The organism is Shewanella marisflavi, from assembly GCF_002215585.1.
Classification (GTDB): Bacteria; Pseudomonadota; Gammaproteobacteria; order Enterobacterales; family Shewanellaceae; genus Shewanella; species Shewanella marisflavi.
The window spans coordinates 1,440,615-1,498,285 of record NZ_CP022272.1; the positions used below are offsets into that span (position 1 = coordinate 1,440,615).

Genomic DNA, 57,671 nt, shown 5'->3' on the forward strand with positions numbered 1-57,671 from the left:
AGATACGGGTCTGATCTTCATGCATCGTCTTGCCTAAGTGATCCCAGTGGGCGTGCATCACCAGCCACTCGTCAGGACGGGTTTTGCCCGGCAGCAGACCGGCCACATTGTAGGAAGTAGCCAGCTCAATCTCATTTTTCAGAGTAAGGTCAGCCTTAAGCTTGAGCGATCGCGGTTTGAAGCCTGGTTTGGCGGCGGTGAGCTTAAGCTTGTCGTAATCTAAGCCCGCGGCGGTGAAGATCTTCTGCGCAACTTCATGTTGGATCCAACCCATCACCCCTATGTGAGAGCGATTCTTCTCCTTGTCCACCAAGGTGTACTTGGTGTTGGTGTTGCTGTTTTGCACTACATTCCAGCCGTAGGCGGCAGGGGCGGTTTCATGGACGATAAATACTGCCTTGGCGCCTTGTCTGGCCGCCTCTTCATATTTGTAGGTCCAGCGGCCATAGTAGGTCATGGCGTTGCCCTTGAAGACCTCTGGGTCCTGCGTAGCAAAGCCGGGGTCATTGACCATGAGGATCACGGTTTTGCCTTTGACATCTATGCCCTGGTAGTCGTTCCAGCCATATTCGGGTGCCTTGATACCGTAGCCAACGAAGACTACCTCGCTGTTATCCAGGCTGAGGCTTGGCTGGATCTGCTCGGTGCGGGCGGTAAAGTCGCTGCCATTGGTAAAGCGCAGATCGCCCACTTTGAGTTGCATATTCTGGTCGGCAGTGATCTTGGCCATCGGGACACTCTGACGGTAGCTATCGCCAAATCCTGGCGCTAAGCCCATCTGTTTAAAGGCATTCTCTAGGTATTCCACCGTGAGGGTTTCGCCCTTGGAGAGTGGGCCGCGGCCTTCAAATTGATCGCTGGCGAGTGTTTTGACATCTTGACGATAGCTTTGCTGGTCGAAGATGAAGGGCGCGGCACTGGCGGCCGGTAGCAGCAACAGGCCGAGTAAGCCCAAGAGGCGTGGGGTATTCACAGACGACTTCCTTTTGTGATGATTGCTTTTTATGTTGTAGTCGTTGCCTGGTTAGGGCAATCGATTGATCATCATATGTGTATCAGAAAGGTAGATGCAAGGGCGGCGGCGATGGCGGGGCAAAGATCTGTTAAGTTTGTTTGCTTGTTCAAAAAATCTGCCTTACCTTCTACCTAATGGCTAGTGTCGATTTGCCATCTTTGGGCGAGTCATGTTTAGTGGATATAAAGGGAATGACGATGAAAGCCTCTCGGGTTAAGGAAAAGAACATGAAAGTTACTATGACCTTGCTGATCGCCAGTCTCAGCTTAGGGCTGATGAGCGGTTGCGCCAGCAATAAATCCCTCGATCAGGCCTTTTACGATGGGGTCAAAAAGCGCGCCGAATCTCGGCCCAATAACCCAGATAATCAGGTCGAAGAGAAGGATTTAGCTGGTGGGGTTGTCAATGTGATTTTCCATGGTGCCGGTAAGCTGATCCATGGTAATTAGCTTGGCACTCTCGGTTTAGGTAATTAGCTTGGCGCTTTGGGTTTAGCTAATTAACTTGGCTATCTTGGTTTACTCATTAGCTAACTCGCCAGGCGTTTATTTCTTATCGCGCCTATCACCTATGATACGAGCGGGATTACCGGCGACAATAGCGAAGTCGGGAACATCTTTGGTGACGATACTCCCCATGCCGATCACGGCGCCGTCGCCTATGGTCACGCCATCGATTATGCCCGCCTGGGCGCCAATCCATACATCTTTGCCTATGACGATTCCCTTAGATTGACTGTTTTGTTGATATATCGGCGTGTCGGGGCGCATGCCATGGTTAAAGGCGTAGATGGTGACATTGTTGGCGATGCGGGTCTGATCGCCAATTACTATCTTGCCGCGACCGCCATCTAAGGAGCAGCCATGATTGATGGCCACCTCATTACCCATAACGATAGGCCCGTGCAGAAAGCTGTCGGCGGCGATCATGCAGCGATTACCTATCTGAATATCCCGGCCCGGTTCGGCAAACAGTTTGGCCTGGGGAGCAATAAAGCACTCCGCTCCTATGCTCACCGTCTCAACGGCCATCAATTGGGTTTGTATCTCCTCTTGCCAGGGCTTGGCCCAGGAGAGGTGTTTAGGCTTTAAGGAGAAGTAGAGCCAAGGCATGTAGGCCAGGCGCTGTTTATGTTGCTCGCGGTAATCGATGGGCGTTTCCATGATTAATCTGCCTGCTCCAATGCCTCAGGTTTTACCGGGCGAATGGCATCGACCAGAATGCCTGTCTCATCCACATGCCAGAGGATATCCAGATCATAGAGGGCTATCTGGTAATCTTTTGGGTCTTCCTTGGCCTTCTTATAGGCTGGGCGGGGATCCTGTGCCAGCACGCCTTCGATGATGGCCTTGAGGTTGGGATACTTATCTTTGGGTAACTTGTCCAGCTGGTGTTGCACGGCCTCAGTAAAGCGCACATGGATCAGCACGGGCGCCTCATGGGCGATACCACCTATGGCGCCTTCGATGGCGTCTGAGAAGGGGATATAGGGTTTGATATCCAGAATCGGTGTGCCGTCCAGTAGATCCATGGCGGAGATCTCAAGTTCCACCTTGCCTTTGCGCTGATGGATAGCGTGCAGTTTGACCACAGACTGGCCGATACCGTTGGGGCGGAAGGTGGAGCGGGTGGCAAACACCCCTAGCTTCTCGTTGCCGCCTAAGCGTGGTGGCCTAACTGTGGTTTTCCAGCCTTGGCTGAGGTTTTCATGAAAGGTAAACAGCAGCCAGATGTGAGAGTACTGCGACAGGCCGCGCACCGTATCTATGTGGTTATATGGTGGCTGCAGTTCAACGAAGCCGCGGGCGGCAGTAACCAGTCCTGGCTGTCTGGGAATGCCAAATTTCTGTTTGTAAGGGGTGCGGCAGATGGCCACCGCCTCAACTTCACGTTTGAGTGTCATGGTAAAGACTTCTGTTTACGCTAATGCGCAGGGCGATAAAAAACTACTTCTCTGTGGTGGGCAGCAAGATGGCCTGACCGACACACAGCGCCTGGGTGACACAGGTATTGCCCGGCTGTTCGACTAAGGTGCAGCCCTTGATGATAAGCCCGTTAGCCCCTTTATCTGCGGCGGCGCGGCGTGCTTGAGTTCGCGCGTCACTGATAGAGGCTGGCACATCTTGAGTACGCACCTGACATGACTCGCCTTCGACCATGCCTTTGAGTTCGTATGAGCCCTTAGGTAGCGTCTCTTGATACAACTTGACCTCGCCAACCTTAAAGTAGTCATTGATGGCCTTGCCATCTAAATTGCTGTTGAAGGTGTATTCGCCCGCACAGCCACTCAGTAGCAGGGCAGATAGGATCAGGGCGGTCTTTGTCATGGTATTGGCCTGTGTTATGAGGTGAGCTCAAATCTGGCCGAAATAACCAGCCAGATTTGAGTCGCTTAGAAGCAAAAGTCTAACGCTTTAGGTACTTTTGATAAAGTTGTTGTTGGCGATTATTGAGATCTATTTGGCGACCGTCGATAAACACAGCTTGGATTTTACTGCTGGCGGGGTCGAGAATATCCCCCTTCGACAGCACCAGGTTAGCGCGGTAACCCTCGGCGATGGCACCCATGTCGTCGATGCCTAAGATCTTGGCCGCATTGAGGGTGATGCTCTTGAGCGCCTCCTTTTTACTCAGCCCATAGGCTGCCGCCTGACCCGCCGCAAAGGGCAGGTTACGAGTGTTCCAGTCGCCGCTAAAGCCAAGCGCAAAGGGAATGCCAGCCTGATCCAGCAGTGCAGGGATCTTAAAACTCATCTCCACCGGCTCATCCTTGCGCAGTGGCAGGCTGAGGGTGCGGTTGTAGATCACCGAGGCGCCAATTTCGTTGAGTTGGTCCGCCAGGCGCCAGGCATCATAACCGCCGACAAAGACTAACTTAAAGCCGTAAGGACGCGTCATGGCGATGGCGCGCTCTATCTCCTGGCTGCGATTGGCGTGAATAAACAGACTGGCTTTGCCCTGATATAGGGGGAGCGCCGCCTGCCAGCGGTTATCTATCTTCGCGACAGTGCCGGCTTTTTCCGCCAGGAAATAGCGATAACCCGCTTCGAGTTGCTGACTCAGCTCAGTGATTTGTGCATCCCTTTCTTTAAGCTGTTTAGCGGCGACTTCTTCATCTTTGGAGAGATGACCAATGGTAGGCCAGTAGAGATGAAATTGTGGCGCGGAGGCCACCAGAGCATCTTCTATGGTCCAGCTATCTAGGGAGACCAGTGAGGATTGCCCCGCCAGCGCCTTCCCTTGGGGGACGACCTGGGCGTGGGTAATACCGTTAACTCTGATGGTAGGAATGAGCTCTGAGTCAGGATTAAAAGCACTGACGGCCAGCAGCTGCGGATTGCTATCGCCCACCTCGAAGCTGTCGTTACTGGCGCGCATCATCTCCACTTCGACCAGGCCTATGCTGCTGTCGAGCGCGATAAGGCCTGGGTAGAGTTCTTGCCCTGTGGCATCGATCACCTTGGCCCCTTCTTGAGGCAGTTGCTGGCCGATGGCGACTATCTTGCCTTGGTCAAACAGCACATCTGTGCCATCCAGAACACCGTCGATAGCAGTGTGTACTCTGGCGTTATGGATCAGGATTGGCTGGCTTTGGGCGCTCGCGGGGACCATATCGTGAGCCATCAGCGTGGAAGAAAAGAGGCCCAGGCTAAGGGCGAAGAGTGTTGGCTTCATTAGATGGCCTCCTTGTGTAACTTGCTGTGGGCGCTTGAGTACTGAGCACCCTGTTGGCCCAGGGCTGCTTGGCTGAAGGCTGCTTGCCCCCAAGCTTTGTAATGGGTGTCACAGTGCCATTGAGGCTCAGTGTTATCTGTAGGGGCTTCGCCCGGCACTTCTGGCTTATCACTGTTAAGTACCGCCTGGATCAGTGCGGCGCGTTCCTGTTCAACCTCATGTTGCAGCTGTTTGTCGAGTTTGCGATCGAAATAACGGCGCCCCGCCACCCAGGTGCTCTGCACTTTGGCGTAGACGGAGAGCGGCGAGGTATCCCACAGTACTAGGTCTGCCTGTTTGCCCTCTTCGAGCGAGCCGGTTAACTGATCAATACCTAGCTGTTTAGCCGGGTTGATGGTGACCATGTTCCAGGCGTCAAGCGGTGACATGTCGCAGTACATCATAGATTTGGCCGCTTCCTGGTTGAGACGTCTCTGCATCTCATAGTCGTCGGAGTTGATGCTGGTGAGTACCCCTTTGTTGTGCATCAGACAGGTGTTTTGCGGAATGGCATCATAGACCTCGAACTTATAGGCCCACCAATCAGAGAAGGTGGAGGCGTAGGCGCCATGTTTAGCCATCTCATCGGCAACCTTGTAGCCTTCGAGTATGTGGGTAAAGGTGCCGACCTTAAAGTTATAGGCTTCAGCAAGGCGCAGGAACATTAAGATCTCAGATTGTACGTAGGAATGAATATGCACCTGACGCTCACCGCGTAGCACCTCGGCCACCGCCGCGAGGCGATAGTTAGGCTTAGGGGCTATCTGTTTACGTTGCTGGCTACTGCGCAGGCGCTGGTAATCAGCCTTGGCCTTCTCATAGGCTAAGGCTTCGTTAAAGGCCTCCTCGAACAGCGACTTGACGCCCATTCGGCTTTGAGGGAAGCGACGGTTGAACTTGTCTCCCCAGTTGGCCTGTTTGACGTTTTCCCCTAAGGCAAACTTGATGCTGGCAGGCGCCTCTTTAAGCTTCATCGCCTCGGCGCTTTCGCCCCAACGCATCTGGATCACCTGAGCCTGGCCACCTATGGGGTTGGCGCTGCCGTGAAGGAGTTGCGCCGTGGTCACTCCGCCAGCCAGGGCGCGGTAAATGGCGATATCCTCTGGGTTGACCACATCGCCGATACGCACCTCGGCGGTGACCGCGTCGGTATCCTCATTGGTGCCGCCGTTGAGGGCGATGTGAGAGTGTTCGTCAATGATCCCGGCGGTCAGGTGTTTACCTGTCGCGTCCAAGGTTTGGTAACCCGAAGGGGTACTGAGGGATTGACCTATCTTTTCGATGCGACCATCGCGGATCAGCAGATCATAGCCTATCAGTTGTCCGCGTTCTGTTGAGGTCCACAGGGTTGCGTTTTTGATATGCAGTCGTTCAAGTGTCGGCTGTGTGCTAATGCCAAAGGCGACATTGGGCTTAGTGAGCTTGGAAACCAAAGGCTGGGCTGGACTCTCATCTGAGGTTGCTGCCTTGTCTGAGGATGAACTCCGCTCGGCGGCAATCTCTACACCTGCTATAGGGTGCTGACGATTGCTGCTATCGATCATTCTGCCGTGGATGCCCTCTGAGTCGAACCACAGGGTGAAGCGGCTGATGCCCGGATAACCCGCCTCACTGAGATCGGCGTGAAAGGTAAGCCGCGCTTTAGCATAGTCGAGTGCGCTCAGGGGGATCTCCTGCTCACCACTGGCCAGAATGCCGCTCAGCTTGTCGTCGTCCTCTAGGCTCAAATCCAGAGTGAGTTCACCTAAGGTCAGCTGGTATTCTTTCGCCAGCCACTGTCTGTCTCTGGGGATCTGTTGTGTCTCGCTACCTTGCAGCCAGACGCTGACTATCTTGCCCTGGGTAAATATATCGCCATCGGTCACCACCAGATCGGCCATATAACCGGGCTTTAGCTTGCCGCTAAAGGCCGAAATACCTGCAATTTCGGCAGCCTCAGTGGTCAACGCCGCCAGTGCCGCGTCATGGCTTAGTCCTTGTTTCACGGCCTGTCTTAGCCTTGGCCAGAAGGCATCGGCTTTAATGCCATGCTGGGTAAAGGCAAAGGGAATGCCGGCACTTTCCAGCGCATGAGGATTGCTTGGCGCCCGCTCCCAGTGACGCAGCTGAGCCAGGCTTATCTCTCTTTCTTTATCGCCATCTTTAATATCGGGAGCGGCGGGAAAATTGAGCGGTGCAATAATGCTATAGCCAGTGGCCTTGACCTCATCGATACGCGCATATTCGCGGCCATTGCCGACTAAGCTTGCCGACAGTTCAAATTCGTTTAATAAGTGTGCCGCCCTAAGCTGATTATTTAAGTTCTTGGTTTCGAATATCGTCAGGCTCTTGTCTATATCAGCCAAGTGTTCTAGCGCAATATTAAACTCTATATTCTTCTCTTGTGTGGCAGAGTCAGCTTTGTTGATATTGGCCCGATACCAGTTGGCATCGGCAAGGGTTTGTCGAATAAGTGCGATGCTACCCATTAATGAGTTGGGATAATCTTGAATCGAACTGCCTTTATCGAAGGCGAGCAGATGACTGGATTTCGCTCGGTAAATAATGTCATTAGCTTTTAGCGGCGCTAAAGAAACCGTTGCCGAACGGCCCCTGAATATCCCATCTAACATGCCCGTTTGTACGCTGGTAAAACCATTGTTTATCCATTGTTTGGCTGTCTCTTGGTCGGGGTATATATAGTTAAACCATTCTTTTTCTGCGTGAACAGCACCATTTTCGGCATTGCCACCTATGCGTTTAATTTCGTAAACCGGACTAGCGACCTTCTGCTGCTCATATTTAAAGTCGATACCGTAATTGGTATAGGGATCGATAAATCCGGGATAAATTATTTTGCCACTCATATCGATGACAAAGGCATCTGGCGGGATCTTGTCATTGGCGATAATGGCTTTAATTTTATTATCTTCTATTAACAAGGTGGCATCTTGCTTGGTTTCACCCGGCGCTATCATTAAAGTTGCATGGGACAGCGCCGTTAATTTTGGCGTGTTATCAGTTAATTGAGCGTTCGCTATTGCGGACTGACTCACCAACAAGCAGGTGACTAGGCTCGCACTGACAGAGAGAGAATAGATTTGCATAGGATTTATTATTGTTGGCTGGGATCAAAAAGTGGCTCAAGATTATCCTATTTTATGAACAATTTCCAAGGGCGTAACTGTATCGGTTTATGTCAATCTCGGGGCGGAGATTCTGGGGGAGCTGAAGAGGTAAAATGAGTAAAAATGATGGCTAATAAAAAAGCCAACCTACTGGTTGGCTTTCAAACCTGTCTCCCAAATGGACTGGGATATTATGCATTAGATAAGAAACTCTTCCAAAGAACGGCCTTTATCTAATTCATTTTTAAATACGGTTGGTGTGCGACCTTGACCCGTCCAAGTGATCGTTTCGCCATCCACTTCAATTTTATATTTAGGTGGGCGTGGTGCACGTTTTTTAGGGGCAGGCTTAGCAGCTACGGCACCTAAATCGTCAATTGATAAACCAACAGCTTCCATTTGTTGGCGAATCTCTTCTATCTTTGCATTGCGCTCGGCCATCATCGCGCTTTCTTCTTCAGCTTGCTTCTCTTTCTCGGTGATGATTTTTTCAAGCTTAGTCGCTACATCTTTTAAATCTTCTACCGACAATTCTTTAACAGCAGCCTTAAAGCGACGACCGTGCGTCAATATATCTAGAAATTCGCTCATATTAATTATGTCCTGCTTAAAAAATAAAATAGTAAATAGGATTACAGGGCTAATAATAGGAACTAAAAAAGATTTTATCAAACGAATTAAATGAATATTTAGTCTTTATTGTAAATTTCATTTCGAGATATCTCTTTATTAGCCATTTTGGTGCAGCGACTCAGGTAAAGATAAGGGGTTATTGATGTAGGACAAAGATGCCGACGACTTCCTGTTGACGTTAACGTCAACAGCACGTAAAGTGGCATCAGTTTGTGATAGTTTTGCTATGCACTATTTGTTGTTATCCAGAATAAAGACGTAAGAAGGAAGCCTTATGAAAGTATTGGTGCCAGTTAAACGCGTCGTCGATGCTAATGTGAAGGTCAGGGTCAATGCTGACAATACAAATGTCGATACCGCAAATCTGAAGATGGCCATTAACCCATTTTGTGAGATTGCTGTAGAAGAAGCGGTACGTTTGAAAGAAGCAGGTATTGCGACCGAGATTGTGGTAGCAACCATAGGGCCTAAGGCGTCGCAGGAACAACTCCGTACGGCAATGGCACTAGGGGCTGACCGCGGTATCCATGTGGAAACCGACGAAGAGCTTGCGCCACTGTCTATTGCAAAATTACTTAATGCAATTCAAGCCAAGGAGCAGGCTCAGCTGATCATGCTGGGCAAACAATCAATCGATGGCGACAACAACCAGACGGGTCAGATGCTGGCTGCACTGGCAGGTCTGCCACAGGCTACATTCGCCTCTGAGGTGAAAGTCGAGGGCGAACAGTTAGTCGTGACTCGTGAAATTGATGGGGGTCTGCAGACGCTCAAGATGCCACTGCCGGCGGTAGTTACTACTGACCTGCGTCTGAACGAACCTCGCTATGCCAAATTACCTAACATCATGAAGGCGAAACGTAAGCCGCTCGATACCGTGACGGTTGAAAGCCTGGGTGTGACCCTCAAGCAGCATCAGAAGGTGCTCAAGGTAACACCGCCTGCTGAGCGTCAAGCCGGTATTATGGTGGCTTCTGTCGAGGAGCTAGTGGACAAGCTAAAGAATGAAGCGAAGGTGATCTAAATGGCGATTCTAGTAATAGCAGAACATGATAATGCGACTCTAAAACTCGACACGGCTAAAGTCGTGGCCTGTGCCCAGGCTATCGGTAGTGAAGTCGATGTGATGGTAGCGGGTCACAACTGCGGCGCCGCTGTCGAGAGCGCCAAGCAGCTTACCGGTGTGCGTCAGGTCTTGGTGGCCGATGGTGCCGTTTATGCCAATGCCATCGCCGAAAACTTGTCTCAGCTGATTGTCTCTGTGGCCAGCGAGTATCAACATATTCTGGCTGCGGCATCGAGTATTGGTAAAGATGTGTTGCCCCGTGTGGCCGCACTCTTAGATGTTGCCCAGCTCTCAGAAGTGGTCGAGGTGGTGAGCGAAGATACCTTCGTGCGTCCTATCTATGCCGGTAGTGCCATGGCAACGGTACAGAGCCTAGATGCCATCAAGGTGATGACGGTTCGTGCCAGTGCCTTCGATGCAGTCGCTCAAGAGGGAAGTGCCTCGGTACAGACGCTGGAACATGAATACAGTGGCGATGTGGAGTTTGTATCGCAAACTCTGTCTGAGTCTGAGCGTCCCGATCTGGGCGCGGCTTCAGTCGTGGTCTCTGGCGGTCGTGCCATGGGCAGTGCTGAGAACTTTGCCATTTTGGAACAGTTGGCTGATAAGCTTGGTGGTGCACTGGGCGCGTCTCGCGCGGCAGTGGACGCCGGTTATGTGCCAAACGATCTGCAGGTGGGACAGACAGGCAAGATTGTCGCGCCAGATCTCTATATCGCCGTAGGTATTTCTGGTGCCATCCAGCACCTGGCGGGGATGAAAGACTCTAAGGTGATCGTGGCGATTAACAAAGATCCTGAAGCGCCTATCTTCCAGATAGCCGACTATGGTCTGGAAGCGGATCTGTTCGAGGCAGTGCCTAAGCTACTCGAACTTATTTAATAAAATGTAAATGCATGGTGAATACCTTGGTGTTCATCTAAAGTTTAATGTGATATAGATCACGTGGAGCGGCTTTGAGGTAGCATCCTTAAAGCCGCTTGTGTTTTTATGTGCCTCACGTTTGCCGATAGTGACATTGGCAGGCGTCCTGAGACGTAGAGGTGCATTAAATATCAGTAGTATTCGTTAGGGTGATGCCGTTAAGCGAATATGAAAGGATTTGGTGCCGAAGTGGTGGAGTTGATCAAGGCTCGCCGCTGGGGCTGTCATCGAATAGAGGCAGCACTGCCATAGTGCTTCTTATCCGGACTGATAAGAGGAAATTATACCGATAATGGGTATCACTATGGAGCGCTACTGATAGGACAGGTGTAATATCTATTGCTATATCCCACCAGTTCAGTTGCCCTCCATTCGTATTTTAACGAAGACAATATTTAACAATGACAACTTTGAGTTATGCCGATTCGGCACTTTCTTTGCTGCCACCCTTGGTAGCGATTCTGCTGGCGATCTTCACTCGCCGTGTATTGCTGTCCTTAGGCTTAGGGATCCTCTTAGGGGCACTCTTAATTGCCGATTTTTCGCTGCTGGATATGGGTCAGTATCTGGGCCAACAGGTGGTGGGCCTGGTGTGGGATGATGGTGCCCTGAATAACTGGAACGTCTACCTGCTGGGCTTTTTGATTCTCCTCGGGATGATCACCGCGCTGATCACTGTGAGCGGGGCGGCAAAGGCCTTTGCCGATTGGGCGCGTCAGCATATTCGTAACAAGCGTGATGCCAAGCTACTGACCATGTTCCTGGGTTGCGTGGTGTTTATCGATGACTATTTCAACAGCCTGGTGGTTGGTAGTGTCGCCCGTCCACTCACCGACAGATATTATATCTCTCGCAGTAAGCTGGCTTACCTGCTGGATTCGACCGCCGCGCCTATCTGCGTGATTTCGCCAGTGTCGAGCTGGGGCGCTTATATTATTGCGCTGATCGGCGGCATCTTAACTGCCCATGGTTTTACCGACAGCGGTCATCTGAGTGTGTTTGTGCAGATGATACCAATGAACTTCTACGCCATCTTCGCGCTACTGTTACTCCTGTGTGTTGCCTTTATGGGGCTGGATGTGGGCCCGATGCGCCAGCATGAACTGAACGCCCAAAAAGGCAATCTGTATGATGAGTCTAAGGGCTTACCTCCTGGGGCTAACAGCGACCTGCCTGAGGCGGATTCGGGCAAGATCTTAGGCTTATTTTTACCTATTACGGTACTGGTATTTGCCACCATCTACTTCATGATCAGCAGCGGCGCCGATGCCTTAGCGGCAGAGAGCCTGCCCTTTAGCGTAATTGGTGCCTTCGAGAAGACAGATGTGGCGTCATCACTCTTCTTTGGTGCCGTGATAGGTTTGGTGGCCACCTTAGTGCTAGTGATCAGTCAAGGTCTTGAGAAATCTCTTATTCTGAAAGGCATTATTGCCGGCGCGCGCTCTATGCTGCCTGCCATTTATATTCTACTGTTTGCCTGGACCATTGCCGGCGTGATAGGCCAAATGGAGACGGGTAAATATATGGCCAGTCTGGCATCGGGGAACATTCCTTTTGCCTTGCTACCTGCCGTGTTGTTTGTACTGGCTGGATTAACCGCTTTCTCTACCGGTACCAGCTGGGGCACCTTTGGTATCATGCTGCCTATTGCTGCCGATATGGCTATGGGCACCCACAGCAACATGATGTTGCCTATGCTTGCCTCTGTGCTGGCAGGCGCCGTGTTTGGCGATCACTGCTCGCCTATCTCTGATACCACTATTTTGTCTTCTACCGGGGCGAACTGTCACCATATCGACCATGTGCTGACTCAGCTGCCTTATGCGCTTATTGTGGCGGGGATCAGTTTGGTGGGTTATACGGTGTTGGGTTTTACCGAATCTGTAGGCGCCGGATTAGCGGCCTGTAGCGCGTTATTTGTGGTAAGCGTATTGGTGCTGCGTCACAAGGCTAATCGCCCGGCCTAAGCAAGCTTGAGCAGGCGTAATCACTCGCATTGATTAAAACCTGAGAGATAAAAATGCCGCTCATTGAGCGGCATTTTTTATGGGCGTTCCCTGGTTTAAGGAGGAGTCCTTAGTTCAGACCACGGCGTTTAAGCAAGGCATCAGTGGTTGGCTCCTGACCGCGGAAGGCCTTGTAGGCTTCCATCGGCGGGACGCTGTTACCCACTTCACGTATTGTCTTGCGATACTTCATACCGATCTCGCGGTTTAGACCACCCTGTGTTTGCACATAGGCAAAGGCGTCTGCCGCCAGGATCTCACTCCACATATAAGCGTAGTAACTGGCCGAATAGCCGCCTGGGAAGGCGTGGGCAAAGTAGGTCGACTTATAGCGTGGTGGTACGGCTGCGATATTAATGCCGTGCTTTTCCAGCGCCTTAGCTTCGAACTCAGCCACATCCTGTAGCGGTGTATCGGCGCTCAGTGAGTGCCACTCAAGGTCAACCAGCGCCGCGGCCATATATTCCAAGGTATCGAAGCCCTGGTTGAAGCTACGTGATTTGAGCAGCTTCTGCAGCAGTGCTTCAGGGATCACTTCACCGGTTTGATAATGCTTAGCATAGTTGGCTAGTACTTCAGGGTGCGCAGCCCAGTCCTCTTCGAAGGTCGACGGGAACTCAACAAAGTCACGAGATACAGCGGTACCTGCCAGGCTAGGGTAGGTCACCTTAGAGAACATGCCATGGGTACCGTGACCCATCTCATGGAACATGGTGGTGACTTCATCGTAGCTGACGAAGGTGGGCTCACCCTCAGGGGCCTTCTTGATGTTCATCACGTTGACGACCACTGGCTTTTGGTTCAGCAGTTTAGATTGAGTGACGAAAGAGCTCATCCAGGCGCCGCCACGCTTGCCTTCACGGGCAAAGTAGTCGGCGTAGAAGATCGCCATCGAGCTGCCGTCGGCGTCAAACATCTCGTAGGCCTTCACATCTTCATGGTAGACAGGCAGATCTGGACGTGGCTTGAGCGTGACGCCATAGAGACGCTCTAGGGTAAAGAAGACGCCATCTTTAAGTACGCGCTCAAATTCGAAGTAAGGCTTGATGGCGGCGGCGTCTAGGTCGAACTTCTCTTTACGCACTTTCTCGGCATAAAAAGCCCAGTCCCATGGCGCTAGGGTGAAGTCACCACCGGTTTTGTTGATCATCGCCTGAATATCATCGGCTTCTTTTTGGGTGTTAGCCACAACCGCTGGCACCATAGAACCAAACATCTGATAAACGGCTTCAGGCGTCTTTGCCATCTGCGGCGTTAGACGGTAGTCGGCCCAGCTGTCGTAGCCCAGTAGCTTAGCTCGTTCTGCGCGCAGTTGTGCCAGACGAGAAACCAATGAAGCCGTTTCGTTTTCACCACTCATGCCACGGGTGGCAGAAGCTTGCCATACCTTTTGACGCAGTTCGCGATTTTCCAGTTTGGCCAGTACAGGCTGACGTGTGGTGTTGGTGATGTTGAGCAGGTACTTGCCTTCATGGCCTGCAGCCTTGGCATCGGCCTTGGCGGCGCGAATATCACTGTCTGACAATCCTTTTAGCTCATCGACATTGTCGACTACAACGGCGATCTCTTTGGTGAGTCTCAACAGGCGCTGGCTAAACTCGTTGGTGAGTTTAGATTGCTCTTCGTTTAATACGCGGATCTGTGCTTTTTGCTCTTCGGTCAGCTTGGCGCCAGCCATGACGAAACGCTGGTGGTAGACCTCGATGAGGCGAACCTCTTCGTTAGTCAGTCCCAGGCTATCCCTCTGCTGGTATAGACTGTCGATTCGAGAGAACAGCTTGCCATTGAGGTGGATGTTGTCAGAGTGTGCCGCCATTTTTGGCGCCATTTCGCCTTGGATCTTGCGCAGGGCTGGGTTGCTATTAGAACTCGTTAGGTTGTAGAACACCTGAGAGGCGCGGGTGAGTAACTCGCCGCTGGTTTCCATTGCCACTATGGTGTTAGCAAACGTCGGATCATCCTGGTTATTGGCGATCGCGAGAACCTGTTGGTAGTGCTCTTTGATGCCTTGCTCTAGCGCGCTTTGGAAATGTTCATCCTTGATCTGGCTAAAGTTGGGTGCCTGATACTGTAGCGTGCTGGCCACCAAGAGTGGGTTTTCTGCCATTACGGCTGCTGCTTGGGCATCTTGTGTCTGAGTCGATTGGCAACCACTAAGTAAAAGGGTGGTCGATAAGGCGCCGGCAACGGCAAATGCGATAAGATTGAGTTTCATCTATTTGAACTTCCTTAGATTGCGCTTGTTATTTTTATGTGGAGAGAGTTTGGCTTTAATGTAGCCATTGTAAATTAACTCAGGCTGAAAATGAGAGGTAAGACAATAAAAAAGGAGCCTGGCGAAGGGCTCCTTTGGGTGTTACTTGGGATACTAAGTCATTACCTAGTTATTACCATAAATATTAGCGGGTAAAGTTATGGTACTTTTCGATACCAAAGCTACTACCTTCGGCGTGACAAGTCGCACATGACTCTGTGGTGCTGAGCTTGTACCACTCGGTAGCCGGTACATCTTCAGTGGTAGTACCGCCGTTTTGCATCATATGGTTCAGGGCGCTTTCATCGTTATGGCAAGCATAACAGTTGGCCGTGATTGGGCTGGCCATCTTGTTGCTTACGCCATAGGCACGTGCCTTGATGAACTGATTTGGTACAGCATTCAGATCAACCACACCGCTGTCATGACAAGCCACACAGCCTGTTTGCGGTGCGATCACGCTTGCAGAGTTAGACACTTCCTTACCGTCTTCATCCAAGCTCTTGCTGCCTACACCCCAGTGCATGCTGTGCACCATAGGGCCGAAGCCTGGAGAGGAGTAGCCGGCACGGCGATCTTGACCATTGTTATGACAAGCTACACAGCCCAGGCCACCTTCGGCAAAGTTACCATTCTTGTGGAAGTTGGCTTCGCTGTTGTGACAAGTCGTACAAGACTCACTGCCGACGTTATGACGACGCTCGTAGCTGCTCACCTCTGCTGTAACAGGATTAACAACATCTGTGTAGCCATGGATGGTGACCACGTCGGTTTCATCACCCTGATAGTCTTCAGTGGTGAAGCTGACTCGAAGTGATGCCATTAAGCCTGCATCAGGCACACCGCTTAAGTCCACACCTGTAAAGCACATGGTTTTACTGCCATCGGCTTCATAACTGTAGTCGTAAGAGCGGGTTAAGCGCGCTACGATTGAGTCATTGTATACGGCATGCGGGTAAGAGCCAGCGTAGATGATCGGCTTCTCTGGGTTGTAGGCCACATTTTGCTCTTCATACAGGGCATGCAGATCTACTAAGGTCTCAGTTTCACCTTCCACTTGGTAGAGCGACATAGTGGTACACCAGAGGCCAGCATCGTTAAGTGCTAGTGGTGTGCCTTTCACCTTGTATGATTCTTTAATGACCTGTTTCTTATCAAGTTTAGCCTTAGCTTCATGTAGCTTACGCAGATCTGAGCCGTTACCTGGAACGATATCTCCCGGAATGCCTCCAGTGTCGTGACAGTCGGTACAGCCTGGGCCCGCGATGTTGACATTAACTGTTGGCTCGGCGTGGCAAGAGCTACAGTTCATAGCACTAAAGCCGGTCTCAAACGCTTGGTGGTTGATATGACCTATCTTTGAGAGGGTATTGCTGGCGTAACCGCCGACGGAGAAGCCTTGCTCGTTAACCGCATTGCGGCTTACCGAGCCGTGACAGACCATGCAACCTTCGACGAAGGTGACTTCACCGTCCATGCCTTGGGCCACATAACTTGAGTGGCGATTAGGGCTGGTGGAGTAGTCGACGTGACAAGAGAAACAGGCCTCAGTCGTGGTCGAGAAGGCACCTTCTGGCTTGTTAACCACATATTCACCAGATCCAGCAATGCCTGATTCGCTATGGCCACCGACACGCAGCCAAACAATCCCTTCGGTTCCCGCATTAACGCCTTTCAAAGGTAGAACGAATTCATAGTGACCATCGCTTATTTGAGTAAGCGTTGCTCCTTCGGTGTCGGGTGTTCTGGAAGACTCCATGTTTACCCCACCGTAACCGCCGATATGAACATTGTCTTCGACTTCGTTGATTGGGCTTTCGGTGCGGTTATTGATAAAGCCTTTGTCGGTCAGAGCCGCAACTTTACCTTCGGCTTTTGTTAGGCCGTTAACAAGCTCACCATTTTCATTAGTGACCTCAAACTCGTAACTAATAGTACCTTCACCAAGTGTATAGTTAATTACCTTAACATTTGTTTCTAACGATGTTGTTGCTACCGGTGGAGTCCAAGATTCTCCTGGAGTACCAGGTTGACCATCAACTCCGTCTTTACCATCTTTCCCATCGTCACCACTGCATCCCGCTAACGAACCGGCCAGCACAGCGGCGACCAGATAAGCGAGTTTTTTAGATGTTATAAGTTTCATCATTTTTCTCCATTGATCCAAAGCGCCGAGTTAGCCGCGTTCCTGCTAAATTTTTGCAGGGGGTCATTAGCAGTCAACAGTTTGTATCAGCGTGATTGGACCCAGGTTATTTTTATTGTTTGAACCAACATGCAAACATATGGGTTCGAATATGAATATATTGTTAATCTCGTGTTATTTTCTTTGCCCGGGTCACAGGAATTTATATCTCTTTGGGGGTAGATCTCATTTTTGTTAAATTTATTTAAAATCAAACACTAATTAATATTTGTTAAGGTTGTTTTAAGGTTATTTTAAGGTTGGGTTTGTTTTAACCATCGATGAGATAAACGAAGTTGTTGATGCAGGCAAACCGCACTGGTTAGGGACTGTACCGATTACTCTGCAGGTGGGATTAGCACAATTTAATCTTGTGACAGCTGGGCCAGCTTTGCTTGGTAGCGCAGCTGTAACTCGACCTCATGGGTTTTATCTAAAGCCTGGGTAATAGCGTGGCGAGCCGCTAGCGGTTTACCCATAAGGTATAGGGCTTTAGCCTTGCCAGCATAGGCTTGTGGCATATAAGGGGCAAGCTCAATGGCCTTGGTGTAGTAGCGTAGTGCGCCTGGATAATCGGCGTTTTGGTAGTGCTCGTTAGCAAGCATGATCCAGCGAAACGGACTGGGATCATCGGCTTTGTCTATGCGCTGCTGTAATGCACGCGCTTCTAGGGTACGTCCCTGAGTTACCATTAACACTTTATAGTTAATCAATAAATTCAGATCGTCATTATCGATAGCTAAGCCATATAAGTAGAGAGATTCCGCTTGTTGAGGTGCGTTTAAATGGCGAAAGATCACCGCAAGCAGATTGATGAGTTCGACCCTTTTAGGTGCCAGTGTTAACCCTTCGATGGCGATCCAGGCGGCTCTGGTATACGTTTTTTGCTCTAGCGCATCGGCCGCTTGGTTTTGATAGTACATGGCCATAAACTCATTTTCGCTAATATTCCCCTTAGCTCGGCTGTTACGACTCGGGAAATAGTCGACCACTAAGCCTGGCTCGTAGAAATAGAGGCTACCGGCTTTGGGTTCGAAGTTGGGATCCATGAGCTTGGTTTTGACATGATTGGAGATCAGCTGCAGTTCGGTCGATTGGAAAAACACTGGCGAGGAGGTTTCCTCAATATACTTGAGTTCAATGCCCACCAAGTTAGCGTAGGCCTTGGTCAGTACAGCCAAAGACATACAGTTACCCGCATTTTGGATTAAGGTGTCATTGGCATTGTAGGTTTGGCCATAGTAGTTAAACGAGCCTAAACGTCCCTCGAGATAATCATAGATGCGGTAATGACCCGCTATATCCTGATGGGCGTCGTAATAGCGAAGAAAACGTGATTTTTCTTTTTCATTGATAAACAGTATCTTATCTATACTTTCTATCTCTGGTTTTTGGCCTAATAGACTCGTATCGAGTTGCTTGATGAGATCAAACTTGTCTATTTTTGCCTCTTGCTTTGGCTGAGAGACACAGGCGCTGAGCGAGAGTAGGGCCAGTAAGCTAATGAAGTGGAGCCTAAAGGGTGAAAAAATCATAACTTTCCTTGTATTTGTTGGGACGTGACGACCTTTTCTGATGATTCGCAAGTTGCCAATGCACTTCTACTGGATAATAAATAACCATCCTACAGGTGTCTATCGCCATTTTTTGGCCGAAATGAACGCATGCCTATGCTTCGCCCATTTGCCTAGTCAGGGGAGAAATGTGTGAGATTGTGCAACATCGCCCATTGCCAGCGTGTTTGGCGCTGCTAATTGATATTAGATGGTGATAGAATCGCTCTATAACAATAATCAGGGGAATATTCGATTTGGCACAGCTTTACTTTTACTACTCGGCGATGAATGCGGGTAAATCTACTTCTCTGTTGCAATCTTCCTATAACTATCGTGAGCGTGGCATGAATACCTTGGTCATGACGGCGTCTATCGATGATCGTTATGGTGTGGGTAAGGTCGCCTCGCGTATCGGTATCGAGACCGAAGCTCAGGTGTTTGCCAGCGACGATAATCTGGTGGAGATGGTGAAAGCGGCCGTCAGAGAGCAGACCTTGCACTGTATCTTAATCGATGAGTCGCAGTTTTTGAGTAAGGAGCAAGTACGGCAACTAACCTATGTGGTGGATGTGCTGGATATTCCTGTGCTTTGTTATGGCCTGAAGACTGATTTTCAGGGGGAGTTGTTCAGTGGCAGTCAGTACCTGCTGGCTTGGGCCGATAAGCTGGTGGAACTTAAGACCATCTGCCACTGTGGTCGCAAGGCCAATATGGTGGTGAGACTGGATGGCGAAGGCAAGCCGATGAGAGAGGGCGAGCAGGTCGCTATCGGCGGAAACGAGAGTTACGAGTCCGTGTGCCGTAAACATTTTCGCGAATTCCTTTGGGATTAAGTGTTAAAACAAAAAGCCACCTCAGGGTGGCTTTTTAGTGCAGGCTTGTTTACCAATGGCAAGAGCCGCTAGTGTTGCTTATGACCAAAGTTGACTTCTTGTTCGGGGAACCATTTTTCATAGAGACGCTGTATCTCGCCTTCAGCAATCAAGATCCCCAGTGCAGTGTCGATTTGCGTGAGTAGGGCTTGATTACCTCGCTTAACCGCGAAGGCCACTGGCGAACCGGGATCGGGATTGTCGAGTATCTTCACCTTGATTCCCATCTGCCGCGCCAGATAGAAGCCTACCGCCTTAGGCATAATAGCGGCCTGGATTCGACCTTCCTTTAGCATCTGCATCGACTTCTCCTTACTTTGAGTGCCGATAATGCGAAAATCGTACAGGGTGCCCAACTCCTTCCAGTGTGTCTCGATGTAGGAGTGGCGATCGCCGCTGACAAATTCGTTGTGAAGATCCTCAAGCTTAGTGATCTGTTGGTTGTCTTCGAGAATGAATATCACATCATATCTATGGTAGTAAGGCTGGGTGAACTCAAAGAACTTGGCTCTAAGGGCGTTGACCTCCATGCCTGCAATCACCTCGATATCACCAAACCTAAGCTCATTAAATACCAGATCCCAGGCTTGCTGCCTAAACTGAAATGGCAGGCTGAGACGCTTAAAAATCAATCTGGCCACATCGGCATCGAACCCTGTCGTTTCACCGTTTATGGAAAACTGATAAGGGGGGAATCCGGTGGCTACGCCACATCGTGTCGGTGGCGTTTGCTGCGCCTGAGTCGCAAGACTCAAACAGAGGATTAGGCTGCCAAGAAGCAGCTGTTTGTAGGTAGCAATGTGGGGCATTAGTTGAGGTGGCCTGCTAGTTTCATCTTTTCACTCATAGGGGTTTAGTTTAGTTGGTTTTGTCGTCTTGGAGCGAACGTGCTAAGGGCCACCCTGGCAGGCGCGTCTTCGCTAATGGCCATAATAATATTGTGGATAAGGCCTAAATAGCAAACAAAAGCTGTTACAATGTGTTTTATTGTCGTAAATTCAATTTGATAGGTAAAAATAATCTTTATTATCGCAGCCTTGTTTAGTGTGTCTTAAATTATATCCCCTATGAGACCTGGCTCAAAAAATCAACACTTGTAACCAGTGTTGATACAGAAATATTGCGTTAGATCAATTGTCAATTCGTCGTCAGGCGTCAAAATTCAGGCACTTCTTGGATAACTTATTAAAATGCAATGCGAAATAATCAACCCGTGATAGACAATGAAGTCCCGCTGACCGACGATGACATCTTGCTCTCCACGACAGATCTCAAAGGCAATATAGGTTATGCCAATGAGGATTTTTGTCGTATCTGTGGCTTCTCTGAGGAGGAGCTGCTGACTCAGCCCCATAATATAGTACGTCATCCCGATATGCCCAAGGACGCCTTCGCCATGTTGTGGCAAAGCCTGGCCAAGAAGCAAGCCTGGCTCGGTGTGGTGAAAAACCGCTGTAAAGATGGCTCTTTCTACTGGGTCAACGCCTATGTAGCACCTGTATTAGAAAATGGTCAGGTGAAGGAGTATCAATCGGTACGGCGCCGGGCAAGCCGCGAGCAGGTAGAGCGCGCCAGCGATATCTATCAGAGCCTCAATAAGGCAGAGAGTCGCACTGAAATTACTGATGCGCGCCTGAGTTTTGGCGGCAAGTTAACCCTGTTTGCCTTGAGTTGTCTCTTACTCGGGATTGTCCTCACCATGGTTTCTCCCTGGCTTGGGCTGCTCTGCTTGCCCTTGATATGGTTTGGGATGCACCGGCTGCTTGCGCCGCTAAGGAGACTCAATGACCATGCGCTCGCTATTGTGTCAGATCCTGTGGCTAGACATATCTATGCCGGGCGGCGGGATGAGATAGGTAATATTCACTTTGCTATGGAGTTCACGACGGCAGAGATAGCCGGTGTGGTGGGGCGCATGACTGACGCCTCGAGCGCCATCGCCAAAGACAGCGACGAGCTGCTTGGTTCTATTACCGAGGCGGCCGATCGCGCCGATGGCCAGAATCAACAAACCGCCCAGGCTGCAGCGGCCGTTGAGGAGTTAACGGCCAGCTTTAATGAACTGGGGCAGCAGATAAAACAGGTGTCGGTGGATGTCGAGGCGAGCCAGGCGGCGGTGCAGCAGGGCTATCAGCAGCTCGATGCCGTGGTGGCCAGCATAGATGAGCTACATCGCGAGGTGGGTAACTTTGCCAATGTGGTCAGCGAGATAGAGCATGACAGCGTAGCGATAAACCAGGTGCTTGAGGTGATCACTAAGATTGCCGAGCAGACCAATCTGCTGGCGCTGAATGCGGCCATCGAGGCGGCAAGGGCTGGTGAATCTGGCCGCGGTTTTGCCGTAGTGGCCGATGAGGTTCGCCAGCTATCGGCGCGCACCGCAGATTCTACCAGTCAGATCGATGCCATCATCGCCAAGTTTCAGCAGAGCACAGCCAATGCGGCTCATACCCTGAGCGCCGGTCAGCGTCAGGCGACTCAGGCGGTGCAGCTGGTTAAGCAAGCCGAGGAGGTGTTTGCCGAACTGGTCAATCGTATCGATAAGATCAATCAGATGGCTGAGCTGAGTGCAGATGCCATGCAGGAGCAGGGATTGGCAGCGGTAGATATCAGTGATTCGCTGCAGGCGATCAGCGAGCTGGCCAGCGAAGGCTTCGAACAATCCCAGGCCGATAGGCGCTTGGGTGAGCGCACCTCACTTAAGTCGGTCGAGTCTCGGCAACTGGCACGTCAGTTTTGGCGTCAGGCGGTGCATCGCGCCAATGCCTAGGCGTGTCGCAAGAATGCTTAGCAGTATTGGTTAGATAACAAAAAGCCCAGACAATTCTGGGCTTTTTTAGGTTTAGCGATTGTGATTAGAGCTGCATCTCTGGGACGTGCTCGGGCACAATCAGTTTGCCGGCCGTCTTGGCGACGATCTCCTCGACACTCACCCCTGGGGCTCGTTCCAGCAGGTGGAAGGCACCATCTTTGATCTCCAGGAAAGCAAGGTCAGTTAGCACGCGCTTGATGCAGCCGTAACCGGTCAGCGGCAGCTCACATTTTGGCAGCAGTTTAGAGTTGCCGTGCTTATCGGCGTGCATCATGGTGACGATAATATTATCGGCACCGGCTACCAGATCCATGGCACCGCCCATGCCTTTGATCAGCTTACCAGGGATCATCCAGGACGCGATAGAACCTTCCACATCCACTTCGAAGGCCCCCAGCACGGTGAGATCCACATGACCACCACGGATCATGGCAAAACTCTCGGCCGAGGAGAAGAAGGAGGCGCCAGGTACCGCAGTAACCGTCTGTTTGCCCGCGTTGATGAGATCGGCGTCTATGGTCTCTTCGGTAGGAAACTCGCCCATGCCGAGCAAACCGTTTTCCGACTGCAGCATCACCTGCATGCCTTCGGGAATATAGTTGGCGACCAGAGTTGGGATGCCTATGCCTAAGTTGACATAGTAGCCGTCTTGCAGCTCTTGGCTGACACGCTGTGCCAGTTGTTCTCTCGATAAAGCCATGGTGTCGCCTCCCTATTTACTCTTCACTGTACGCTGCTCGATACGCTTCTCAAACGTACCTTGGATCAGGCGATCCACATAGATGCCTGGGGTATGGATATGGTCGGGATCCAGCTCGCCCGGCTCGACGATATGCTCGGCTTCGACCACAGTGATTTTACCAGCGGTAGCCATCATAGGGTTGAAGTTAGCGGCTGTCTTGCGAAATACCAGGTTACCCATGGTGTCGGCCTTCCAAGCGCGTACCAGAGCGAAGTCGGCGGTCAGCGCAGGTTCGAGCACATAGTGACGACCATCGATCTCACGGGTCTCCTTACCTTCGGCCACTGGCGTGCCGTAACCGGTCGCGGTGAAGAAGGCGGGGATACCGGCACCACCGGCGCGGATCTTCTCGGCCAGGGTGCCCTGAGGGGTGAGGATCACGTTAAGTTCACCCGAGAGCATCTGCTGCTCGAAGGTGGCGTTCTCGCCAACGTATGAGGCGATCATGGTGCTGATCTGACGGCTCTTAAGCAGTAGCCCCAGGCCGAAATCATCGACCCCGGCGTTGTTTGAGATGGCGGTGAGGCCCTTGGCACCACTCTTAACCATCTGGGCAATTAAGCCTTCAGGAATGCCACAGAGGCCGAAACCTCCCACCATCACTGTCATGTTGTCTGTCAGACCTTCCAGTGCTTCTTCATAGCTGCCGACCAGCTTATTGAGTCCTGCCATTATTATTATCTCCTTTGAGAGTAAGCCGGGCCTGAGCCCAGCCCTGTTATTCTGTTAACGCGCGTGCGACCTTGGCACCGCTGACTCTGCCCAGTGCCTGGCTGATACTGTTACCTGCCTTGATCAGCGCATTAAGATCTATCCCTGTGTCTATTCCCATACCGTGGAGCATATAGACCAGATCTTCGGTGGCCAGGTTGCCCGATGCGCCTTTGGCATAAGGGCAGCCGCCAAGCCCTGCCACCGAGCTGTCGATGACACTGACGCCGGTCTCCAGGCAGGCGAGAATATTGGCGAGCGCCTGGCCATAGGTGTCATGAAAGTGTAGTGCCAGTTTCTCCACCGGCACCTTTTGCGCGACCGCTTCCACCATTCTACGGGCATTTAAGGGGGTGCCAACGCCTATGGTGTCACCCAGAGAGATCTCGTAGCAGCCCATTTTGTAAAGGATTTCTGCCACGCGAGCCACTTCCTCTACCTGTATCTCGCCCTCGTAGGGACAGCCCAGCACGCAGGAGACATAGCCGCGCACCGGGATCTGTTTTGCCTGAGCCGCCTCCATTACGGGGATGAAGCGCTCGATCGACGCCTCGATAGAGCAGTTGATGTTGCGCAGGCTGAAGCTCTGTGACGCTGCGCCGAAGATAGCGACCTCGTCAGCCCCGGCGTCAAGCGCAAGTTCCAGTCCCTTAAGGTTAGGAGTCAGGGCGCTGTAGACAACGCCTGGGCGTTTACTGAGCTGGCGGAAGATCTCGCCAGAGTCGGCCATCTGCGGCACCCACTTGGGGGAGACGAAACTGCCAGCTTCGATACGGGTTAGGCCCGCTTCGCCCAGTTGGTCAATTAGAGCTAGCTTGTCGGCTGTGGTCACCGCCTTCTCGTTTTGCAGGCCGTCGCGGGCGCCGACCTCGAAGATGCTGATCTTGCTTGGATAGCTGTACGTCGCGGACATGATTAAGCGTCCTCTTTCGCAGTGACTTCGAGCAGCAGGGCGCCGTCGCTCACCAACTCGCCTGGCTGGAAGAAGAAGGCAGCGACTTTGCCGTCAAACGGTGCCTCTATGGTGTATTCCATCTTCATTGCTTCCATCACCATCAGGCCTTGACCCGCCTCGACCTCATCGCCCACTTCGACCAGGTGAGTGACGATAGTGCCGTTCATCGGCGCCTTGAGCTTGTCTTCGCTGCTGGCTTGATCTTCAATCACCTCGGTTTGCAGGGCGCGGAAGTGGTAGCTGCCGCTCGGCAGGAAGAGGGTGAAATCGTCGCCTTCACGGCTGACGGGGATCTTGCTCTTGTGGCCGTTGATCTCGGCGTGCAGCAGATCTTGCTTGAGTTCGCCGCTCAGTGTCAGCTGCTGATCGTTAAGGTTCAGGTAGTAGCAATCGCCAACCTGACTCAGGGTCAGATGCTGGATCTCATGTTCATCGTCTAGCAGGGATAGCTGATGCATGCCGCTGCGGTTGAGCCTAAAGCCGCTGACCTGACCCCAAGGAGAGTAGGGATCCTGGCTGTTGGTCGCTGTGAGCTTGGCCTGCTCTTTCTGTGCGCACAGGTGATAGAGCGCGGCGAAGGCCAGGGCGCCATTCAGCTCATGGCTGTTGTCACCATCCAAGTTCGCGCCAATCAGGGTGTCGCCATAACGCTCGATGAAGTCTGTGCTGAAATCGCCCTGGCCAAAGGCCTGGTGTTCGGCGATGTTAGCCAAAAATTCTATGTTGTGCTTGAGGCCGCTGATCTGGTACGACTCCAGGGCATGCACCAAGCGCTGCAGGGCGCGGGGGCGCGACTCGTCCCAGACGATCAGCTTGGCGATCATAGGGTCGTAAAAGTTACTGATCACATCGTTTTCGCGGATACCGGAATCGATGCGCACATAGCGGTTCTGCTCGGGTTCACGTAGGAAATTGAGCTTACCGCTGGCGGGCAGGAACTCGTTTTGCGGATCTTCGGCGTAGATACGTACCTCGAAGGAGTGGCCGTGAATGCGCACATCCTCCTGGCTCAGTGGCAGCTCGCTGCCGCTGGCGACCATCAGCTGCCATTTGACCAAGTCCTGACCCGTGACCATCTCGGTCACAGGGTGCTCTACCTGCAGACGGGTGTTCATCTCCATGAAGTAGAAGCTGTTGGTCTCGTCACTGGCATGGGTGTCCAGCAAAAATTCTACCGTTCCCGCGCCCACATAGTCGATCGCCTTGGCAGCGGCCACAGCGGCCTCACCCATGGCGCGGCGCAGGCTGTCAGACAGGCCAGGGGCCGGAGCTTCTTCAACCACCTTTTGGTGACGACGCTGAATCGAGCAGTCGCGATCCGACAGATAGATACAGTTGCCCTGAGTATCGGCAAACACCTGCACCTCGACATGGCGAGGCTGTCTCAGGTAACGCTCGATCAGCAGCTTGTCGTTGCCAAAAGAAGAGGCGGCTTCGCGGCGGGCCGAGTTGATCGCCTCCAGGGCTTCAGATTCCGACTCGACGATACGCATTCCCTTACCACCACCGCCGTAGGCAGCTTTAATTAGCTGAGGGAAACCTATCTCTTTAGAGGCCTTGAGCAGCACCTCGTCGCTTTGGTCGTCGCCGTGATAACCGGGCACCAGAGGTACATTGGCCTTTTCCATGATGATCTTGGCGGCGCTTTTGCTGCCCATGGCATCGATGGCATCGGCACCCGGTCCGACGAAGGCGATACCGGCTTGTTCACACTGGCGGGCAAAGTCGGCGTTTTCCGACAGGAAACCGTAGCCAGGGTGGATAGCCTGGGCGCCGCTGCGCTTGGCGATTTCAAGGATTAATTCGCCCTTGAGGTAAGACTCGCTCGGGGCGCTGCCGCCTAAATAGAAGGACTCATCGGCCATGGCCACATGACGGGCGTCCTTGTCGGCGTCCGAATAGAGGGCCACGGTTTTGATACCCATGGCCTGTGCGGTCTTGATGATTCTGCAGGCGATTTCGCCACGGTTGGCGATCAATAATTTGGTAAACATGTTAGCGTGCTCCCCGAACTGGTAGGGCAATAGGGTCTAAGATGATCTCTGGCTTCATTAGGCGTTCCACCTTGGGCTTCTCTTCTCGAAGAAGGCGTTTAGCCCCTCCTGTCCCTCGTCTGAGACGCGAATGCGGGCGATACGCTCGCTGGTGTAGGCCAGGGTTTGCTGGTCGATAACACCATCTTCCAGGCGTGACAGCAGGGTCTTGACCCAAGCCATGCCTTGAGGGCTATTGCCCTTGAGCGCCGTGACGATGGGCGCACTGGCCGCATCGAGGTCATCGTTAATTTCATGGATCACATTGAGCTTAAGTGCCGTTTGGGCGTCGAAACGCTCGGCGGTCAGCATGTAGCGGCGCGAGGCGCGCTGGCCCATGGCACGTACCACATAGGGGCTGATCACCGCTGGGATAAGCCCGAGTTTTACCTCGCTCAGGCAGAAGCTGGCGCGGCTGTCGGCGATGGCGATATCGCTGGCGCAGATTAGCCCCAGAGCGCCACCAAACGCTGCCCCTTGTACCAAGGCCAGTGTCGGCTTGGGGAACTTGTCCAGCTTGTGCATCAGGGTCGCCAGCTCGTTGGCGTCACTCAAGTTTTGCTCGAAATCCATCTTGGCTTGCTTGCGCATCCAGTTGAGATCGGCGCCGGCGCTAAAGTTACGGCCATTGGCCTTAAGCACCAACAGCTGACAGTTGTCATCTTTGGCGAACAGGTCGAGGGCGGCGATCATCTCGGCAATCATCACCTCATCGAAGGCGTTATGTTTGTCGGCGCGGTCAAGCACCATCTCGCCGACCCCGTCGCTTAGGGCGCAGCTTAAGTATTTAAATTCTTGTGCGATTGTTTGGCTTGTCATGGGTATCCTCCCTTGCCTCTGCGTTATCGATTGCTGACTAAAGCGGCGCATTACATGCGGAATACGCCAAACTTAGTCTCCTCAATTGGCGCATTGAGCGCTGCAGAGAGGGCAAGGCCGACCACGTCACGGGTTTGGGCCGGGTCGATAATGCCATCGTCCCACAGTCGGGCGCTGGCATGATAAGGATGTCCCTCCTTGTCATATTGAGCCACGATAGGGGCGCGGAAGGCGGCCTCATCTTCGGCGGACCATTCCACCCCTTTGCGGGTCAGACCGTCACGGCGTACGGTTGCCAAAACGCCGGCCGCCTGCTCGCCGCCCATCACAGAGATGCGCGCGTTAGGCCACATCCACATCATGGTAGGCTCGAAAGCGCGGCCGCACATGCCGTAGTTACCGGCGCCGTATGAGCCGCCGATGATCACGGTGAACTTAGGCACGGTCGCGCAGGAAACGGCGGTCACCATCTTGGCGCCGTGTTTGGCGATCCCTTCGTGCTCATACTTCTTACCCACCATGAAGCCAGTGATGTTTTGCAAAAACAGTAGTGGGATCTTGCGCTGGCAGCATAGCTCGATGAAGTGGGCGCCTTTTTGCGCCGACTCGGAGAATAGGATGCCGTTGTTGGCGACTATGCCCACGGGATAGCCGTGAATGCGGGCAAAGCCGCACACCAGAGTGGCGCCATAGTTCGCCTTGAATTCGTCGAAATCTGAATCATCCACTATGCGGGCAATCACCTCTTTGACATCGAAAGGCTTCTTCAGATCCGTGCCGACTATGCCGTAAAGTTCATTGATATCGAACTTAGGCGGTTTAGCTGGACTTAGTTGACTGGCGATCTGCTTGTTGTGATTGAGTCGGGTCACTGCCTTGCGCGCCAGTTCGAGGGCGTGGTCATCGTTTTGCGCCATATGGTCGGCTACGCCTGAGATCTTAGTATGCACCTCGGCGCCGCCCAGCTCTTCGGCTGAGACCTCTTCGCCGGTCGCGGCCTTCACTAATGGTGGTCCCGCGAGGAAGATGGTGCCTTGCTCTTTGACGATGATCGATTCATCGGCCATGGCGGGTACATAGGCGCCCCCAGCGGTACACAGGCCCATCACCACGGCGATCTGTGGAATGCCTTTTGAGGACATCTTGGCCTGGTTATAGAAGATGCGGCCGAAATGGTCTCTGTCGGGAAATACCTCGTCTTGGCGGGGCAGGTTTGCTCCGCCTGAGTCCACCAGATAAATGCAGGGCAGGTGACAGCGCTCGGCGATCTCCTGGGCCCTAAGGTGCTTCTTCACCGTCAGTGGATAATAGGTACCGCCTTTTACCGTGGCGTCGTTGGCGATGATCATGCACTCGACGCCGCTGACACGACCGATACCGGCGATGATGCCCGCAGCCGGTACCACGTCTTCATAGACCTGGTAGGCGGCAAATTGGGAGATCTCCAGAAACGGCGAGCCGGGATCCAGTAACTTCTCGACACGTTGACGTGGTGACAGCTTGCCACGGGAGAGATGGCGCTCCATGGCCACGGCGCCACCGCCTTGTTCGATTTCAGACAGTTTTAATTTGAGATCGGCGACCACCTGGCTCATCTGTTGATGCTTGGCCTTAAACTCGTCGCTGCGGGGATTGATTTGACTGCTCAGTTGCGTCACGGCTTGGTTCCTTTTAAGACTGTGGTGAACGGGAAGCGGCGATTGCCCGCCCGAGGCCGGACAGGATCCGGCCTACTTTACGCATTCGATTATTTCGACTCGTTGAACAGCTCGCGGCCGATCAGCATGCGACGGATCTCTGAGGTGCCGGCGCCAATCTCATAGAGCTTGGCATCGCGCAGCAGGCGACCCGTGGCGTATTCGTTAACATAGCCGTTGCCGCCCAGCAGCTGGATAGCATCCAGTGCCATCTTGGTAGCGAGCTCCGCGCTGTAGAGGATGGCACCAGCAGCGTCTTTACGTGTGGTCTCACCGCGATCGCATGATTTGGCGACGTTATAGATGTAAGACTTGGCGGCGTTCATGCCTGTGTACATGTCGGCAAGCTTTCCCTGTACCAGCTGGAACTGACCGATAGACTTGCCGAACTGCTCACGCTCGTGAATGTAAGGCACCACGATATCCATACAGGCGGTCATGATCCCTAACGGGCCGCCTGAAAGCACTACGCGCTCATAGTCCAGACCGCTCATCAGCACCTTAACGCCGTTGTTGAGGCCGCCAAGGATGTTCTCTTCTGGCACTTCGCAATCTTCGAACACCAACTCACAGGTGTTAGAGCCGCGCATGCCCAGCTTGTCGAGTTTTTGCGCTTGACTGAAGCCCTTGAAACCACGCTCAACGATGAAGGCGGTGATGCCGTGTGGGCCCTTGTCCATATCTGTCTTAGCGTAGATCACATAGGTGTCGGCATCTGGGCCATTGGTGATCCACATCTTGTTGCCGTTAAGGATATAACGGTCACCCTCTTTACGGGCGCTCAGCTTCATAGAAACCACATCTGAACCCGCGTTAGGCTCGCTCATCGCCAATGCGCCGATATGCTCACCGCTCACTAGCTTGGGCAGGTACTTGGCCTTCTGCTCGCTATTACCGTTACGATTGATCTGGTTAACACACAGGTTTGAGTGCGCGCCGTAACTCAGGCCAATTGAGGCGGAGGCGCGGGAGATCTCTTCCATGGCCACCACGTGCGCCAGGTAACCCATGTCTGCTCCGCCGTACTCTTCAGGCACAGTGACCCCAAGCAGACCCATTTCGCCCAGTACAGGCCATAGCTCGTTAGGGAAGGCATTTTCCTGATCGACTTTCGCGGCGATAGGGGCGATTTCGTTGGCGGCGAAGCTTTGCACTGCGTCACGCAGCATGTCCACATCTTCACCTAGGCCAAAGTTGAGAGAGGAGTAGAGTTGAGTCATTGTTTTATCCTACAGGTCTAATTTTTATAATTTTTATCAGGCCGGTTTATCCAGCCTTGCTTGTGTTCAATTTGTTGCTGTGTTAACTCGATATGGATTTTTTGGCGCCTTAGGCTTGTTCTTGCTGCTCCAGTGCCGCACGGCACTGTTGCTCGGCAGAGTTGAGCTCCATCAAGACCACCTTGATGTCGTCCATCTGCTGTTGCAGGGCCGATTTTTTCTCTTCCACCAATTCCAGCATGGTATGTAGCTGAGTACTGCTGTTCTTGTCGGCGTCGTATAGTTCAAACAGACGGCGGGTTTCGGCGAGGGAGAATCCCAGACGTTTACCCCTTAAGATCAGCTTGAGACGTACACGATCTTTCAGACCATAGATGCGGGTTTGCCCGCGGCGTTTGGGTTTCAACAACCCCTGATCTTCATAGAAGCGGATACTACGGGTAGTAATGTCGAACTCCTTTGAAAGGTCGCTGATAGAGTAGGTGGTCTGTGGACTGTGTTTGTCGCTCATCGAAAAAATACCATATTGATTAACTTGTCTAGCACGATATATGAAGTTTACGTAAAGGTAAAGATTTTGGTGGTCGGATTGGCCCATTTGGCTGTAAAAATCTTAGTGATAACTGGTGGAATAACCACCAGTCCTGACTTTGGGGCTAGGTTAGGGAGGTTGCGAATAAGTCCTAGTGGCCTTCTCTTTTATAGAGAGTGGCTTACACAGCAATTGGCGTTCAAGGCGTCTGACTGAAGGCATGGCTGGGCCTGGCAAAGTCAGATAACGCAGAGAGCCGGTTACTGTGAAAGCGCCGAAGGGCGTAGTTTACTGGCCAGCCTGCTGTGTTGTGTTTCTTGCAAAGAATTTGGGCCATTTGCCGCGAACCATGCCTTGCATTCAGGCCTGTAAGCCGACGCAGAGCACACAGGGGACTTGGTCTCACCTTCCTTAGGCAAAGGTCTAATGGGAAAAGTGTCACTTGGCTCCATAATGTGATCAATGGCGCATTAGCCAAATCGTATGGAAGGGGAAGTCGATATGTCGGGCGTCAGCCGCGCTCGCATGTCATTCGGAGAAGATCACATGAAGGATTTGCATAATCAGTTACACCAGGAATCTATCGACAATCCCAACGCCTTTTGGGCCGAGGCCGCTGGCGCCTTAGTCTGGGACAAGGCGTTCGAGCGGGTACTCGATGATAGTCAGGCACCTATGTATCGCTGGTTTAGCGGCGGACAACTCAACACCTGTTATAACGCGGTCGACCGTCACGTTGAAGCTGGGCGCGGCGAGCAGGTGGCGATTCAATATGTAAGCCCGATTACGGACACCGAATATGGGATCACCTATAACGAGCTGCAAGCCCAGGTGAGCCGACTGGCCGGTTATATGGCCAGCCAGGGCGTGACCAAAGGCGACAGGGTGATCATCTATATGCCCATGGTGCCAGAGACCGCCTATGCCATGCTGGCCTGTGCGCGGTTAGGGGCGATTCACTCAGTGGTGTTCGGAGGTTTTGCCGCCAACGAGCTGGCGACCCGTATCGACGATGCCAAGCCTAAGATGATCCTTTCCGCTTCCTGCGGCGTGGAGCCATCGGGCGTGGTGGCCTATAAGCCGCTGCTGGATGATGCCCTCGAACAGGCAAGCCATCAGGTGGAGCAATGTGTGATCCTCAACCGCCCTCAGTTACAGGCCGAATTAGTCGATGGCCGCGACATAGATTGGCAGAGCGCAGTGGCCGATGCGCCCAATATCGAGTGCCAGACGGTGGATGCGACCGATCCGCTCTATATTCTGTATACCTCGGGGACCACAGGCCAGCCCAAAGGTGTGGTGCGCGATAATGGCGGTCATGCGGTAGCACTCGCCTGGTCGATGAAGCATATCTATGATATCGACCCGGGTGATGTTTTCTGGGCGGCTTCGGACGTGGGCTGGGTTGTTGGCCACTCCTATATTGTCTACGGCCCCTTATTAGTGGGCGCCACCACAGTATTGTTTGAGGGCAAACCCGTAGGCACGCCAGATCCTGGCATCTTCTGGCGCACCATTGCCAAATATGGGGTAAAGAGCTTCTTTACCGCGCCGACAGCGATCCGCGCCATTAAACGTGATGACCCAGAGGGCAGTTACCTTGAGGGTGTGGATCTTAGTTGTCTCGGTACTTTATTCCTCGCCGGTGAGCGCTGCGACCCGGATACCCTGCATTGGGCCGAGCAGCAGCTCAATAAGCCGGTGATCGATCATTGGTGGCAGACAGAAACCGGTTGGCCGGTCGCGGCTAACCTGATGGGGACCGCGCCTGTGCCGGTTAAGGCGGGTTCTCCGGCTAAGGCAGTGCCAGGTTATGACGTGCAGGTGCTCGATGAGATGGGCGATAGTGTCGCGCCGGATCAGTCGGGTAACGTAGTGATCAAGTTGCCATTGCCACCGGGTACGCTGGCGACCCTGTGGCAAAACGAGGCGCGCTACAAGGAGAGTTACCTCTCTATGTACCCAGGTTACTACCTCACAGGGGATGCCGGTTACATGGATGAAGAGGGTTATCTCTATATCATGAGCCGCATCGATGACATCATTAATGTGGCCGGTCACCGTTTGTCGACCGGGCGCTTCGAAGAGGTGCTGTGTCAGCATGAGGCGGTGGCCGAGGCGGCGGTGATCGGGGTGGACGACAAGCTTAAGGGACAGGTGCCACTGGGGTTAGTGGTGCTCAAGAAAGGCTGCGATCTCAGCGACGAACAGCTTTACAAGGAGCTGATCGCCCTGGTACGTGAGCAGATTGGCCCTGTGGCAGCCTTTAAACTGGTGAGCGCCGTGCCTAAACTGCCCAAGACTCGCTCGGGTAAGATCCTGCGCGGTACCATGCGTAAAATTGCCGACAACCAGGATTTCAAGATGCCGGCGACTATCGAAGACCCCTACACGCTGGAGTTGGTGCGCAACGCCCTGACCCGCATGGGTTATGCCGACGCTCACGTTTAAGGTGTTTGTTTTTCACGATTTAAAAGGGCCCTAGGGCCCTTTTTTAATGTCGGCTTCGTTTTACAACTTAAAGGTATCGATGCGCGTTATCAATTGCAGCCAAATGCTGCTTGTATAAGGCTCGTATACAGGAGTCGTAAAGAGATAGGGGCGCTCAAGTATAAGCCGCAGCAGCAGTAGCGTGAGTTTATCTTAGTAAGGAGAAGCTTTTCGCCTGCGGTTTAAATATCGCCATTGATAAATGGTTTTAAGCTGTCGTATGCTGAGATGGCACTTTAATCCAAAAGGTTGGGGAAAATGAAGAGTAAGTATCTAGGAATAGTGTTGTTGGTCATCGGCGTAGCGTTAGCCTGGTGGGGGTATAACATCTATGACTCAACCAGTTCGCAGATCACCCGAGCGGTCAACGGCGATACGCCCATTGAGGCTTGGGCTGGTATGGTTGGTGGCGCCATCTGTGTGTTGATTGGCCTATTAAAATTAAAATAATCTTTTAGCTCTGACTGGTTAAGCCTGCATTTTTGCGGGCTTTTTGTTTTTAAGGTGAAGGATAGAGTAATAAGCTGGGCTGCTAGATAGCAAAGCTAGGCCTTTGGATAACTTATATACGGGCTAATTGGTGCCGCTTTTCTGTATTTTGGGCTCTGATAGTACAATCCTGACAGTATAAGACAGGGCAATTATCGTAAAAAAAACCGGCATAGAGCCGGTTTATTTGAAGTATCTTCAAGGATGCTAGTTAGGCGAGTTTAACCAGCATCTTACCTCGGTTCTTGCCTTCAAATAGGCCGATAAAGGCCGCCGGAGCATTGTCCAGTCCTTCATATATGGTCTGCTCTGCCTTAACTTGGCCATTTGCCAGCCACTGACTCATTTGCTGGGTAAACTCGCCATAGTGCTGCCAGTGCTCGAACACGATAAAGCCTTCGATTCTCAACTTTTTCATGATGATATAGGCAAGGTTGCTTGGGCCTGGAGTTGGCTCGGTATCATTGTACTGGGCGATCATGCCACACACGGCAATACGACCATGGTCGTTCATGTTATCCAGCGCTGCGGCTAAATGCTCGCCGCCGACGTTTTCAAAGTAGACATCTACCCCTTGAGGGGCCGCCTCTTTGAGTGCCTGACTCAGGTTAGTGGTGCGCTTATAGTTGATCACCTGCTCTATGCCCATCGCCTTGAGCGCTTCGGCTTTCTCGTCTGAGCCCACAGACGCAACGACCTTGGCCCCCATCAAAAGACCCAACTGACAGGCAACACTGCCCACGGCGCCAGAGGCGGCTGAGACAAACAGTGTTTCGCCTTCTTTTAACTGGGCGATGCGATTAAGGCCGGTCCAGGCGGTCATGCCTGGCATACCCAACACCCCAAGGAAGTGGGATTCAGATAAGGGGGTCTCGGGTAACAGAGTGTGATCAGCGCCGTCGGTAATGTAGTGGCTACGCCAGCCTTTCATGCTGCTGACTTTGCTGCCGACTGGGAAATCGGCATGGTTAGATTCGATCACCTCACCAATAGCGCCGCCTTCTAATACTTGGCCCAAGGCAAACGGCGGGATATAGCTCTCTCTGTCTATCATGCGGCCACGCATGTAGGGGTCGACCGACATCCATAGGTTTTTTACCAAAAATTCTCCGGCTTTGAGTGGTGGTAACTCGATCTGTTTTTGGCTGAAATTCGCTTGGGTAGGCATGCCTTGTGGACGGCTGGCCAACAGTATCTCTTGTGCTTGCATAGATTGAACCTCATTTTACTTTGCGCGCTAACTAATTGTGGTAAACTCTACAAACAAATTAAGCGCAATGCAAATACTTTGTGCGCAAAGTAATTCGTTTTATTACCCGAGTATCTTGCATCAATTTTGTTAAGATAGTTGTAGGCTAAGGTGGCTGGCGGCGCTAAAGTGCAGAGCCTTAGTAATAGTTCGAGTCAAAAACGGTAAAAATAATGAGTAAGCAGATGAGTGAAGTACAAGTGACAACTGATGCCGCCGCGGGCGATAGCCTACAACAGGGCGGCGAATGCCTGTCAGATAACGTTTGCTTTGCCCTCTATACCGCCGCCAATGCCTTGGTGCGCGCCTATCGTCCCTTATTGCAAGAGTGCGATCTTACCTATCCCCAGTACCTGGCGATGCAGGCCTTGTGGCTGAAAGATAACGCCAGCCTGACGGATCTCTCCCTAGCGACTCGTTTAGACTTGGGCACCTTAACCCCCATAGTGAAGCGCCTTGAGGTCAAGGGACTCGTGGTGCGCCATGTGGACCGCCGTGATGAGCGAAAGAAGGTGATTCAGGTGACTCAGGCCGGTGAGGCGCTTAAACAGGATGCCCTGGCGCTGAAGCAGCAATTGCTCGCTAAGGTGACAGCATCGGATGAGCAGCTCGAGCAGCTAAGGTTGATCTGTCTGAATCTGACCCAAGATCTCAATGTCGGTTAGTCCAGGTGCTTGATGTGAAAAGCGAAAACACTGTTCTGAAATGCGGCCAGTGAGCGGGGAGTTTTCCTAGTAATTAACTTACCAATTTTTGTATAATCGCGACCAATTTCGTGCCTATCGACTATGTGACTCGCAGTTGTCGTCATAACCTTTTTTAAGCTTATGATTTAACTCAGATAGTCCAGACTATAATAAAAGATAGGTGTAGACAGTCTCTGTTTCCCATGGGAAAAATCTAATGCAAAATCACTCAGACCTCCTCGATATTGGCGTGATTGGCCTAGGCGTCATGGGCAAAAATCTGGCGCTTAATATTGCCGACAACCATTACCGTGTCGCCGCCTTCGATCTTGATAGTGCCAAGATAGATGCCTTGTTGGAGCAGGAGCAAAAAGAACGTCCTGCCGATAAACCTCAACGTATTGAAGGATGTAGCAATCTTTCAGAAATGTTATCTAGTCTCGCAAAACCTCGCATTCTGGTGTTATCGGTTCCGGCCGGTGCGCCTGTCGATGGCGTCTGTCATGCATTGCTTCAAGCAGGTATCGAAGCCGACGATATCGTGGTCGATACCGGCAACAGCCTTTGGACTGATACCGTGGCCCGTGAAGCCCAGTATAAAGATCAATTTATCTTCTTTAGCTGCGCCGTTTCAGGTGGTGAGATGGGGGCACGTTTTGGCCCCTCTTTGATGCCCAGCGGCGATATCAAGGCGTGGGACAGAATTAAGCCGATTTGGGAAGCGATTGCGGCCAAGGTTGACCCGCAAACGGGTTTGCCTATCGAGCGTCAAGAGCCTGGTAACCCTGTGACAGAGGGCGAGCCCTGTACCACTTACATTGGTCCGGCTGGCGCCGGTCACTATGTGAAGATGGTTCACAATGGCATTGAGTATGCCGATATGCAGCTGATCTGTGAGGCTTATCAGCTGCTCAGCGAAGGCTTAGGGTTAAGTGCAGCAGAGGTCGGCGAGATCTTTGCCCGCTGGAATCAGGGCAGCCTGAACAGTTATCTGATGGAGATCAGTGCTGACGTCTTGTCGCAGGTGGATCCCTTAACAGGCAAGCCATTGGTCGAGATGATCTTAGACAAGGCGGGGCAGAAGGGCACTGGCCTGTGGACGGCGGTGAGCAGTTTGCAAATTGGTTGTCCGGCGCCCACTATCGCCGAAGCCGTATACGCCCGGGCGGTGAGCACTCAGAAACAACAGCGCCAGCAGTTGAGCCTGTTGCTGGCCGGTCCTGCGCCGCTGAGCTTAAGCGAAGATGAGCGCGGAGTCTTTATCGACCAGCTGGAAAATGCCCTCTATTGCGCCAAAATCGCCTGTTACGCCCAAGGCTTCCAGCTGATGGCGATGAATGCGCAGGAGCGTGGTTGGCAGTTGGATTTTGCCGAAATTGCTAAGATATGGCGTGCCGGTTGTATTATTCGTGCTACCTTCCTGCAATCGATCACCCAGGCCTATCAACAGGCACAAACCGCAGGTCAGCCTCTCGCTAACCTGCTGATGGCTGAGACCTTTAGTCTGGCGTTATCGGCCAAGCAGCAAGATTGGCGTCATGCCGTGGCCAAGGCGATCATGAGTGGTGTGCCCGTACCCTGTATAGGTTCGGCGCTGGCCTATTACGATAGCTATCGCTGCGAGACCCTGCCGGCTAATCTGCTTCAAGGTCAGCGTGACTTCTTCGGCGCCCATACCTTTGAACGTATCGATAAGCCAGCCGGTGAAAAATATCACCTCAACTGGAGTCATAGCGATCGCACGCTTGAGAAGCTCTAATTGCTGATGAACATAAAAAACCGCTACTGATACCAGTTAGCGGTTTTTTTATATCTAAATTTGGCGCTGGCTGACGTTAGCCCTGACAGCCGCCATTCTCGTAACAACTGGGCTTACGGGGACAGCTGGCACCGCGGGCGCAGATGAGCCTGGCTTCGCTGTCGATACCGCGCTCGACCCAGTTGATGTTGAGGATCTTAGCCACCCGCTTGATATCTGTCTTGATATTGCTGGGGAGGGGCGATGAACCGCCATTGTCGACACAGGCCTCTTTGAGTTGTTGGGCCACTTGATTAGCGTCGCCGCCCTGGGCCTCGATGGCGGGATTGAGGTCGATACCGGCGCACAGCACGTGGGGATTACCGGCAAGATCCTTTACCCGAATCGACTCGCAGCAGTAGATCTTCGGCTCGTTGGCTACATCTAAGATGGAGATTTGCGCCGATGAGCCTTGGGTGGTTGCGTTAATCATTCTAAATACTGCCCAGTGCTGGCAGGGATCTTCCACCTGACGCATATTGCCCCAGGGCAGCGGAATGCCGTTACCTCGATAGACGGCCTTAAGCTTCCCGGGGGAGTAAGCATCGAAATAGTGCCAGTGGCTATAGGGGGAAACCGCCGTCATGCGGCGCATGGCCACCGAGGGGGAAACATCGACCAACCTGGCAACGTCTATCTCGTAACCATGTCTGTCCAATAGCTGCCTGAAGGGCACCTTAGGGCAGAGCAGGGCGCCAGCGAAAAAGCTGGATTCAAAATCGCGCCAGGCGTGCAGTATATCCTGGGCATCGACGGTCGATGATTGAGGCCTAAGATCGGCTTCTTCCACTAAGCTTGTGCCATGGCTGCGACCGGCCACCATGATGCTTTTCAGGCCATCTTTGTTGTGTAGCACGCTATGACCTATGTGCACCGCCAAGTCATACTTGAGTCGGCGGGTATGCTGGTTAAGCAACTTGTTAAGACAGATTTTGTTGGGCAACTCGAAGTAGGAGGTGATGATATGTTGTTGGGTCGCTCCAGCCTCTTCGCGGATTGCCTTGGGCGCGCGGGAAAACCATTTCACCACCAGACCGAGGCGCTGCACGATAGCCAACAGATCCTCCAGGCTTAATGGCATGCGTTTTAGGCCCACCTCTTCGGCGGCGCGCTCTAAATCGGGAAAGTGGTTTTGGTGATGCTCCTGATGGGCGCGAATTAAAAGGTGAGCGAACTGGCGACCGCTGATCCCGGTTTGCGACAGCATTTCAGGGATGGCAATTTGTAAAATTTCATTGGAAAACAGAAAACTGGGTTCCAGCGCCATGCCGCTTATCCCACCGCGGGAGCCTTTGACTGGGGTGATAGCCTGCTCCTCGGGAGCATCATCGAGAAACCAGTCGACCTCTTTTTGAAACACCGCCGCAATCACGGCCAGCATGCCTGCACTGGGCACGCGTTTACCGCGTTCGATCATCGACAGGTAAGAGACTGAAGGGGCTGAGTCGGCATCAACCCTAATACAGCGGGCTGACAGATCTTCCATGGTTAGGTTATTGCGTTTTCTGAGGTTACGTATCTTAGTGCCCAGAAAATGTGACTTTCTCATCAAGCTGCTATTTGTCTTCATTTTGTAAAATTCACACTGTGAAATTTCTATTGTGAAATTGTAATGAAAAAGTGGCTAGACTACAAATTAAGCAATCGGGGAAATCTATTAGCCCTTGAGCGTCACACTAAGCTGTAAGGGAAATATCTCCTCAGCGAGTCACATAGCGATCACGAAATATGAGGGATGAGGCGATGAATATGCATACAGAGCAACTAGACCAGAGTATTTACAACTTCATCAAGCAGGTAATGCCAATGACACTGATAAACGGAAATAACGCTCTGGCCCCACAAGGTCAGGAGCAAGATACCTTGACCTATGCCAAGCAGATCTTAGATCAGTATTTTCCCCTGGATCAGGGTTCGCATCAGGATGTCTGCAGCTATGTGATTTACTACAAGCAACTGCTAGCCTTCTTCGCCGATGGCAGCCAGAGTGGTCTGGCACAGCCAAAACAGTTTGTGGCGCTGTCGGGTCACAAGTGTGAGCCTAGCTCTCTAGTGCTGAAAAATAATGGTTTTCATATTGAGATTGCCATCGATCGTAGAGGTGAGCAGGGACGTCATGATCTGGCAGGCATCAATGATGTACAGGTCGAGGCGGCATTGATGACGATAGTTAATAGCGAGCAGAGCCCTTGTCAGCGCAGCTGGACCAGCCTGGTGACTGGCCAAGCCGATAAGCATTGCAAGGAGTTCACTTCAAAAGATGGCAACGAATACTGCCTGTGATCTTTCCATCGACTCGCTATAAAAAATGCCAGCATTTCGCTGGCATTTTTTATGGCTATTTGTATTCAGCCTGACGTTTACGCCAGGGCCAGTCCTAAGCTGAACAGAGCGCTAAAGATCACCGTGAGCTTGGCGGTGCGTCCTAATAGGGGGTTTAATGCCGCCCCCGAGGTTTGGCTAAATTCGCTGTTTAATTTACGCGCCAATACCAGAGAGAGTCCACCGAGTAAGACAGGCAGACCAGGTAGTAAGCCCAGCAAGAAGCCACCAATGATGAGTGCAAAAGGTAGGTATACCAGTGCCTGATATAGGACTCTGGCTTGCCCTTCGCCAATTTTAACCGCCAGGGTGTGCTTGCCCGCTTTGGTATCTGTGGGAATGTCGCGGGTATTGTTGACCAGCATTACGGCGGCGTTAAACAGGCCGATGGCACTGCCTAAAATCCAGGCGGCAATGCTGGTGTCATTGGCCTGCAGATAGTAGCTGCCTACGACGGCAACCAAGCCGAAGAAGACAAAGGCGGCGACCTCACCAAGGCCATGTGAGGCCAGCGGATAGGGGCCGCCACTATACCCCAGGGCGCCGAGTATTGAGGCCGCGGCTAAGATGGCGATAGGCCAGCCACCGTGGTAAATCAATAGTGAGCCAACTAATAGCGCCAGCACTAAGCAAGCCACCATGGCATTGCGTACCTTGTTGGGGGCAAGCAGGCCACTTTGGGTGACTCGTACCGGGCCTAGTCGCTCTTCGGTATCGATACCACTCTTAAAGTCGAAGTAGTCGTTGGCGAGGTTGACGGCGATCTGCAGCAGCAGGGCGCACAGCATTGAGGTGGCAGCAATCAGCCAGCTAAATTGCGTTAGTGAAAGTGCAAGCGCATTGCCGACCAAAAGGGGGCCAATGGCTGCAGGTAAAGTACGGGGGCGTGTCGCCAAAATCCAGGGATTCATTATGTGAGTTCGTAGTTGTTAGGGTGGGGATGGGAGCGAAGCTCGACAAACTTTGACCAAGCATAGCAAAAAAGGCGAACTCGATGAAGCGCTTGAATTAGCATTATGTGAACAGCTTCGTTTTATTTGTGTGGTTTGCCACTTCTGCTTGCTATCAGTTTTAACAAAGCTTAACGGCACTGTTAAAACTTTGTGTATTTTTGAAGCGGCGCACATCTCCAAGTGATTTTAAGCATAAATTTGCAGCTAGCCTCAAAGACATATCCCTTTTTATATGCTGTGATAGCTGTCTGACAGTAGGAAACTGTGAGCTTTGGTTTAAGCTTATCTAATTAATTTATATAGAATTATGCGTAAACCTCGTCGGCAGTCTCCTCGAAGGGTAAGACAAGGAATAGGGTAATGCGTTTTGATGAACAGGTTGCCATTGTCACAGGGGCTGGATCCGGCCTAGGCCGGGCCTATGGGATTGCTTTAGCCGAGCGCGGCGCACGCGTGGTCCTTATCGATTCAGGTATCGCGGATAGCGGCTGCCAGACATATAGTGGTGCCGGTCTCAACAAGACAGCCAAAACCCTAGCAGGGCTGGGTGCCGATTGTTTGACATTTCAACTCGATGTTCGTAATCCTCAGGCCTTAAAAGAGGCGGTAGATACTGTCATGACCCGTTGGGGACGTATTGATATTTTGATCAATAACGCCGGGGTCCACTCAACCGTGCCTTTCGATACTTTGAGCTTTGAACAGTGGCAGCAGCAATTGGATGTGGATCTCAATGGCAGCTTTCACCTGACTAAATTGGTCTGGCCGTTAATGAAACAGCAAAATTATGGCCGTATCGTTATGACGGGCAGCGCCAGTGGTCTCTATGGGGATATGCACGAAACCCATTTCAGTGCCAGTAAGATGGCGCTAGTAGGTCTGGTCAATAGCCTGGCTAAGGAGGGACGGGAATATAATATTTACGTCAACACCTTAGTGCCTCAGGCGCTCACTCCTATGACAGAACATCACCTTAGCCCTCTGGTGAAACCCTTATTTAGTACCTCGTCGGTTAATGCCGCACTCCTGTATCTTTGTTCTGCCAAGGCCTGCACTGGCCAACATCTGCTGGTTGCCGCCGGCAGTGTTAGTCACGGAATGTTTGTCGAATGTCAGCCGCTGCGCATTATAGAAGATGGCTGTAAGCCTGAGGAGATCGCCCATCGTTGGGACGAACTCTACCGCGCCCAGCCATATTTATATCATGAGAGCGGCGAGGAGCAGGTGACGGCTTGGGCTAAGCGCAGTGCCGCCGAGCATAACGTTGATATAGAGTAGTGCTATATTCGACTTGCTGATCCTGTCCACTATTCTTGCGTTAACTTCTTGAGCTGCAGAGCGGTTTTTGTGCTTTGTTGCCCATAGGCTTTGGCTGGGATGTGATGCTCGGTTTAGCGAGATGACAAGCTTGTTAACTGGGGCCAAACTTTGCTGCAAGGGGCTAAGAGAAGCTCAGGTTAAGCTAGTAAGGTTAGCGTCGTTTAAGGTAAGCTTAACGGTCAAGTTAGATAAAATATCGGTGAGATCGTATGAGTCACGTGTTAGATGATTTGTTATCCCTATTATCGCTAGAGCAGATAGAGGCAGGCCTCTATCGGGGGCAAAGCCAAGATCTGGGTTTTGGTCATGTGTTTGGTGGTCAGGTAATGGGGCAGGCTTTGAGCGCTGCAGCGCAAACGGTTGACGCCGAACGTCATGTTCACTCCTTCCATTCCTATTTTTTGCGCTCCGGTGATGAAAAGCTACCTATTGTCTATGATGTCGAGAATATGCGCGACGGTGGCAGCTTTAGTGCACGCCGGGTAAAGGCGATTCAGAAGGGCAGACCCATCTTTTACATGACCTGCTCTTTTCAGAAGCCAGAAACCGGATTCAATCATCAAAACCAAATGCCTGATGTGCCAGGCCCTGAGGGTTTACTGAATCAGCAAGAGTTGGCGATGACCCTGACAGATAAGGTGCCAACTAAGGTGCTTGAGAGATATATGGCTGACTCGCCTTTGGAGATGCGTTTGGTGAATCCATCGACACCTGTGGCCCCCAAGCAAAGTGATCCCAAGCGCTATGTGTGGATCCGTGCCAATGGCAAGGTGCCAAATGATCTCTCTGTTCATGAGTATCTGCTGGCCTATGCTTCTGACTTTAACTTCTTGGTTACCGCGGCTCAGCCACATGGCGTGTCGTTTTTAACTCCGGGTATGCGTATGGCGACCATAGATCATGCTATGTGGTTCCATCGTCCCGTCGATTTGAGTCAATGGTTGCTTTATAGCATTGAGAGTCCTAATGCCAGTGGCAGTAGGGGGTTTGTTCGCGGCGAGTTTTATACTGAGTCCGGTGAGTTAGTCGCATCGGCTACCCAGGAAGGTTTGATTCGACTAACACAGGGATAAAGGATTTAGGTAGGTTGAAAGAAATGAAGATTAGAATGAAAGTCATTTTAGCCACTTTGCTGCTGATGTTGGCGGGGTGTGTGACCGTAGAGCCAGAGCCACCCATTATTGTCAATGGAGCCGCAGGCTATTTGGAAAGGGTTAACCTGCCTCAGGGATGCAGCGTGACCATAGCTGTGATCGATCTCGATACCCCTGGTGTCATCGTCGCCCAGAAAACCTTTGATATTGCCAGGGCTCCCGTGCCGTTTAAGTTTACCTTTGCCCGAGAGACCATTGAAAGCCACGTCAATTATGGTGTGGTGGCAATGATTCAGTATCAGGGGAAGGTGATCTTCCAAACTTACGATAAGTTTCCGGTGATCAATAACGGTAAATACACCACTGAGGTGGTGATGAAACTGGTTAAATAGCACCAGATAATAACAAGGAGCCCTAGGGCTCCTTTTTTATGCCCCTATGATTTATCTATTCATTCTTAGCGGATTGCTCTATTGCTCAGACATGTTTTACAAAGGATGAATCTTGAGAAAATTTCATTCAGTAGCGCACTATGATCTGTTGATTTGTTATATTTTATCCAATAGGGTGGAAAGATAATAATAATCAAGGAAGAGCAGATGCAATTTGTCGGCAGTCATCATCTTATTGGGAGTTTGCCCGAAGCGGCGCTAACTCAAGAAAACCCTCTCGATAGACACAACAACCCCAAGGCGTTGAGGAGTTCACAACCAGGAATGGTCGCTGAATTTCAGCTGCCCACCCCAACTTCATTTATTGGCGGTTCTCACCGTCAAGACTTAACAGATAAAGCAGGCCCACATCAAGATTTGGCATCTAAGGAAGATACGGCTATAGATTTTGCTGACCTGACAGAAGCGCAGAGCCAAGTGTTGCTGGCCAATCTTGGACTGTTGACTCTCGCCTTATGCTTTCTGCTGTTTGGCAGCAGTGTCTAGTCACTAGCCCGTTAGAGGAAATAGTGTAAACGCTAGCTTTTGGCATGCCGAGGGACTGGTTAAATCGCAGCAGCTGTCTTCTATTTACCTAACCAATTTCTTATCTCCCTCATCAGATGTAGAGCTTAGGATGTACTGGGCTTTTTGACGTCCCCAGGATTGCCCTGAGCCTGCACCTTTGTTTTGCCTAAAAACTCAATTACACAAAGCGATTTCAATGACCGCTATCTCTCCTTTCATCTCTTCCCCCTCTCTTCCCCCTCTCTTTTCATGGTGCCAAAACCTGTGTTAATAGATTGTAAATTGTCATTTCGCTTAGCTTTGCCAATTCGGCGCTTAATAAGTCGGCAAGTCGGATGCTTGTCACAGTAATAAAAGGTGTATTGTCAATATTTGTTTGTTTTGTGTGATATGTATCGTGTCGGGGTATTTAAAAAGAGGTGCAAGTTAGGCTTGTTGATTTAGATCAATAACTCCTCGTTATTTGTCTGGCAGGATACGCGCAAATGTAAGGAATTTGATAATAAAAACAACAGTAACTGTTGTGTTAATGGAGTAGTATGATGAAAAAAACTATCGTTTCAGGTCTGATCGCTGCCACCCTACTGTCTACTGGATTTACAGCCTCTGCACACCAAGCTGGTGATGTTATTATTCGTGCTGGTGCCGCTGTTGTTGCCCCTAACGAATCTAGCCAAGATGTTGCTGGTTTTGGTGAGTTCAATGTTAGTAACAATACCCAATTAGGTCTTAACTTTGGTTACATGCTGAGTGATAACTGGGGTATTGAGCTATTAGCGGCAACGCCATTTAGCCATGATGTTTCTTTAGATGGCGTAGGCAAGATTGCAGAGACTAAGCACCTGCCACCAACTTTAGTGGCTCAGTATTACTTCAGTTCTGCAGAGTCTAGCGTGCGTCCTTATATCGGTGTGGGTGTGAACTTCACTAACTTCTTCGATAACGAATTCACTAATGATCTGGATGGCGCATTGACTGACCTTAGCCTAAGTAACTCTTGGGGATGGGCTGCGCAGGTAGGTTTTGACTATCAATTCAATAAGAATTGGCTGTTTAACGCTTCTGTTTGGTATGCACAAATCAGCACTGATGTTAAATTCAATTTAGGTGATACTCCAGTGAAAATTGAAACCGACATCGACCCATGGGTTTACATGGTGAGCTTTGGTTACACTTTCTAAATCTGAGTTTTCGATAATAAAAAAGGAGCCAAAGGGCTCCTTTTTTGTTGTCTATTTTTAACGTATCAGGTTACTGCGTCTTTTTAGCTGCTTTTGCCGCTTTACGTTCTTCTTTGGTGCGCCAGTGACGGGTGTTGTAGATAAATTCTGGTAGCAGCTTAGTTAGCCAGGCGACGAGTCGCCAGCGCTTGGTGATATAGGCTCTGCGCTTTGCCTTCTGCATCGCCTTGATGGCCTGACGGGCGACCTCTTGGGGCGGTGATAGCCAGAGGCGACTCTTCTGCATGGCGGCTTTGTCCAGCAAGCCTAACTGCAGATCTGTGATAGTGATTGGCAGCTTTAAGCGTTGGGCATGCATACTTAGCCCCTCTAGGTAACTGCTGGCGTAGGCCTTAGAGGCGTGGTAGGCCACGTTAGGGCCGCCACGTAGACCGGCGATAGAGTTGATGGCCGCTAGTTGGCCATAGCCCTGTTCGACAAATAATCGAAATGCCGTATTGCATATGGCGCTGTAGCCCTGCACATTGACGGTAATAATATCTTGGTCAAGTTGCCATGGCAGCGAGGCATCATAGCCGTTGAGGCCAGTATTGACTATCACAAGGTGGGCGCCACCGAGTTGCTGCCATACAGACTCTAGGGTGTTGATAATTGCCTTGGGCTCGGTAATGGCCAATGGATGCAGGCTGACTTTTGTGGGCAGCCCATTGGCAAACTCTTGAAGTGATTCGGTATCTTGTGCCAGGAGTGCCAGTTCGACACCTTGCTCGGCGAGTTGTTTGGCGATTTCGCGACTGACAAGTGAGCTGGCGCCCACAATTATGGCTGTAGCTTGAGACATGAGGCTATTCGACATCAAATGGTTAGCCTATGATATGAAGATATCTGATTGAGAACAAGATTTATAATATAGACATATGGACATCCAGAAGTCTTGATGTATGATTAGGAGCAAGAGTATGAACAGATGGTTAAGCCCGGTAGTGGCAATGGCGATGAGCGCTGGTTTACTGGCAGCTTGTGCGACACCCAATGCCAGTGTGGAGATCCAAGGGGAAGTGTGGTTTAAGGAGCGTATGGCGTTACCGCCTGAGGCTGTGCTATCGGTGCAAATTCAGGATGTGTCTAAGATGGATGCCCCTGCTGTGGTGTTGGCGGCCTTTGACAGAGACGATGTGACAACGCCTGCGCCTTTTAATTTTGTCATTCCTAGGGATCAGTTTGAGGCAGGCCATAGGTACACAGTCGGTGCCAAGATCACTTTAGATGGCAAGCTGATGTTTATTAATACTCAATCGTACCCCATAGATTTAGGCGATAGCTCGCCTATCTCAGTGTTAGTGCAGCGCGTCGGTAGGTAAGATTAAACACCGCGCCGATAGCGATTACTGGCCCTATGTGGTTGTTTGTTAACGAGATCGAAAGAGGCGCGGTATGCCGGTAAAAATTCCCGATAATCTGCCAGCGGCGGAAATACTCGAATCAGAAAATATCTTTGTTATGTCCGAAACCCGGGCGGCAAATCAGGATATCAGACCGATGAAGGTGCTGATCTTGAACCTGATGCCAAACAAGATAGAGACTGAGACTCAGCTGTTGCGATTACTCGGCAACACGCCGCTACAGGTGGATGTGGATCTGCTGCGTATTCACGATAAAGCCTCTAAGCACACCTCTATCGATCATATGGACAACTTCTATCGTGATTTTGAGGCGGTTCGTCACAAAAATTACGATGGCCTGATCATAACCGGTGCGCCTTTAGGGCAAATTGAATTTGAAGAGGTGACTTACTGGGACCATATTCGTGAGATCATCGACTGGTCGCAAGAGCATGTCACCTCTGTGCTCTTTCTGTGTTGGGCAGCTCATGCGGCCCTGTATCATCTCTACGGCTTGCAGCGCAAACTGCTGTCGGCTAAGCGTTCAGGGGTGTTTAACCATCAAAGAACCTGTAAACATTTCCCTTTGCTGCGCGGTTTCGATGATGAGTTTTTTGCGCCTCACTCTCGCTTTGCCGAAATGGATGTGGAGGATCTCAAGGCTCACAAGGATCTGCAGGTGTTGGCCGAGTCCGATGAGGCGGGCGCTTACTTGGTGCTGAGCCGCAACAACCGTAACCTGTTCGTGATGGGGCACCCCGAATATCAAAAATCGACCTTAAGCGATGAGTATCAAAGGGATCTTGCCGAGGGGCTTAGCCCTAAGGTGCCGAAAAACTATTTTCGCAATGACGATCCCAGCCTGCCGCCAGTGGCTCGCTGGCATGGTCATGGCAGTCTCCTGGTCAGCAATTGGCTCAACTATTATGTCTACCAGCTGACGCCTTATGATCTTGATGATATGAACGCTATCACTCCTTGGGAACATGAGTATAAAGATGAGCTGGAGTAACTCTTACGGCGGGCCGATCCTTATCGATACCCCCAGGCTGTGCATGCGCCAGTTTGTGCTGGAGGATGCCGAGGATGTGTATCGTTTTGCCGCGAATCCCGATGTGGTGCGCTATACAGGTGATGCAGATGCGGTCAAGAGCCTGGAAGATGCCAGGCGGATCATAGAAAACTATTGGCTGGCGGGGTACCGAGAACATGGTTTTTGCCCGTTATGCATTGATCAACAAGGCTGATAAACAGCTGATCGGTTTCTGTGGCATAAAGTATGAATCCTTACTTAACCGAGGGCAGGGTGGCATAGATATCGGCTATCGTATGCTGCCCGAATACTGGGGAAAAGGGCTTGCCACCGAAGCCGTCACTGCCTGTTTGCGCTATGCTCGCGAGACCCTAGGTATCGACTGTGTCTATGCCGAGGTGATGCTTGATAACCCAGCTTCTAGCCGGGTACTGGAAAAGGCTGGCATGGTGCAGATAGATAGCTATCAAGACGATGGCGTGAGTCTCCTTCTTTTCCGCACTCCCTAGGAGGCTTGCAGCTAGTTTTGTTATCCTGATAGCTGCGTGGCGGTTGAAGAACAAGGTGTAAGGCGCTATTTTAACGAGACGCAGCGCCCGCTCGCTTACCTTCGAGAATGGATCCTCATGTCAGAGAAAAACCAAGCTGTACTCCTGTTATTGGCCCATCCTTCGCAGCACAGATCCGAAGTCAATCTTCCCCTGTATAACCTTGCCAAGACGATTCCTGGCGTCACCGCAGTGGATCTCTACGGTGAGTATCCCGAATTTGATATCGATATCGAGCGGGAGCAACAACGACTGCTGAGTCATGACGTGGTGATCTTTCAGTTTCCCCTCTACTGGTATTCGACGCCCGCTATCTTGAAGGAGTGGCAGGACTTAGTGCTGGAATATGGCTTTGCCTATGGCACCGATGGTAATGCGCTCAAAGAAAAGACCTTTTTCTGCGCCATCACAGCAGGGGGCAAGGAAGAGGCCTACCAGACTGAGGGTTATAACCATTTTACCCTGAGACAACTATTGGCGCCCCTTGAGCAGACCGCCAGCCTGACAGGGATGCGCTATCTGCCGCCCTTTGCGCTGTTTGGGGCGCGCACCGCCATCGAAGATGGCCTGATGGCTCAGCACCTGAGTGACTGGCGTTCCCTGTTGAGCGCCTTGGTGGCTGGAAAAGTCAATCGCCGAGTGGCCGCTAAGCTGGCCAAGCTAAACGGCCATCTTGATCAGATCATAATGGGGTAAGCGCCATGACGAGCTATTTTCTACAGGCTTTTATTTATCTGGTTGCCGCCGTAATAGCTGTGCCCCTGGCAAAGCGGTTTGGTCTGGGCTCAGTGCTGGGGTATTTGATCGCCGGGGTGGTGATAGGGCCTGTGATCGGCCTGGTGGGCGATGAAACCTGGGTTATTCAACACTTTGCCGAATTTGGCGTGGTGATGATGTTGTTTGTCGTCGGGTTGGAGCTTGAGCCCAAAATGCTCTGGGCTATGCGTCATCGCCTGATGGGGCTTGGTGGCTTGCAGGTGTTCTTAAGCGCCGCAGCCGTGATGGCTATCGCGCTCTATGTTGATATGCAGTGGAGCATAGCTCTCACCATCGGCCTTATTTTCGCGCTTTCTTCCACGGCCATAGTGCTGCAGACCTTTAATGAAAAGGGGCTAAGCCGCACCGATGGCGGACGCAATGCCTTCTCGGTATTGCTGTTTCAAGATATCGCCGTGATCCCTATGTTGGCCTTTATTCCTTTGTTGGCGCTCCCCGAGCTGGTGGATAAGGCGCAGCAGGCGGCTACTCAGGTTGCCGAGCATCATGATGAGATGAGCCTGGTGGCTGGGCTGCCGCCCTGGGCCTATGCCATAGTGATCGTCGCCGCAATAGCCAGTTTGGTGGTGGGCGGGCACTACTTGAGTCGGCCGCTGTTTCGTTTTGTCGCTGCCTCTGGACTGCGGGAAATCTTTACCGCGACCGCGCTCATGCTGGTCATAGGCATTGCGGCGCTGATGAGTTTGGTCGGGCTATCGCCTGCCTTGGGTACCTTTTTAGCTGGTGTGGTACTCGCTAACAGTGAATTTCGCCATGAGTTGGAGTCCAATATTGAGCCCTTTAAAGGTTTGCTGCTGGGGCTTTTCTTTATCACTGTGGGCGCCGGGATAGACTTTGGCATCCTATGGCAAGATTTTGGCCTGATCATTGGCCTGACGCTGGGGATCATCTTGCTCAAAGTGGTGGTACTTTTACTGCTCAGCTTAGTGTTTAAGATCCGTCAGAGCGATCGCTGGTTGTTTGCCCTGAGCCTTGCTCAGGCTGGGGAGTTTGGCTTTGTGCTGCTTAGCTTCACGGTGCAAAACCATGTGTTACCTGTTGAGTTGGCGCAGCAGCTTTCATTGGTGGTGGCCCTGAGTATGATGCTGACCCCTGGTCTGTTTATCTTATTCGAGCGGGTGATTGAGCCTAAATATCGCACCAGCAGCGCCGAGCGGGAAGCCGATCAAATTGATGAGCGCGGCAGTGTGATCATCGCTGGCGTCGGTCGATTCGGCCAAGTAGTTAATCGTCTACTCAGCGCCAATGGCATCAAGACAGTGGTGCTGGATCATCAGATAAGTCAGGTCGACATGCTGCGCAGCATTAACGTAAAAAGCTATTTTGGGGATGCCACCCGACCGGATCTACTGCATACGGCCGGGATAGATGAGGCGGCGCTCTTGGTGGTCGCCATGGACAATCGCGAGGGGGCGGTGGAGCTGGTGAAATATGTTAAACACAGCTACCCGAAAGTGAAGATACTGGCGCGGGCATTTGACCGAGGCCATGCCTATCTACTGCGTGATGCGGGCGCCGATTTTATTCAGAAGGAGACCCTGCTGTCGGCGCTAGAGTTAGGGGCCGATGCCATGAAATGTTTGGGGTTTCATCCTTTTCATGTGGAGCAGCAGAAAAATACCTTCAAGCGTATCGAGAAGCGCAGTTCAGATATGCTCTATCGTGCCTGGAAAGATGACAGCAGCGGTGAGCGTTTCGACAACAACTACCGTAAGCTGTTCATTGAGTTAGAGGAGACGATTAAGGCCGCCATGACAAGGGATCGTACCGATAAGCATGCCATGAGCGATCGAGGCTGGACCCCGCCGCCCAAGGGCTATGATGAGTTGCTTGACGGCGATGAGCCGCTGCCATTAACGCCCCCAGAGGATCAGATCAAGCCTTAAGGGCGGAGAGATTGGGTTGTAGCGCCTCGGGCAGTGCCAGCTGCATTGGCTCATGACTCACAGGACAGGTGAAATTTAGGAAGCAGGCGGTCAACTGCAGGTTGGGATCGCCGGCTGTGGCATCACCATGCTGCCTGTCGCCCACGACTGGGTAGCCAATGCTGGCCATATGGATACGGATCTGGTGTTTACGCCCTGTCTCGATGTTTACCTGTACCAGCGACATATCAAGCTCGGGATCATATTCAATAAGTGAGGCATGGGAGCGCGCGGCCTTGCCATCGACCTCAGTGTCTATGGTGCGAGTCGCCTCGGGAAATTCACCTTTAACTATCACTCGGTACTGCTTATCTAGCTCACGCTGTTCAAATTGAGCCGCCAGCGCCGCCGTGGTTTTCTTACTGTGACCTATGATCACCAGCCCAGTGGCAGCTCTGTCCAGTCGGTGGATGATGAAGGCCGGACGCTGAGGCGTGAGGTGGGTCTCTACAAAGCGATTGATGGTGGTGTGATCGCTCCATTTTGATCCCTGACACAACATGGCGTAGGGTTTGTACCAGATGCTGTAATCGCCCTTATCTAAGATTAACTGTGCATCGTCGACACTTTGGTTAAGCACATCACTATTGTAATAGAGGTGCAACTCATCGTCGATTTGTAGTGGTTTCTTTGCTCGGCGCAGTCGCTGGGTGTATTTCCCTCGGGTGAGCCACACAGCACCTTTGGTCATCGCCTGCTTTATCGCCTGTTTTGAGAGTTGGCTTGCCATAGCCAGTTGGCCACAGGCGTCAGTCTGGGTCTCTTTGATGGTGAGGTGGCATTCACATTTGGTTGGTATAGTCTCTTGGGGCATGGGGCTTAATGACCTTGTATTCAGGCCCGACAGTTTACACCATTTTAGTGAGAGTTTGAGGGGCTTTTTCTGAAGGCGGGCATGGCTTTTGCGCTGCTATACTCAAGCTAGGCGGTAATACCATGGCGTGGACAGTGATCACCAGGGAGGAGTGGATGAGGCGATTGATCGTAAGTGTGCTCGCAGGTTTGCTCATTTGCGCGGGAGGCGGTGTGTTGGCTGAGGAAGCCCCTGTTCTGGTTCGTTATTATTTGTCGACTCACTTTGTCGATAATAAGCAGAGCTACTATATCGACCTGCTGCGCCTGGCCATGGAGAAAAGTCGAGATCGATATGGCGACTATCTGATGCAAGCGGTGCCACTGGATATGTCCCAAAGGCGAACCATCAAACTCGTAGAGCAAGGCAAGTTGGATGTGGTGTGGACCATGACCAGTATGAGTCGCGAGCAGCAGTTGCGCGCGGTCTATTTTCCGCTGCTAAAAGGGCTGATGGGCCATCGAATCGCCATCATTCGCAAGGAGGATGAAGCGCGTTTTGCAAATATTACTCGCCTAGAGCAGTTGCAGGCGATTTCCGTCGGTCAGGGATTTGACTGGCCCGACAGTGATATTTTGCAGCGCCAGGGCTTTACCTTAGTGTACGGTGCCGATCACCATCTGCTGGATATGTTGGAGAAACGTCGTTTCGACTATTTTCTACGCGCCTTACATGAGCCTTGGGGTGAGATAGCCGATAAAGATACGCTGATGGTGGATCCCCACTTTGTTATCGTCTATCCGGCGCCCCTCTATTTCTTTGTCAACCCACAAAATCCGGGGCTGGCGGAGCGGATCGAGCATGGCCTGCGAGCGGCCCTGGTAGATGGCAGTTTCGATGAGTTTTTTTATCATCATGCCATAACAGAAGGTATGTTGAATCGGGCTAAGTTAGCCGAGCGGCGTTTGTTTCGGTTGGACAACCCTTTGTTGTCCCAGGAAAGCAAGAAATTGTTAACTGAGTCTGAACTCTGGCTCGATTAATGATGCTGATTTTACTGGCAATTGTCATTAATTTGGCGTCAAATACCAGTATAAAGACTTCAATATTGGAGCGGTTATGATCGCAAATGAGCAGATGGTGGCTGTACTTGAGGCCCTTCCTGATCCCGCCTTTATACTATCGAGCAGTGGTAAATACGTGGCCGTATTTGGCGGCAGTGACGCCCGCTATTACCACGATGGTCGTGGTTTGATAGGCGTCCGGCTGCAAGATGTGATTAAACCTGCCAAGGCTGCCTGGTTTTTGCAAATCATAGACAGGGCGCTCTCCAGCCGTCGTTTGCTTATTGAAGAGTATGAGCTGAGCAATAAGGATGTAAAAGGGCTGCCCGATGAAGGGCCTACAGAACCTATCTGGTTTGAGGGGCGGATTCAGGCACTTGATTTTCTTGTTGATGGCGAGGAAGTGGTTTTATGGGTCGCCAGCAATATCTCTAAACGTCATGATCTGGAGCTTAAGCTTAGAGAGATGAGCGATACCGATCAGCTGACCGGTTTGTTTAATCGGCGCAGGCTCGAACGCGATATTTCTATTCACTTCGATAATTTTACCCGTCAACAGATGCCCACCACCGTCTTGATGTTGGATATCGATAACCTGAAGCAGATAAATGATGCTAAAGGCCATCACAAGGGGGACGAAAATATCCTGGCGGTTGCCGAGATCTGTCGCCGTGAGTTTCGCAAAACTGATTATGCTTACCGTTTTGGTGGTGACGAGTTTATTGTGATGCTGCCAGGCTTGATGCCGAATCAGGCGATGACTATGGTCGAGGGCTTGCATCAGCATTTCAATCAGGCGCTGGCGGCATTGGCCGAAGATTGCCCGAGTGCCACCATCAGTATGGGGATGACAGGGATCAATGCTAAAGACGCCTCTTACCAAGACACCCTAAAGCGTGCCGATATGGCTCTGTATCAGGCGAAAACCCAAGGTAAAAATCAGCTAATTTTCACACCTTAAAAGACGACCCTTGGGTGCGTTGATTATCCTAAGCGCGCCGCTCAAAGAGGTTGTTTTGATTGGGGCATCCGCACCTTTCTTCTATAGTTTATATAATGAATCTTTAATGCAAATTCACTTGTTAAGCCTTGCTGACAGACATACTGTTAAGAGGAAGCAAGCGCAGCGGAGGCATTATGCACACACAGTTACAGGCAAAGATAAAACATTGGTTGAGTCTCGATAGCGATGCAAGCAGTCGCGCCGAGATCCAGACCTTGGTGGATAGCGGGGCACACGAGGAGCTGGCCGCCAGGTTCGCTGGACGACTTACCTTCGGTACCGCGGGCATTCGCGGCGTGGTGGGAGCCGGTCCCATGCGGATGAACCGTTTAGTGGTGCAACAGACGTCTAAAGGCGTTGCCGAATATCTTAAGGCGCAGGTGGACAATGCCGTCAGTCGCGGGGTGATCGTCGGCTACGATGGTCGCCATGATTCCAAACAGTTTGCCGAAGATACTGCAAGCGTGCTCACCGCCGCTGGTTTTAAGGTGTTTCTCACCAGTGCGGTGGCGCCGACTCCGCTGGTGGCCTTTGGCGTGCTGCACTTGGGCGCTGCGGCCGGCATAGTGGTGACTGCTAGTCATAACCCGCCGCAATATAATGGCTATAAGGTGTATTGGGGCAATGGCGCGCAGATCATTCCGCCCCATGATACTGGTATTGCCGCGCGTATCGAGCTGGCGGCCAATACGCCTGTAGATATGTTGCCGCTGGCAGATGGCCTAGAGAGCGGCAAGCTGGTGATGCTGGAAGCCGATTTCTATCAGGCTTATCGTCAAGGTGTGTTAAACGCCGAGGTGCTGCAAAACCATACCCATCCTGAGATGGTGAGTCTGGCCTATACCGCCATGCATGGGGTCGGCGCCGAGATGGCCGAGAGCCTGCTTAAGGATATCGGGGTCACACAGGTCTATTCTGTGGCGGCCCAGCGTGAGCCAGATGGAGATTTCCCCACGGTCAACTTCCCCAATCCTGAGGAGGCTGGCGCCATGGATTTGGTGATGGCCGAGGCCCATCAACATGGTGCCATGTTGGCCTGTGCCAATGACCCGGACGCCGATCGCTTTGCGGTGGCGGTGCGTAAACCAAGCGCCACGCCAGAGATGCCATCGACTGAGGCTTATCAGATGCTAACTGGGGACCAGGTGGGGGTATTACTGGGTCACTATCTGCTCTCCCATGCCAGAGACGATCAGCGTCTGCTCTGCTGCACTATCGTCTCCTCCAGTCTCTTATCATCCATCTGCCAGTCGATGAAGGCCGATTGTCAGACCACGCTGACAGGTTTTAAATGGCTCACCAATGTGGGCATGAGCAAACAAACCCAGCACAACCGCTTTTTGTTCGCCTACGAAGAGGCGCTGGGGTACACGGTTGGTAGCATGGTGTGGGATAAAGATGGTCTTTCCGCGCTGGTGGCTTTTGTGCAGTTAACCGCCGAGCTTGTCGCCAAAGGCGAAACACTCTGGGACAGACTGGAGAGCATCTATCGCCAATATGGTTACTACCTCAACCGCCAGGTGAGTATAGCGCTGAGCGGCGAGCCCGGTGCGCCTAGCATAGGTGAGCAGTTAAGAGCGCTGAACCCTGTTGAGGTCGCGGGACGTAAACTGGTGTCGGTGGATGATATTAGCCTGGGCGTGCGCCGCTTTGCCGACGGACGAGAAGAAACGATTGACCTGCCTCGCAGTGACGTACTTATCTATCGTTTAGAAGGAGGAGCTAGAGTGATCGTTCGCCCCTCGGGCACAGAGCCTAAGGTGAAGTGCTATTACGAGCTGGTCGAATCTTTTGGCGAGCAGGAGGGGCTAGATGCCGTGCAGCGCCGGGCAGAAGCCGCCATGGACGCGTTTGTCCTTCGTCATCAAGCTGAGCTGCCTAATGCATAGGGAGCAGAAACTCGCGCCTGAAATGATGTGTCATCTATTTATGAAATGTTTGTTCTCTACTGACAATAGGCTGTCAGTAGGGGGGCTTTAAGCTCTTTATAGTGCCGAATGAGGGAGACGCTCAGGGTTGAGCGTCGCATTTGGCCCTTTAAGGAGAGCATGATGCAAGAACAGAAAGTGTTACAGCAGGCCCCTTTGGTCTGGGGCGAGATCGCCGTTGCGGATATGGCGAGAGCCAAAGTCTTCTATCAGAGCCAGTTCAGGGTGAGTTTTCGTGAGCAGCAGATGTTTGGTATGGATATGGCTATCTTAGAGACAGAGGCGCCCCAAGCGGCCAGCATCGCTCTGGTAAAGCATGATATGATGCGCCCAAGTTCAGAGGGTAGCATTCTCTATCTGCATCTTAGCGATCACCTAGCGCCTATGGTTGAAAGGCTGGAGCGTAATGGTGTCGAGATCGCCCTGCCTATCATGGCCATCAACGAAGGTGAGTGTGGCTATAGCTGTGTCATAGTTGACAGCGAAGGCAACCGCGTCGGCCTCTGGGCGCCTAGTCTGAAAGGCTAAATTTGCGCACTTAAGTTAGGCTCTTAACCCTCAGATGCTTTAACTCTAGAGATTGAAATTTTAAAGGATTAACGCAGGCGCTGCGGCGCTTGCAAGCTATGCAATCCAATCCAAGCTATGCAAAGGATATAACAGAAGGAATTGAGATGAAGACGATAAACCTCGCGCCTAAGTCCGTGGTTGGCATGAGCGTTCGCACCAACAATGGCAATGAGTCTGAGGTGGCAACGCAAAGTATTGCGCCTCTCTGGCAGGCTTTCATGGGGCAGTATGGTAAGCAGATCCTCGGTAAGTTGCCTGTGTATGGGGTCTATTACGACTATGCCAATGACATGGATGGCGACTATAGCCTTATGGTGGCGGTAGAGGCTGCAACCATTGAGGCCCGTGATGGCGGGGCGTTAACGCCTCTGACCATAGAGGGAGGTAACTACCTCTGCTTTAGCGCCACGGGAGAGATGCCCCAGGCGGTGATCTCACTCTGGCAGCAGATCTGGGCCTATTTTCAGCGCCTAGAATGCCCCTATCGTCGTCAGTATCTGACCGATTTCGAGTGTTACTCTCACACCGACAGCGTCGATATCTATATCGGCGTTCACGTCGAGGTCTAGATAGGTTGGTCTTATCCGGTCGAGATATCGTCGGTTTCGTCAGTCTTGGTATCGTTATCACTGGCCGCGCCTAGCGGTGATTATTAGGTAAGTTATGCGCCGCGCCGATCGCTTATTTCAAATCGTCCAAATTCTCAGACATAGACGCCTCACCACTGCCAAGCAGCTGGCGGAGCGTCTTGAGGTCTCTAGCCGCACCATCTACCGGGATATTCAGGATCTCTGCCTGTCGGGGATCCCCATCGAAGGTGAAGCAGGCGTTGGTTATCTGCTGCGCCATGAGGTCAATGTGCCGCCCTTGATGTTTAACGAACAGGAACTGGAGGCCATTCAGGTGGGGATGCGTATGGTGCAGGCACAGGGTGGCCATGAGCTGACCAGCGCCGCCAAGCAGGCGATGATCAAAGTCGAAGCCGTGTTGCCTGAGCGCCTCAAGGCTTATCAGTCTTTGATGTTTGCCCCTGATTTTTACAGCGATGGTCAGCTATTCACTTTTCTCGATCTGCTGCGTCAAACCGCTAGAGAACGGCAATACATTCAGCTGAGTTATCAAGATATCAAGCAAAGTAACAGTGAGCGTAGGGTGCGCCCACTGGCGCTCTATTACTGGCAAGGGCTCTGGACCTTATTGGCCTGGTGCGAATTGCGTGGCGATTTTCGTAACTTTAGAGTCGACCGCATCTCA

General features: G+C 51.8%; 50 protein-coding genes, 1 pseudogene and 1 riboswitch (2 of these 52 cut by a window edge). Of the genes and pseudogenes, 27 read left to right on the top strand and 24 right to left on the bottom strand.

Features of this window, described 5'->3' with window-relative positions:
* Positions 1 to 940: the 5' portion of a M28 family metallopeptidase gene (locus tag CFF01_RS06355; protein ID WP_232479549.1), read on the bottom strand. The gene continues 614 nt to the left of window position 1, outside the view; the window shows 940 of its 1,554 coding nt (coding positions 1-940); it begins with the start codon at positions 938 to 940; the stop codon falls past the left edge of the window.
* Positions 941 to 1,242: 302 nt separating this feature from the next.
* On the opposite strand from CFF01_RS06355, the gene CFF01_RS06360 reads away from it, so the two are divergent.
* Positions 1,243 to 1,464: a hypothetical protein gene (locus tag CFF01_RS06360; protein WP_088904245.1), complete on the top strand. Its 222-nt coding sequence runs from the start codon at positions 1,243 to 1,245 to the stop codon at positions 1,462 to 1,464.
* A 96-nt stretch (positions 1,465 to 1,560) separates the two neighbouring features.
* On the opposite strand, the gene CFF01_RS06365 is transcribed toward CFF01_RS06360, so the two are convergent.
* The 6 genes from CFF01_RS06365 to CFF01_RS06390 all read right to left on the bottom strand — a co-directional run bounded on the left by CFF01_RS06365 (position 1,561) and on the right by CFF01_RS06390 (position 8,427).
* Positions 1,561 to 2,178 carry an acyltransferase gene (locus CFF01_RS06365; protein ID WP_088904246.1) on the bottom strand — a complete coding sequence of 206 codons (618 nt, stop codon included), beginning with the start codon at positions 2,176 to 2,178 and terminating at the stop codon, positions 1,561 to 1,563.
* A 2-nt stretch (positions 2,179 to 2,180) separates the two neighbouring features.
* A complete protein-coding gene (gene tsaA, locus CFF01_RS06370) occupies positions 2,181 to 2,918 on the bottom strand; it encodes a tRNA (N6-threonylcarbamoyladenosine(37)-N6)-methyltransferase TrmO (RefSeq protein WP_088904247.1) in 738 nt (245 codons plus the stop codon).
* A 43-nt stretch (positions 2,919 to 2,961) separates the two neighbouring features.
* Positions 2,962 to 3,342, bottom strand: a complete 381-nt coding sequence (gene rcsF / locus CFF01_RS06375; protein ID WP_033537596.1) for an Rcs stress response system protein RcsF — start codon at positions 3,340 to 3,342, stop codon at positions 2,962 to 2,964.
* A gap of 79 nt (positions 3,343 to 3,421) precedes the next feature.
* Positions 3,422 to 4,690 carry an amidohydrolase family protein gene (locus CFF01_RS06380; protein WP_088904248.1) on the bottom strand — a complete coding sequence of 423 codons (1,269 nt, stop codon included), beginning with the start codon at positions 4,688 to 4,690 and terminating at the stop codon, positions 3,422 to 3,424.
* Positions 4,690 to 7,815, bottom strand: a complete 3,126-nt coding sequence (locus CFF01_RS06385) for an amidohydrolase family protein (RefSeq protein WP_088904249.1) — start codon at positions 7,813 to 7,815, stop codon at positions 4,690 to 4,692. Before CFF01_RS06385 ends, CFF01_RS06380 begins: the two co-directional genes overlap by 1 nt.
* Before the next feature lie 219 nt (positions 7,816 to 8,034).
* On the bottom strand, positions 8,035 to 8,427 hold the full coding sequence (locus CFF01_RS06390; protein ID WP_033537599.1) for an H-NS histone family protein: 393 nt from the start codon (positions 8,425 to 8,427) through the stop codon (positions 8,035 to 8,037).
* 316 nt (positions 8,428 to 8,743) lie between these two features.
* Between CFF01_RS06390 and CFF01_RS06395 the strand changes: the two genes are divergently transcribed.
* The 3 genes from CFF01_RS06395 to CFF01_RS06405 all read left to right on the top strand — a co-directional run bounded on the left by CFF01_RS06395 (position 8,744) and on the right by CFF01_RS06405 (position 12,426).
* Positions 8,744 to 9,493 carry an electron transfer flavoprotein subunit beta/FixA family protein gene (locus tag CFF01_RS06395; protein WP_088904250.1) on the top strand — a complete coding sequence of 250 codons (750 nt, stop codon included), beginning with the start codon at positions 8,744 to 8,746 and terminating at the stop codon, positions 9,491 to 9,493.
* Complete coding sequence (locus CFF01_RS06400) at positions 9,494 to 10,417, top strand: electron transfer flavoprotein subunit alpha/FixB family protein (protein ID WP_088904251.1); 924 nt, start codon at positions 9,494 to 9,496, stop codon at positions 10,415 to 10,417.
* Positions 10,418 to 10,565: 148 nt separating this feature from the next.
* Positions 10,566 to 10,782: riboswitch (Lysine riboswitch) on the top strand.
* A gap of 78 nt (positions 10,783 to 10,860) precedes the next feature.
* The gene (locus CFF01_RS06405) at positions 10,861 to 12,426 is read left to right on the top strand and encodes a Na+/H+ antiporter NhaC family protein (RefSeq protein WP_088904252.1); all 1,566 of its coding nucleotides are present in this window, start codon (positions 10,861 to 10,863) and stop codon (positions 12,424 to 12,426) included.
* A 109-nt stretch (positions 12,427 to 12,535) separates the two neighbouring features.
* Here CFF01_RS06405 and CFF01_RS06410 read toward each other — a convergent pair whose 3' ends face one another.
* From CFF01_RS06410 to CFF01_RS06420, 3 genes are all read right to left on the bottom strand, one after another.
* Entirely contained in the window at positions 12,536 to 14,680 is a 2,145-nt protein-coding gene (locus CFF01_RS06410; RefSeq protein ID WP_088904253.1) for a M3 family metallopeptidase, read from the bottom strand.
* 184 nt (positions 14,681 to 14,864) lie between these two features.
* Positions 14,865 to 16,865: a multiheme c-type cytochrome gene (locus tag CFF01_RS06415; RefSeq protein WP_088904254.1), complete on the bottom strand. Its 2,001-nt coding sequence runs from the start codon at positions 16,863 to 16,865 to the stop codon at positions 14,865 to 14,867.
* 404 nt (positions 16,866 to 17,269) lie between these two features.
* Entirely contained in the window at positions 17,270 to 18,439 is a 1,170-nt protein-coding gene (locus tag CFF01_RS06420; RefSeq protein ID WP_088904255.1) for a tetratricopeptide repeat protein, read from the bottom strand.
* A 275-nt stretch (positions 18,440 to 18,714) separates the two neighbouring features.
* Between CFF01_RS06420 and CFF01_RS06425 the strand changes: the two genes are divergently transcribed.
* Positions 18,715 to 19,293, top strand: coding sequence for a thymidine kinase (locus CFF01_RS06425; protein ID WP_033537606.1), 579 nt, complete (start codon positions 18,715 to 18,717; stop codon positions 19,291 to 19,293).
* A gap of 68 nt (positions 19,294 to 19,361) precedes the next feature.
* Here the strand turns inward: CFF01_RS06425 and CFF01_RS06430 are convergent, their stop codons facing one another.
* On the bottom strand, positions 19,362 to 20,141 hold the full coding sequence (locus CFF01_RS06430; RefSeq protein WP_088904256.1) for a transporter substrate-binding domain-containing protein: 780 nt from the start codon (positions 20,139 to 20,141) through the stop codon (positions 19,362 to 19,364).
* Between the two features lie 386 nt (positions 20,142 to 20,527).
* On the opposite strand from CFF01_RS06430, the gene CFF01_RS06435 reads away from it, so the two are divergent.
* A complete protein-coding gene (locus CFF01_RS06435; protein ID WP_088904257.1) occupies positions 20,528 to 22,102 on the top strand; it encodes a methyl-accepting chemotaxis protein in 1,575 nt (524 codons plus the stop codon).
* 85 nt (positions 22,103 to 22,187) lie between these two features.
* Here CFF01_RS06435 and CFF01_RS06440 read toward each other — a convergent pair whose 3' ends face one another.
* The 8 genes from CFF01_RS06440 to CFF01_RS06475 form a co-directional block, all read right to left on the bottom strand.
* Entirely contained in the window at positions 22,188 to 22,844 is a 657-nt protein-coding gene (locus tag CFF01_RS06440) for a 3-oxoacid CoA-transferase subunit B (protein ID WP_033537609.1), read from the bottom strand.
* Positions 22,845 to 22,856: 12 nt separating this feature from the next.
* On the bottom strand, positions 22,857 to 23,558 hold the full coding sequence (locus tag CFF01_RS06445) for a CoA transferase subunit A (protein ID WP_033537610.1): 702 nt from the start codon (positions 23,556 to 23,558) through the stop codon (positions 22,857 to 22,859).
* Between the two features lie 46 nt (positions 23,559 to 23,604).
* Positions 23,605 to 24,510, bottom strand: coding sequence for a hydroxymethylglutaryl-CoA lyase (locus CFF01_RS06450; protein WP_088904258.1), 906 nt, complete (start codon positions 24,508 to 24,510; stop codon positions 23,605 to 23,607).
* Positions 24,511 to 24,512: 2 nt separating this feature from the next.
* A complete protein-coding gene (locus tag CFF01_RS06455; protein ID WP_088904259.1) occupies positions 24,513 to 26,546 on the bottom strand; it encodes an acetyl/propionyl/methylcrotonyl-CoA carboxylase subunit alpha in 2,034 nt (677 codons plus the stop codon).
* Between the two features lie 57 nt (positions 26,547 to 26,603).
* Positions 26,604 to 27,404, bottom strand: a complete 801-nt coding sequence (locus CFF01_RS06460) for an enoyl-CoA hydratase-related protein (protein ID WP_088904260.1) — start codon at positions 27,402 to 27,404, stop codon at positions 26,604 to 26,606.
* Positions 27,405 to 27,454: 50 nt separating this feature from the next.
* Positions 27,455 to 29,062: a carboxyl transferase domain-containing protein gene (locus CFF01_RS06465; protein WP_033537614.1), complete on the bottom strand. Its 1,608-nt coding sequence runs from the start codon at positions 29,060 to 29,062 to the stop codon at positions 27,455 to 27,457.
* Between the two features lie 89 nt (positions 29,063 to 29,151).
* Positions 29,152 to 30,321 carry an isovaleryl-CoA dehydrogenase gene (locus CFF01_RS06470; protein WP_033537615.1) on the bottom strand — a complete coding sequence of 390 codons (1,170 nt, stop codon included), beginning with the start codon at positions 30,319 to 30,321 and terminating at the stop codon, positions 29,152 to 29,154.
* Positions 30,322 to 30,430: 109 nt separating this feature from the next.
* Positions 30,431 to 30,832 carry a MerR family transcriptional regulator gene (locus CFF01_RS06475; RefSeq protein WP_033537616.1) on the bottom strand — a complete coding sequence of 134 codons (402 nt, stop codon included), beginning with the start codon at positions 30,830 to 30,832 and terminating at the stop codon, positions 30,431 to 30,433.
* A 567-nt stretch (positions 30,833 to 31,399) separates the two neighbouring features.
* Between CFF01_RS06475 and CFF01_RS06480 the strand changes: the two genes are divergently transcribed.
* On the top strand, positions 31,400 to 33,304 hold the full coding sequence (locus CFF01_RS06480) for a propionyl-CoA synthetase (protein WP_088905894.1): 1,905 nt from the start codon (positions 31,400 to 31,402) through the stop codon (positions 33,302 to 33,304).
* 297 nt (positions 33,305 to 33,601) lie between these two features.
* Positions 33,602 to 33,793 (top strand): DUF3185 family protein, encoded by a 192-nt coding sequence (locus tag CFF01_RS06485; protein ID WP_033537618.1) that lies wholly within the window; start codon positions 33,602 to 33,604, stop codon positions 33,791 to 33,793.
* A 250-nt stretch (positions 33,794 to 34,043) separates the two neighbouring features.
* Here CFF01_RS06485 and CFF01_RS06490 read toward each other — a convergent pair whose 3' ends face one another.
* On the bottom strand, positions 34,044 to 35,042 hold the full coding sequence (locus CFF01_RS06490; protein WP_088904261.1) for an NADP-dependent oxidoreductase: 999 nt from the start codon (positions 35,040 to 35,042) through the stop codon (positions 34,044 to 34,046).
* A 224-nt stretch (positions 35,043 to 35,266) separates the two neighbouring features.
* Between CFF01_RS06490 and CFF01_RS06495 the strand changes: the two genes are divergently transcribed.
* Both CFF01_RS06495 and gndA read left to right on the top strand, forming a co-directional pair.
* Positions 35,267 to 35,746, top strand: a complete 480-nt coding sequence (locus CFF01_RS06495; protein WP_232479516.1) for a MarR family winged helix-turn-helix transcriptional regulator — start codon at positions 35,267 to 35,269, stop codon at positions 35,744 to 35,746.
* Positions 35,747 to 35,984: 238 nt separating this feature from the next.
* Positions 35,985 to 37,526, top strand: coding sequence for an NADP-dependent phosphogluconate dehydrogenase (gene gndA, locus CFF01_RS06500; protein ID WP_088904263.1), 1,542 nt, complete (start codon positions 35,985 to 35,987; stop codon positions 37,524 to 37,526).
* Positions 37,527 to 37,602: 76 nt separating this feature from the next.
* Here gndA and CFF01_RS06505 read toward each other — a convergent pair whose 3' ends face one another.
* Positions 37,603 to 39,135 (bottom strand): DUF3612 domain-containing protein, encoded by a 1,533-nt coding sequence (locus tag CFF01_RS06505; RefSeq protein ID WP_088904264.1) that lies wholly within the window; start codon positions 39,133 to 39,135, stop codon positions 37,603 to 37,605.
* Between the two features lie 173 nt (positions 39,136 to 39,308).
* On the opposite strand from CFF01_RS06505, the gene CFF01_RS06510 reads away from it, so the two are divergent.
* Entirely contained in the window at positions 39,309 to 39,848 is a 540-nt protein-coding gene (locus CFF01_RS06510; RefSeq protein ID WP_033537623.1) for an aldolase/citrate lyase/malate synthase family protein, read from the top strand.
* A gap of 77 nt (positions 39,849 to 39,925) precedes the next feature.
* On the opposite strand, the gene CFF01_RS06515 is transcribed toward CFF01_RS06510, so the two are convergent.
* Complete coding sequence (locus CFF01_RS06515) at positions 39,926 to 40,798, bottom strand: 1,4-dihydroxy-2-naphthoate polyprenyltransferase (protein ID WP_033537624.1); 873 nt, start codon at positions 40,796 to 40,798, stop codon at positions 39,926 to 39,928.
* A 402-nt stretch (positions 40,799 to 41,200) separates the two neighbouring features.
* On the opposite strand from CFF01_RS06515, the gene CFF01_RS06520 reads away from it, so the two are divergent.
* The 5 genes from CFF01_RS06520 (at position 41,201) to ompW (ending at position 45,394) form a co-directional block, all read left to right on the top strand.
* The gene (locus CFF01_RS06520; RefSeq protein WP_033537625.1) at positions 41,201 to 42,118 is read left to right on the top strand and encodes an SDR family NAD(P)-dependent oxidoreductase; all 918 of its coding nucleotides are present in this window, start codon (positions 41,201 to 41,203) and stop codon (positions 42,116 to 42,118) included.
* A gap of 251 nt (positions 42,119 to 42,369) precedes the next feature.
* Entirely contained in the window at positions 42,370 to 43,233 is an 864-nt protein-coding gene (gene tesB, locus CFF01_RS06525; protein WP_088904265.1) for an acyl-CoA thioesterase II, read from the top strand.
* A gap of 23 nt (positions 43,234 to 43,256) precedes the next feature.
* The gene (locus tag CFF01_RS06530; protein WP_088904266.1) at positions 43,257 to 43,646 is read left to right on the top strand and encodes a YbaY family lipoprotein; all 390 of its coding nucleotides are present in this window, start codon (positions 43,257 to 43,259) and stop codon (positions 43,644 to 43,646) included.
* Positions 43,647 to 43,853: 207 nt separating this feature from the next.
* Positions 43,854 to 44,192 (top strand): hypothetical protein, encoded by a 339-nt coding sequence (locus CFF01_RS06535; protein ID WP_088904267.1) that lies wholly within the window; start codon positions 43,854 to 43,856, stop codon positions 44,190 to 44,192.
* A 560-nt stretch (positions 44,193 to 44,752) separates the two neighbouring features.
* Positions 44,753 to 45,394: an outer membrane protein OmpW gene (gene ompW, locus CFF01_RS06540; RefSeq protein ID WP_198387136.1), complete on the top strand. Its 642-nt coding sequence runs from the start codon at positions 44,753 to 44,755 to the stop codon at positions 45,392 to 45,394.
* A gap of 70 nt (positions 45,395 to 45,464) precedes the next feature.
* On the opposite strand, the gene CFF01_RS06545 is transcribed toward ompW, so the two are convergent.
* Entirely contained in the window at positions 45,465 to 46,235 is a 771-nt protein-coding gene (locus CFF01_RS06545; RefSeq protein WP_033537630.1) for an SDR family NAD(P)-dependent oxidoreductase, read from the bottom strand.
* A gap of 118 nt (positions 46,236 to 46,353) precedes the next feature.
* On the opposite strand from CFF01_RS06545, the gene CFF01_RS06550 reads away from it, so the two are divergent.
* The 5 genes and pseudogenes from CFF01_RS06550 (at position 46,354) to CFF01_RS06570 (ending at position 51,020) form a co-directional block, all read left to right on the top strand.
* Entirely contained in the window at positions 46,354 to 46,755 is a 402-nt protein-coding gene (locus CFF01_RS06550) for a YbaY family lipoprotein (RefSeq protein ID WP_088904269.1), read from the top strand.
* A gap of 73 nt (positions 46,756 to 46,828) precedes the next feature.
* The gene (gene metA / locus CFF01_RS06555) at positions 46,829 to 47,788 is read left to right on the top strand and encodes a homoserine O-acetyltransferase MetA (protein ID WP_088904270.1); all 960 of its coding nucleotides are present in this window, start codon (positions 46,829 to 46,831) and stop codon (positions 47,786 to 47,788) included.
* Between the two features lie 43 nt (positions 47,789 to 47,831).
* Positions 47,832 to 48,318: pseudogene (locus CFF01_RS06560) on the top strand (GNAT family N-acetyltransferase).
* 117 nt (positions 48,319 to 48,435) lie between these two features.
* Complete coding sequence (locus CFF01_RS06565) at positions 48,436 to 49,053, top strand: NAD(P)H-dependent oxidoreductase (protein WP_088905895.1); 618 nt, start codon at positions 48,436 to 48,438, stop codon at positions 49,051 to 49,053.
* 5 nt (positions 49,054 to 49,058) lie between these two features.
* Complete coding sequence (locus tag CFF01_RS06570) at positions 49,059 to 51,020, top strand: monovalent cation:proton antiporter-2 (CPA2) family protein (RefSeq protein WP_088904271.1); 1,962 nt, start codon at positions 49,059 to 49,061, stop codon at positions 51,018 to 51,020.
* Here CFF01_RS06570 and CFF01_RS06575 read toward each other — a convergent pair.
* Positions 51,010 to 51,873, bottom strand: a complete 864-nt coding sequence (locus CFF01_RS06575; RefSeq protein ID WP_088904272.1) for an RluA family pseudouridine synthase — start codon at positions 51,871 to 51,873, stop codon at positions 51,010 to 51,012. The genes CFF01_RS06570 and CFF01_RS06575 overlap by 11 nt on opposite strands.
* A gap of 155 nt (positions 51,874 to 52,028) precedes the next feature.
* On the opposite strand from CFF01_RS06575, the gene CFF01_RS06580 reads away from it, so the two are divergent.
* The 6 genes from CFF01_RS06580 to CFF01_RS06605 all read left to right on the top strand — a co-directional run.
* On the top strand, positions 52,029 to 52,895 hold the full coding sequence (locus CFF01_RS06580) for a hypothetical protein (RefSeq protein WP_198387137.1): 867 nt from the start codon (positions 52,029 to 52,031) through the stop codon (positions 52,893 to 52,895).
* 76 nt (positions 52,896 to 52,971) lie between these two features.
* Entirely contained in the window at positions 52,972 to 53,877 is a 906-nt protein-coding gene (locus CFF01_RS06585) for a GGDEF domain-containing protein (protein WP_033537638.1), read from the top strand.
* A 176-nt stretch (positions 53,878 to 54,053) separates the two neighbouring features.
* Positions 54,054 to 55,808 carry a phospho-sugar mutase gene (locus CFF01_RS06590; protein WP_088904273.1) on the top strand — a complete coding sequence of 585 codons (1,755 nt, stop codon included), beginning with the start codon at positions 54,054 to 54,056 and terminating at the stop codon, positions 55,806 to 55,808.
* Positions 55,809 to 55,985: 177 nt separating this feature from the next.
* Complete coding sequence (locus CFF01_RS06595; protein WP_198387154.1) at positions 55,986 to 56,375, top strand: VOC family protein; 390 nt, start codon at positions 55,986 to 55,988, stop codon at positions 56,373 to 56,375.
* 146 nt (positions 56,376 to 56,521) lie between these two features.
* Positions 56,522 to 56,986 (top strand): GyrI-like domain-containing protein, encoded by a 465-nt coding sequence (locus tag CFF01_RS06600; protein WP_088904275.1) that lies wholly within the window; start codon positions 56,522 to 56,524, stop codon positions 56,984 to 56,986.
* A 94-nt stretch (positions 56,987 to 57,080) separates the two neighbouring features.
* Positions 57,081 to 57,671: the 5' portion of a helix-turn-helix transcriptional regulator gene (locus CFF01_RS06605; RefSeq protein WP_088904276.1), read on the top strand. It continues 96 nt past the right edge of the window; 591 of the gene's 687 nt are visible here — the first part of the coding sequence; it begins with the start codon at positions 57,081 to 57,083; its stop codon lies off the right edge, out of view.

Excerpts from the sequence above, each read along its gene's own strand:
- CFF01_RS06510 (WP_033537623.1), top strand. The coding sequence starts at position 39,309 with ATGAATATGCATACAGAGCAACTAGACCAGAGTATTTACAACTTCATC.
- CFF01_RS06460 (WP_088904260.1), bottom strand. The coding sequence starts at position 27,404 with ATGACAAGCCAAACAATCGCACAAGAATTTAAATACTTAAGCTGCGCC.
- CFF01_RS06570 (WP_088904271.1), top strand. The coding sequence starts at position 49,059 with ATGACGAGCTATTTTCTACAGGCTTTTATTTATCTGGTTGCCGCCGTA.
- CFF01_RS06435 (WP_088904257.1), top strand. The coding sequence starts at position 20,528 with ATGCGAAATAATCAACCCGTGATAGACAATGAAGTCCCGCTGACCGAC.
- CFF01_RS06430 (WP_088904256.1), bottom strand. The coding sequence starts at position 20,141 with ATGCCCCACATTGCTACCTACAAACAGCTGCTTCTTGGCAGCCTAATC.
- CFF01_RS06360 (WP_088904245.1), top strand. The coding sequence starts at position 1,243 with ATGAAAGTTACTATGACCTTGCTGATCGCCAGTCTCAGCTTAGGGCTG.
- CFF01_RS06485 (WP_033537618.1), top strand. The coding sequence starts at position 33,602 with ATGAAGAGTAAGTATCTAGGAATAGTGTTGTTGGTCATCGGCGTAGCG.
- tsaA (WP_088904247.1), bottom strand. The coding sequence starts at position 2,918 with ATGACACTCAAACGTGAAGTTGAGGCGGTGGCCATCTGCCGCACCCCT.
- CFF01_RS06480 (WP_088905894.1), top strand. The coding sequence starts at position 31,400 with ATGAAGGATTTGCATAATCAGTTACACCAGGAATCTATCGACAATCCC.
- CFF01_RS06475 (WP_033537616.1), bottom strand. The coding sequence starts at position 30,832 with ATGAGCGACAAACACAGTCCACAGACCACCTACTCTATCAGCGACCTT.
- CFF01_RS06580 (WP_198387137.1), top strand. The coding sequence starts at position 52,029 with ATGAGGCGATTGATCGTAAGTGTGCTCGCAGGTTTGCTCATTTGCGCG.
- CFF01_RS06445 (WP_033537610.1), bottom strand. The coding sequence starts at position 23,558 with ATGGCAGGACTCAATAAGCTGGTCGGCAGCTATGAAGAAGCACTGGAA.
- CFF01_RS06585 (WP_033537638.1), top strand. The coding sequence starts at position 52,972 with ATGATCGCAAATGAGCAGATGGTGGCTGTACTTGAGGCCCTTCCTGAT.
- CFF01_RS06455 (WP_088904259.1), bottom strand. The coding sequence starts at position 26,546 with ATGTTTACCAAATTATTGATCGCCAACCGTGGCGAAATCGCCTGCAGA.
- tesB (WP_088904265.1), top strand. The coding sequence starts at position 42,370 with ATGAGTCACGTGTTAGATGATTTGTTATCCCTATTATCGCTAGAGCAG.
- CFF01_RS06565 (WP_088905895.1), top strand. The coding sequence starts at position 48,436 with ATGTCAGAGAAAAACCAAGCTGTACTCCTGTTATTGGCCCATCCTTCG.
- CFF01_RS06550 (WP_088904269.1), top strand. The coding sequence starts at position 46,354 with ATGAACAGATGGTTAAGCCCGGTAGTGGCAATGGCGATGAGCGCTGGT.
- CFF01_RS06495 (WP_232479516.1), top strand. The coding sequence starts at position 35,267 with ATGAGTGAAGTACAAGTGACAACTGATGCCGCCGCGGGCGATAGCCTA.
- CFF01_RS06405 (WP_088904252.1), top strand. The coding sequence starts at position 10,861 with ATGACAACTTTGAGTTATGCCGATTCGGCACTTTCTTTGCTGCCACCC.
- CFF01_RS06410 (WP_088904253.1), bottom strand. The coding sequence starts at position 14,680 with ATGAAACTCAATCTTATCGCATTTGCCGTTGCCGGCGCCTTATCGACC.
- rcsF (WP_033537596.1), bottom strand. The coding sequence starts at position 3,342 with ATGACAAAGACCGCCCTGATCCTATCTGCCCTGCTACTGAGTGGCTGT.
- CFF01_RS06490 (WP_088904261.1), bottom strand. The coding sequence starts at position 35,042 with ATGCAAGCACAAGAGATACTGTTGGCCAGCCGTCCACAAGGCATGCCT.
- CFF01_RS06590 (WP_088904273.1), top strand. The coding sequence starts at position 54,054 with ATGCACACACAGTTACAGGCAAAGATAAAACATTGGTTGAGTCTCGAT.
- CFF01_RS06450 (WP_088904258.1), bottom strand. The coding sequence starts at position 24,510 with ATGTCCGCGACGTACAGCTATCCAAGCAAGATCAGCATCTTCGAGGTC.
- CFF01_RS06415 (WP_088904254.1), bottom strand. The coding sequence starts at position 16,865 with ATGAAACTTATAACATCTAAAAAACTCGCTTATCTGGTCGCCGCTGTG.
- CFF01_RS06380 (WP_088904248.1), bottom strand. The coding sequence starts at position 4,690 with ATGAAGCCAACACTCTTCGCCCTTAGCCTGGGCCTCTTTTCTTCCACG.
- CFF01_RS06545 (WP_033537630.1), bottom strand. The coding sequence starts at position 46,235 with ATGTCTCAAGCTACAGCCATAATTGTGGGCGCCAGCTCACTTGTCAGT.
- CFF01_RS06365 (WP_088904246.1), bottom strand. The coding sequence starts at position 2,178 with ATGGAAACGCCCATCGATTACCGCGAGCAACATAAACAGCGCCTGGCC.
- CFF01_RS06520 (WP_033537625.1), top strand. The coding sequence starts at position 41,201 with ATGCGTTTTGATGAACAGGTTGCCATTGTCACAGGGGCTGGATCCGGC.
- CFF01_RS06535 (WP_088904267.1), top strand. The coding sequence starts at position 43,854 with ATGCAATTTGTCGGCAGTCATCATCTTATTGGGAGTTTGCCCGAAGCG.
- CFF01_RS06420 (WP_088904255.1), bottom strand. The coding sequence starts at position 18,439 with ATGATTTTTTCACCCTTTAGGCTCCACTTCATTAGCTTACTGGCCCTA.
- metA (WP_088904270.1), top strand. The coding sequence starts at position 46,829 with ATGCCGGTAAAAATTCCCGATAATCTGCCAGCGGCGGAAATACTCGAA.
- CFF01_RS06440 (WP_033537609.1), bottom strand. The coding sequence starts at position 22,844 with ATGGCTTTATCGAGAGAACAACTGGCACAGCGTGTCAGCCAAGAGCTG.
- CFF01_RS06505 (WP_088904264.1), bottom strand. The coding sequence starts at position 39,135 with ATGAAGACAAATAGCAGCTTGATGAGAAAGTCACATTTTCTGGGCACT.
- CFF01_RS06600 (WP_088904275.1), top strand. The coding sequence starts at position 56,522 with ATGAAGACGATAAACCTCGCGCCTAAGTCCGTGGTTGGCATGAGCGTT.
- CFF01_RS06385 (WP_088904249.1), bottom strand. The coding sequence starts at position 7,815 with ATGCAAATCTATTCTCTCTCTGTCAGTGCGAGCCTAGTCACCTGCTTG.
- CFF01_RS06575 (WP_088904272.1), bottom strand. The coding sequence starts at position 51,873 with ATGCCCCAAGAGACTATACCAACCAAATGTGAATGCCACCTCACCATC.
- ompW (WP_198387136.1), top strand. The coding sequence starts at position 44,753 with ATGATGAAAAAAACTATCGTTTCAGGTCTGATCGCTGCCACCCTACTG.
- CFF01_RS06530 (WP_088904266.1), top strand. The coding sequence starts at position 43,257 with ATGAAGATTAGAATGAAAGTCATTTTAGCCACTTTGCTGCTGATGTTG.
- gndA (WP_088904263.1), top strand. The coding sequence starts at position 35,985 with ATGCAAAATCACTCAGACCTCCTCGATATTGGCGTGATTGGCCTAGGC.
- CFF01_RS06395 (WP_088904250.1), top strand. The coding sequence starts at position 8,744 with ATGAAAGTATTGGTGCCAGTTAAACGCGTCGTCGATGCTAATGTGAAG.
- CFF01_RS06515 (WP_033537624.1), bottom strand. The coding sequence starts at position 40,798 with ATGAATCCCTGGATTTTGGCGACACGCCCCCGTACTTTACCTGCAGCC.
- CFF01_RS06470 (WP_033537615.1), bottom strand. The coding sequence starts at position 30,321 with ATGACTCAACTCTACTCCTCTCTCAACTTTGGCCTAGGTGAAGATGTG.
- CFF01_RS06400 (WP_088904251.1), top strand. The coding sequence starts at position 9,494 with ATGGCGATTCTAGTAATAGCAGAACATGATAATGCGACTCTAAAACTC.
- CFF01_RS06390 (WP_033537599.1), bottom strand. The coding sequence starts at position 8,427 with ATGAGCGAATTTCTAGATATATTGACGCACGGTCGTCGCTTTAAGGCT.